Source organism: Patescibacteria group bacterium (genome assembly GCA_026417895.1).
Taxonomy (GTDB): domain Bacteria; phylum Patescibacteriota; class Patescibacteriia; order UBA2591; family CALHIP01; genus CALHIP01.
This window is the reverse complement of sequence record JAOACJ010000015.1, coordinates 1-41,527: the sequence shown is the minus strand read 5'-3', so window position 1 is coordinate 41,527 and position 41,527 is coordinate 1. Positions and strand designations below refer to the sequence as shown.

45 protein-coding genes, 5 tRNA genes and 1 pseudogene are annotated in these 41,527 nt (G+C 32.9%); 6 read left to right on the top strand and 45 right to left on the bottom strand.

The window, feature by feature from the left end; translation table 11 throughout:
- On the top strand, positions 1 to 395 hold a 395-nt coding region (locus N2259_02810; GenBank protein MCX7779145.1), incomplete at its 5' end, for a hypothetical protein.
- Positions 396 to 673: 278 nt separating this feature from the next.
- Here the strand turns inward: N2259_02810 and N2259_02805 are convergent.
- The 21 genes from N2259_02805 to N2259_02705 all read right to left on the bottom strand — a co-directional run bounded on the left by N2259_02805 (position 674) and on the right by N2259_02705 (position 15,175).
- A tRNA-Gln gene (locus N2259_02805) sits at positions 674 to 744 on the bottom strand.
- A gap of 51 nt (positions 745 to 795) precedes the next feature.
- A complete protein-coding gene (locus N2259_02800) occupies positions 796 to 1,797 on the bottom strand; it encodes a beta-galactosidase (GenBank protein MCX7779144.1) in 1,002 nt (333 codons plus the stop codon).
- Position 1,798: 1 nt separating this feature from the next.
- A complete protein-coding gene (locus tag N2259_02795; protein ID MCX7779143.1) occupies positions 1,799 to 2,698 on the bottom strand; it encodes an EamA family transporter in 900 nt (299 codons plus the stop codon).
- Positions 2,699 to 2,702: 4 nt separating this feature from the next.
- Entirely contained in the window at positions 2,703 to 3,479 is a 777-nt protein-coding gene (locus N2259_02790) for a glycosyltransferase family 2 protein (GenBank protein MCX7779142.1), read from the bottom strand.
- A gap of 29 nt (positions 3,480 to 3,508) precedes the next feature.
- Positions 3,509 to 4,612 (bottom strand): glycosyltransferase family 2 protein, encoded by a 1,104-nt coding sequence (locus tag N2259_02785; GenBank protein MCX7779141.1) that lies wholly within the window; start codon positions 4,610 to 4,612, stop codon positions 3,509 to 3,511.
- Positions 4,578 to 6,059, bottom strand: coding sequence for an O-antigen ligase family protein (locus N2259_02780; protein ID MCX7779140.1), 1,482 nt, complete (start codon positions 6,057 to 6,059; stop codon positions 4,578 to 4,580). The genes N2259_02785 and N2259_02780 overlap by 35 nt, the downstream gene beginning before the upstream one ends.
- Positions 6,060 to 6,527, bottom strand: a complete 468-nt coding sequence (locus tag N2259_02775; GenBank protein MCX7779139.1) for a DUF5706 domain-containing protein — start codon at positions 6,525 to 6,527, stop codon at positions 6,060 to 6,062.
- Between the two features lie 70 nt (positions 6,528 to 6,597).
- Complete coding sequence (locus N2259_02770; GenBank protein ID MCX7779138.1) at positions 6,598 to 7,485, bottom strand: glycosyltransferase family 2 protein; 888 nt, start codon at positions 7,483 to 7,485, stop codon at positions 6,598 to 6,600.
- Positions 7,486 to 7,594: 109 nt separating this feature from the next.
- The gene (locus N2259_02765) at positions 7,595 to 9,076 is read right to left on the bottom strand and encodes a flippase (protein ID MCX7779137.1); all 1,482 of its coding nucleotides are present in this window, start codon (positions 9,074 to 9,076) and stop codon (positions 7,595 to 7,597) included.
- A 3-nt stretch (positions 9,077 to 9,079) separates the two neighbouring features.
- Positions 9,080 to 9,523 (bottom strand): 30S ribosomal protein S9, encoded by a 444-nt coding sequence (gene rpsI, locus N2259_02760; protein MCX7779136.1) that lies wholly within the window; start codon positions 9,521 to 9,523, stop codon positions 9,080 to 9,082.
- A 6-nt stretch (positions 9,524 to 9,529) separates the two neighbouring features.
- Positions 9,530 to 9,880 (bottom strand): 50S ribosomal protein L13, encoded by a 351-nt coding sequence (gene rplM, locus N2259_02755; GenBank protein MCX7779135.1) that lies wholly within the window; start codon positions 9,878 to 9,880, stop codon positions 9,530 to 9,532.
- Positions 9,881 to 9,895: 15 nt separating this feature from the next.
- Positions 9,896 to 10,249 carry a 50S ribosomal protein L17 gene (gene rplQ, locus N2259_02750; GenBank protein ID MCX7779134.1) on the bottom strand — a complete coding sequence of 118 codons (354 nt, stop codon included), beginning with the start codon at positions 10,247 to 10,249 and terminating at the stop codon, positions 9,896 to 9,898.
- A gap of 80 nt (positions 10,250 to 10,329) precedes the next feature.
- A complete protein-coding gene (locus N2259_02745) occupies positions 10,330 to 11,112 on the bottom strand; it encodes a DNA-directed RNA polymerase subunit alpha (protein ID MCX7779133.1) in 783 nt (260 codons plus the stop codon).
- 69 nt (positions 11,113 to 11,181) lie between these two features.
- The gene (gene rpsD, locus N2259_02740; protein MCX7779132.1) at positions 11,182 to 11,817 is read right to left on the bottom strand and encodes a 30S ribosomal protein S4; all 636 of its coding nucleotides are present in this window, start codon (positions 11,815 to 11,817) and stop codon (positions 11,182 to 11,184) included.
- Positions 11,818 to 11,840: 23 nt separating this feature from the next.
- Entirely contained in the window at positions 11,841 to 12,245 is a 405-nt protein-coding gene (rpsK, locus tag N2259_02735; protein ID MCX7779131.1) for a 30S ribosomal protein S11, read from the bottom strand.
- Positions 12,246 to 12,263: 18 nt separating this feature from the next.
- On the bottom strand, positions 12,264 to 12,653 hold the full coding sequence (gene rpsM / locus N2259_02730) for a 30S ribosomal protein S13 (protein ID MCX7779130.1): 390 nt from the start codon (positions 12,651 to 12,653) through the stop codon (positions 12,264 to 12,266).
- A 107-nt stretch (positions 12,654 to 12,760) separates the two neighbouring features.
- Complete coding sequence (rpmJ, locus tag N2259_02725) at positions 12,761 to 12,874, bottom strand: 50S ribosomal protein L36 (protein ID MCX7779129.1); 114 nt, start codon at positions 12,872 to 12,874, stop codon at positions 12,761 to 12,763.
- A gap of 84 nt (positions 12,875 to 12,958) precedes the next feature.
- A complete protein-coding gene (gene infA, locus N2259_02720; GenBank protein MCX7779128.1) occupies positions 12,959 to 13,177 on the bottom strand; it encodes a translation initiation factor IF-1 in 219 nt (72 codons plus the stop codon).
- Positions 13,178 to 13,233: 56 nt separating this feature from the next.
- A complete protein-coding gene (gene murB, locus N2259_02715) occupies positions 13,234 to 14,208 on the bottom strand; it encodes a UDP-N-acetylmuramate dehydrogenase (protein ID MCX7779127.1) in 975 nt (324 codons plus the stop codon).
- Positions 14,205 to 14,951, bottom strand: a complete 747-nt coding sequence (locus N2259_02710) for a DUF72 domain-containing protein (GenBank protein MCX7779126.1) — start codon at positions 14,949 to 14,951, stop codon at positions 14,205 to 14,207. Before N2259_02710 ends, murB begins: the two co-directional genes overlap by 4 nt.
- A 2-nt stretch (positions 14,952 to 14,953) precedes the next feature.
- On the bottom strand, positions 14,954 to 15,175 hold the full coding sequence (locus N2259_02705) for a hypothetical protein (GenBank protein ID MCX7779125.1): 222 nt from the start codon (positions 15,173 to 15,175) through the stop codon (positions 14,954 to 14,956).
- A 92-nt stretch (positions 15,176 to 15,267) separates the two neighbouring features.
- On the opposite strand from N2259_02705, the gene cysS reads away from it, so the two are divergent.
- The gene (gene cysS, locus N2259_02700; GenBank protein MCX7779124.1) at positions 15,268 to 16,647 is read left to right on the top strand and encodes a cysteine--tRNA ligase; all 1,380 of its coding nucleotides are present in this window, start codon (positions 15,268 to 15,270) and stop codon (positions 16,645 to 16,647) included.
- Between the two features lie 26 nt (positions 16,648 to 16,673).
- Here cysS and N2259_02695 read toward each other — a convergent pair whose 3' ends face one another.
- The 13 genes and pseudogenes from N2259_02695 to murC all read right to left on the bottom strand — a co-directional run bounded on the left by N2259_02695 (position 16,674) and on the right by murC (position 29,459).
- Positions 16,674 to 18,011, bottom strand: coding sequence for a hypothetical protein (locus tag N2259_02695; GenBank protein ID MCX7779123.1), 1,338 nt, complete (start codon positions 18,009 to 18,011; stop codon positions 16,674 to 16,676).
- A gap of 133 nt (positions 18,012 to 18,144) precedes the next feature.
- Entirely contained in the window at positions 18,145 to 19,284 is a 1,140-nt protein-coding gene (gene dnaJ / locus N2259_02690) for a molecular chaperone DnaJ (protein ID MCX7779122.1), read from the bottom strand.
- A gap of 10 nt (positions 19,285 to 19,294) precedes the next feature.
- Positions 19,295 to 20,041 carry an ABC transporter permease gene (locus N2259_02685; GenBank protein MCX7779121.1) on the bottom strand — a complete coding sequence of 249 codons (747 nt, stop codon included), beginning with the start codon at positions 20,039 to 20,041 and terminating at the stop codon, positions 19,295 to 19,297.
- A gap of 16 nt (positions 20,042 to 20,057) precedes the next feature.
- Positions 20,058 to 20,849, bottom strand: coding sequence for an ATP-binding cassette domain-containing protein (locus tag N2259_02680; protein ID MCX7779120.1), 792 nt, complete (start codon positions 20,847 to 20,849; stop codon positions 20,058 to 20,060).
- Between the two features lie 104 nt (positions 20,850 to 20,953).
- A pseudogene (locus N2259_02675) lies at positions 20,954 to 21,381 on the bottom strand (DUF523 domain-containing protein).
- 244 nt (positions 21,382 to 21,625) lie between these two features.
- Positions 21,626 to 22,663 carry a hypothetical protein gene (locus N2259_02670; protein ID MCX7779119.1) on the bottom strand — a complete coding sequence of 346 codons (1,038 nt, stop codon included), beginning with the start codon at positions 22,661 to 22,663 and terminating at the stop codon, positions 21,626 to 21,628.
- Between the two features lie 102 nt (positions 22,664 to 22,765).
- On the bottom strand, positions 22,766 to 24,610 hold the full coding sequence (gene dnaK / locus N2259_02665; protein MCX7779118.1) for a molecular chaperone DnaK: 1,845 nt from the start codon (positions 24,608 to 24,610) through the stop codon (positions 22,766 to 22,768).
- Positions 24,611 to 24,717: 107 nt separating this feature from the next.
- Positions 24,718 to 25,164, bottom strand: coding sequence for an Hsp20/alpha crystallin family protein (locus N2259_02660; protein MCX7779117.1), 447 nt, complete (start codon positions 25,162 to 25,164; stop codon positions 24,718 to 24,720).
- A 65-nt stretch (positions 25,165 to 25,229) separates the two neighbouring features.
- A complete protein-coding gene (locus tag N2259_02655; protein MCX7779116.1) occupies positions 25,230 to 25,745 on the bottom strand; it encodes a nucleotide exchange factor GrpE in 516 nt (171 codons plus the stop codon).
- On the bottom strand, positions 25,742 to 26,443 hold the full coding sequence (locus N2259_02650) for a hypothetical protein (GenBank protein MCX7779115.1): 702 nt from the start codon (positions 26,441 to 26,443) through the stop codon (positions 25,742 to 25,744). The genes N2259_02655 and N2259_02650 overlap by 4 nt, the downstream gene beginning before the upstream one ends.
- A gap of 133 nt (positions 26,444 to 26,576) precedes the next feature.
- Positions 26,577 to 27,560: a UDP-glucose 4-epimerase GalE gene (gene galE / locus N2259_02645; protein ID MCX7779114.1), complete on the bottom strand. Its 984-nt coding sequence runs from the start codon at positions 27,558 to 27,560 to the stop codon at positions 26,577 to 26,579.
- Positions 27,561 to 27,594: 34 nt separating this feature from the next.
- On the bottom strand, positions 27,595 to 28,071 hold the full coding sequence (locus tag N2259_02640) for a dTDP-4-dehydrorhamnose 3,5-epimerase family protein (GenBank protein ID MCX7779113.1): 477 nt from the start codon (positions 28,069 to 28,071) through the stop codon (positions 27,595 to 27,597).
- A 5-nt stretch (positions 28,072 to 28,076) separates the two neighbouring features.
- On the bottom strand, positions 28,077 to 29,459 hold the full coding sequence (murC, locus tag N2259_02635) for a UDP-N-acetylmuramate--L-alanine ligase (protein MCX7779112.1): 1,383 nt from the start codon (positions 29,457 to 29,459) through the stop codon (positions 28,077 to 28,079).
- Positions 29,460 to 29,581: 122 nt separating this feature from the next.
- Here murC and dprA point away from each other — a divergent pair, with 122 nt between their 5' ends.
- Positions 29,582 to 30,703, top strand: a complete 1,122-nt coding sequence (gene dprA, locus N2259_02630) for a DNA-processing protein DprA (GenBank protein ID MCX7779111.1) — start codon at positions 29,582 to 29,584, stop codon at positions 30,701 to 30,703.
- The gene (topA, locus tag N2259_02625; protein MCX7779110.1) at positions 30,700 to 32,736 is read left to right on the top strand and encodes a type I DNA topoisomerase; all 2,037 of its coding nucleotides are present in this window, start codon (positions 30,700 to 30,702) and stop codon (positions 32,734 to 32,736) included. Before dprA ends, topA begins: the two co-directional genes overlap by 4 nt.
- Before the next feature lie 93 nt (positions 32,737 to 32,829).
- Here topA and N2259_02620 read toward each other — a convergent pair whose 3' ends face one another.
- Positions 32,830 to 33,657, bottom strand: a complete 828-nt coding sequence (locus N2259_02620) for a ParB/RepB/Spo0J family partition protein (GenBank protein ID MCX7779109.1) — start codon at positions 33,655 to 33,657, stop codon at positions 32,830 to 32,832.
- Between the two features lie 16 nt (positions 33,658 to 33,673).
- The gene (locus tag N2259_02615) at positions 33,674 to 34,423 is read right to left on the bottom strand and encodes a ParA family protein (protein ID MCX7779108.1); all 750 of its coding nucleotides are present in this window, start codon (positions 34,421 to 34,423) and stop codon (positions 33,674 to 33,676) included.
- A 155-nt stretch (positions 34,424 to 34,578) separates the two neighbouring features.
- Between N2259_02615 and N2259_02610 the strand changes: the two genes are divergently transcribed.
- Both N2259_02610 and N2259_02605 read left to right on the top strand, forming a co-directional pair.
- Positions 34,579 to 34,662 (top strand) — tRNA-Leu (locus N2259_02610).
- 12 nt (positions 34,663 to 34,674) lie between these two features.
- Positions 34,675 to 35,772 (top strand): 6-phosphofructokinase, encoded by a 1,098-nt coding sequence (locus tag N2259_02605; GenBank protein ID MCX7779107.1) that lies wholly within the window; start codon positions 34,675 to 34,677, stop codon positions 35,770 to 35,772.
- 31 nt (positions 35,773 to 35,803) lie between these two features.
- Here N2259_02605 and N2259_02600 read toward each other — a convergent pair whose 3' ends face one another.
- The 9 genes from N2259_02600 to N2259_02560 form a co-directional block, all read right to left on the bottom strand.
- Complete coding sequence (locus N2259_02600) at positions 35,804 to 36,802, bottom strand: 2-phospho-L-lactate transferase CofD family protein (GenBank protein MCX7779106.1); 999 nt, start codon at positions 36,800 to 36,802, stop codon at positions 35,804 to 35,806.
- Between the two features lie 27 nt (positions 36,803 to 36,829).
- Positions 36,830 to 37,642, bottom strand: a complete 813-nt coding sequence (locus N2259_02595) for a nucleotidyltransferase family protein (protein ID MCX7779105.1) — start codon at positions 37,640 to 37,642, stop codon at positions 36,830 to 36,832.
- Between the two features lie 123 nt (positions 37,643 to 37,765).
- Positions 37,766 to 37,837 (bottom strand) — tRNA-Met (locus N2259_02590).
- A tRNA-Met gene (locus tag N2259_02585) sits at positions 37,838 to 37,912 on the bottom strand.
- Positions 37,913 to 38,014: 102 nt separating this feature from the next.
- Positions 38,015 to 38,809 carry a thiamine pyrophosphate-dependent enzyme gene (locus N2259_02580; protein ID MCX7779104.1) on the bottom strand — a complete coding sequence of 265 codons (795 nt, stop codon included), beginning with the start codon at positions 38,807 to 38,809 and terminating at the stop codon, positions 38,015 to 38,017.
- Complete coding sequence (locus N2259_02575; GenBank protein MCX7779103.1) at positions 38,806 to 40,461, bottom strand: 2-oxoacid:acceptor oxidoreductase subunit alpha; 1,656 nt, start codon at positions 40,459 to 40,461, stop codon at positions 38,806 to 38,808. Before N2259_02575 ends, N2259_02580 begins: the two co-directional genes overlap by 4 nt.
- A 39-nt stretch (positions 40,462 to 40,500) precedes the next feature.
- Entirely contained in the window at positions 40,501 to 40,698 is a 198-nt protein-coding gene (locus N2259_02570; protein MCX7779102.1) for a ferredoxin, read from the bottom strand.
- 67 nt (positions 40,699 to 40,765) lie between these two features.
- The gene (locus N2259_02565; GenBank protein MCX7779101.1) at positions 40,766 to 41,224 is read right to left on the bottom strand and encodes a DUF192 domain-containing protein; all 459 of its coding nucleotides are present in this window, start codon (positions 41,222 to 41,224) and stop codon (positions 40,766 to 40,768) included.
- 38 nt (positions 41,225 to 41,262) lie between these two features.
- Positions 41,263 to 41,335: transfer RNA gene (locus tag N2259_02560), tRNA-Asn, on the bottom strand.
- Positions 41,336 to 41,527 lie beyond the last annotated feature (192 nt).

The following is a 41,527-nucleotide window of genomic DNA, read 5'->3' as shown; positions in this document are numbered from 1 at the left end:
GGAATAATAAAGTGACGAGTCTTGATTTGGGAAGTAATGATCTCAGACCAGAAGGGATGAAAATATTAGCTGAGACTTTGAAGGATGAGAATAATAAGGTGACGAGTCTTGATTTGAGTGGTAATAGTCTCGAACCAGAAGGGATGGAGATATTAGCTGAGGCTTTGAAGGATGAGAATAATAAGGTGACGAGTCTTGATTTGAGATATAACCGTCTCGGACTAGAAGGGATGAAAATATTAGCTGAGACTTTGAAGGATGGGAATAATAAAGTGACGAGTCTTGATTTGAGAAGTAATAATCTCGGAACAGATGAAATAAAACTCATTGAACAAACCATTGAATTCTTAAGAAAACAAGGAAGAGAAATAAAAATCATCTATATGGAAAAATGAAAAGTATTATAAAAAAATTATCTTTCTAACCAAAGAGAGTAATACGGGGCCTACGTTTTTGCTTTTAAAGAAAAATAATAAATCTTTTTATATTTATATCAAGAAAATATTTTTCGAAAGATAAAAATTACTGGATTTTTGTATTGTTTAATTAAACAAAACGACTGGCTGACCAAACAAATAAATTTTGTATTTAATTAACATAGAATTATAGAATTATGATGTATTAATCCTTATTGTTTCTCAAAAATTAAATTATATTATATATAAAAAAATAGCTGCGGGGCTTGGACTCGAACCAAGATTAATGGCTCCAAAGGCCACTGTCCTACCATTAGACGACCCCGCAAACAAATGAAAATAACTAAGTTTTTACATTATAACAAATTCTTTTATTTTTTCAAGGTTGCCAAAGCAGTCTGGCCTCATTCCAAAAAGAAGAATCACCCTGCTCTTTTAACCAGTACCACCACTCAACACCCCAAAAATAATATTCAGAAAAACCAGCTCTTTTAGCAAATTCAATAATCTTTTTAAACTTATCAAGATTCATAATTTTTTTCTGTTCGGCCAAGGGGGTAAGAAGCAATGGTCTATCTGACCACGGCTCAGCCTGCAATTCAAGACAGATAATTTTTTTTATCTTCGTCAATTTTTTGATCGCCTCGCCTTTTAAAAAATAAAGACTGGCTGGATAGGGATAGGTGAAATATTTAAAATATTTATTCCAAACCACTCGATACATGGTTACGCCTAAAATATCGGCATAACGACTGGCTGGTAACCAGGTAGAAAGTTCGCCGCTTTCAGAAACAATAATTGGACGTTGATCTAATCTTCGGACAAAATCAACTTCTTGGGCAAAAAATTTTTCATCAAAAGACGGACAAAGACCAAACCAAGTTAAAAACGGCTCATTTTCTAATTGCCAGGCTTTAATCATCTGTTTTCCTTTGTATCTTTCAATCACCTTGCCTAAAAAAATAAGGAGACGAGACTCTCTTTGTTCTTTTTTTAAATTTTTTACCCAGTCAGGCAAATGACATTCTGGCCAGCCTGGCAATTTTTGACCAACGGCTAAAATAATCTCGATATTTTTTCTCTCCGCTTTCTCCACTTGCCAGTCTAAAACTCGAAAATCATATTCGCCTGCTTTTTTTTCAATCTCATCCCAATAGGCGGACAGACGAATTTTTTTCACTTTTAAGTCATCTAAAATGGCTTGATAAACCTCACGCCAATCTAAGTTTAAAGCCTCAATCTTTTTTCGACTGAAAGTTACACCAAAGGTTGTTTCCTTTGCTAAATTGTCTCTTTCAATTTTTTCTGACAAAAAGTAGAAGCCAGAGAGAAAAACGGTTGTCAAGAGAATAATAAAAATGATTTTTTTGAGAATAGCCATATTATTTAAAGAAAGCAAGAAAAGAAAGGCCAATGAAAATTAAAATAATGGCGATGATTTTTTGAAAAATAACCTTTTTCTCTAATTCTTCTTGAAAAAGATGGGGGAATTTTTTTGAAATAATTAGAGCAAAGAAAAAAATAAAAACATATTGAATACCTTGAAGGGCGTTGACTAAAGAAACGCTATTTAAAGAAATGGCTACGTTTAAAAGAACAAAATAAAGGACCGCCACCCCTTGGTTTATCAGAAAAAGCAAAGAAGTTTTTGGTTGAGTCGTTTTTAAAGATTGACAAATAATTGACCTTATCTTTTTTGGTAAAAGCAAACTCAAACTAAAAACAAAACTGCCGAGACGAATCCAGATAAAACCACTCAAAAAAGGAAGACGAAGATAAATTATCTTTGAAAGAACAAAAGAAAGGGCAGATAAAAAAGAGGCAAGAATAATAAAAACCCAACCTTGAATAAAATAATTTTTACCCGCATTAAATCTAAGGCTCATTAAAAAACTTCCTAAAATAAGAAAGAAACAAGCAATTAAACTGAAGGTAGTTAATTTTTCCTCTAAAAATATAAAACTGAGAAGAAGAGAGAAAATTGGCAAAAAACTACCAACCAAAGGAACAATTCTCGAAGCTTCGTTAATTCTTAAGGCTTCAAAAAAGAAAATGAGAGATAAAATAAATAAAGCACCGGTCAATAGAGAAAGTAAAAAATATTCAAAAGTTGGCCAGACTAAACCGCCGATAAAAATTAAAAAGAGAGCCAAAATACTCAAAGTCCCAATATAAAAAGCATAACTGATTGACTGAGGAATTTTCTTGGAAATTAAAAACTTATCAATCGTTGCGGCAATCGAACTAAAAAAATAGGCAAGAATAGTTAAAAATAACCACATAGGATTAGAAAAGAGAAAATTGATTTTTATCTTTTCGCCATTTAAAGAAATATTTGATGGCACTGAAAATGTGAATCCAAGTTGTTTTTGAAAATAAAGCATAAAAACCCTCTTGTTCGGCTGAAGCTCTTTGATAATAATGAAACATTTCTGACTGAGCAAGATAAACGACACGCCAACCATGTAATTTCATTTTTCGACAAAGATCAACATCTTCAAAATAGAGAAAAAATCTTTCATCAAAAAAACCGATCTCTTCCAAAGCTTCTTTCCTAATCATTAAGCAGGCACCTAAAAGCCAGTCAACTTCTTTATTTACCTGATGATCGAAATCAGCCATTAAATAATAATCAATCTTTTTCTTAGCCCATGAAAATTGGCCCAAAAATGTTCTTCTTAAGATAGGAATATACCATTTTGGAAAACGATAACAGGATGGCTGGATACTTCGATCAGGATTTAAAAGTTTTGGCCCGCAAACACCAACTTGAGGATTTTTTTCCATAAATTGATAGAGTTTTTCAATAGAATTTTCTAAGACCACTACATCTGGATTAAGAATGAGAAGATATTTACCCTCGGCTTTTTTAACACCTAAATTTAAGGCGGCTGCCAGACCTATATTTTTTTTGTTTAGAATAAATTTAACTGGTCCTGCTATCCTCTGCTTCCACTCCTCAAGAAATTTTTGACTTCCATCGCTCGAAGCATTATCAACAATAATAATTTCATAATCAATTTTTGGCTTAATGAGGTTGATCCCCCTTAAAAATTGCTTCAAAAGATTTTTTTGATTGTAATTAACAATAATTATTGAAACCATTTTCTTATTTCTTGAGAAGAAATTTTTTTATTTTTCATAATATATTTTCTTTTTTTAATTATTTTTGGCAAATTTTTAAGAATTTCCCACCACCCCTTTAAAGTTTTTTGTTCGAAGAAAAAAAGATAAAATAATTTTTTCAATTCATAAAAAATAATCAGGGGTAAATCTTTTAAAAAATTAATGAAAAAATCATTTTTTATCAGACAATATAAGTGATTACGATAGGAAAGGTAATTCACCAGGGGCGACTTTTCTTTTCTTCTTTTTATAATTTCTTTAATTTTCTTGCCTTGACTATAGACTTGACGATAGTGATAAGCTATAGCTTGAGGATAATAAAAAATTTTCCAACCTCTTAATCTTAAACGCCAACTTAAATCAACATCTTCTTTATAAGAAAAGAAGTCTTCATCAAAATATTCGCCACACTCTCTCTTTACTTTTCCATCAATAATGAATTTTTCACAAAGATATTCATCTTTAGATATTTGTGGGTTCGTATTTGATTTTTTTTTATTAATAATAATCTTTATATCTTCGAGAGCTTGACGACGATATAAAACGCAGGCACCTGATAGACCAAAAACTTCTTCTTTCTTATTATACTGACCACAATCTAATTCTCCTTCACCTCGATCAATGACTCTTCTTGATTTAAAAATTTTTAAGCCAGTTGAATCAATAATTTTTGTTTTGACTTTTTCCTCTAACTCAAAATCACTTGTATAAATTTTAAGAAGTTTACCGCCAATGGCGCCAATTTCTCTATCTTCTTCAATGATGGGTAAAATTTTTTCTAACCAATCTTTTTCTAAAATGATATCGGGGTTGATAACTAAAATATAGTCATCGCCTTGATTTAATCTTAAGCCTCGGTTATGAGCCGTGGCAAAGCCTAAATTTCTATTATTTCTTAATATATTAATTTCAGGAAAATTTTTTTGTAAATACTCACGTGTACCATCCTGAGAAGCATTGTCAATAATAAGAATAGAAAAATTTTGATACGTTTGGGCTTTAATTGCTTTTAGACAATCAGGTAAAAACTTCAAACTATTCCAAGTGACAATTTGAATAGCCACTTTCATATGATATTTGGTTAAAAATAGTTAAACAAATAATTAAATAACCTATACCCAAAGGGTGGTTGAGGTAAGGTGAGGTAAAATGAGTCATTCCTAAAGCCACCAGACCAGACAATAAACCAAGAATTAGAGATTTTTGGAAATTCTCAATTTTCAATTTACAATTTTCAACTATTTTCCATCCTTCTTTAAAAATCTTTCCGATAAAAATCAGAAAGACGCTTAAGCCAACGAAACCAATTTTTAACCAGATGTCTAAGTATCCCCACTCAAAAGCATAGGTCGTATAATAACCTAAAATTCTTGGATCGGTAGAAAAATAAGAAATGGTTTTGCCAAAACCAGCACCAAAAATTGGTTTTTCTAAAATAGCGTCGAGAAGATGAGGTAACTGTAATAGTCTTGACGAGGTGGCTGGTTCTTCTATCTCCATTCTTTTCTCAACCAAACTGGCTAAATCTATTCTAATTTTTGGCGGCAGTCTTAAAGAAAGCCAAATCAAACCAAAGGAAAGCAGAAAAACTAACAAAATAATGAAAAATATTTTACCTAAATCAAAACAAGAAAAATTTTCTTTTATTTTAAGAAAAAGAAAGAAAATTATCAAAGTGAAAACAAATCCTAGCCAGAAGCTTCGTGAAAAGCTTATCAAAATTGGCACAACAGATAGAAAAAGAGAAAGGAAAGAAAAAAAACTTACTTTCTTCTTTTTCAATAAAAAAACAAAAATAGATAGAAAAATAAAAAAACCAATTAAAGAATAAATCTGCGATTGCAAAAAAATACGATAAAAAGAATCAAGTTGAGTAATTTCTCCTAAACCATGCCGCCTTGTCCAGCGATAGAGATCAATGGTAATAAAAGGAATCTGGTGAGTAAAGATAAAAAAGAGAATAAAGGTTTTAATGGCTAACCAGCTTATCGCCGCAGATAAAATTTTAAAAATTTTATCTAAATGTTCTTTTTTAATGACGTCGAAAATTGGAAAAACAAGAAGAAAATAAAGCCAAGCATTGGCATCGAAAAAAATTAAATCTTTTGAATTGCGATAAAGGAAACCAGCTAAAACACCCCAGAGATAGAAAATAGAAAATAGAAAATAGAATTTAAAAAATTTTGAGTGAAGAAAATTTAATTTATATTTTTTTCGGATAATTCCAATCAACCAAATCAACATTACTAAACTAAAAAGAATCATTCGAAGAGAAATTTTGATTGGGCCAATTGGTAAATAAAAAAGATAACCCTTTGAACCAATAAAAAGTTCAGCTAAAAGAACAAAAATGCCATATTCCAACTTCCAAAAAGTTAAAAAAAGAAAACTAAGACTGATAAGCAGAAAGGCAAAACGATTAATTAAAGGGACAAGATAACCCAAAAAGGAAAGTAGTTCAAAAAAAACAATTAATAATAAAAAGATTAGATATGGCTTTTGAAAAAAAACTCTCATTTAAATACCAAGAATTAAAATAAAAAGGCCAGCTATCAAACTGAGAGAAAGAATAAAACTGGCGGTTCTGACCATTTTTGCTTTTGGCTCGATCGAATATTTAGAAAGAGCATAAATCTCTTTCAAATATTCCTGGGCCATTTTTTCTTCACTACTAATCACCTCTTTGATTTTTTTCTCATACTCACCATTTTTAAAACCAATAAAGCCAGACCAACAAAGGAGACTAAAAACGCCTTTACTTGGTCGAGGAAATGGATAACTGACTGCCCAGATAGTTAAAATCAAGGAAATGAGAGCGGCCACAGCAATAATTAAAAAGCCAATTTTTTCGGTCCGTCCCATACTTAAAGCAAAAATAATGCCGGAAACACCGACAAGAAAAGAAGCCTTAGTATCAAAAACTCCTCTTTGTTCCCGCTGGTGAAGATAAGCATCGCGAATAAAATTTAGTTGTTCTGGTGTCATAGGATAGTTATTAATTATTAGTTATTATTTGTTGGTTGTTGGTTGCTAGTTGTTAGTTGCTGATTGCTGGTTATAGTTTTTTAAGTTTTTTAATCCCAGGCAAGAACGAGACGATTAAAGAAAGAAGTAAACTGATTGGTTGAAGAAGTAGTAAAATAAACCAACTAAAAAAAGAATGATGTTTCTTAAAATAGTATAACAAAGATTGATTAAATTGCCACTGATTTTTAAAAGGTGAAACTTGTGAAAAACTGGTTGCTTTTTGATGAATGATTTCTGCTTCTGGATAATAATAAATTTGCCAGCCAGCCTTTTTCGCTCGCCGACAAAAATCAACTTCTTCAAACCAGAGAAAGAATTTTTCGTCAAAGAAACCAATTTCCTCAATCAATTTTTTTCTCACCATAAAAAACGAACCCATAACCTGATCAACTTCTTGGGTTTTACTATAATCAAAGTCTAAGGCAAAATAATTCCTAATTGGTTTAAAATTTCTAAAGAAATGATGAATTTTTAATAAGACAAAAATTTGGGAGACGAGATTAGGAAATTTTCTGACTGAATTTTGAAGAGTACCATCAGAATTTAAAATTTTACCACCACAAACACCAATCTTTAAATGACTTTCCATAAACTCAAGTATTTTAAAAGTATTTTCCTTGATTTCTGTGTCTGGATTTAAAAGTAAAATGTACTCACCTTTTGATAATTTTATCCCCCGATTGACCGCCCGAGCAAAACCGAGGTTTTTATGATTTAAAATAATTTTGAATTTTGAATTTTGAATTTTGAATTCAGATAAAAATTTTCGACTTTCGTCATTTGAATTATTGTCAATCACAATGGTTTCAAAATCTATATTCTCGCTATAGTTCTTACCATAACTTTGAATAGATTTTAAACATTTTTCTAAGAAATTTTTCGTTTGCCAATTAACAATAATAATCGAGAGTTTCATAGTTTGATTATTTTATCAGAAAAAAAATTATTGACAAATTTTCAAAGAAGCATTGAAATTAAAAACGGCAACACTTTTGGTTCTCGCCGAATTTTTTTATAAAAAATTCTTATTCTAGATTCTCTGTTTTCTCTACCAACATTTCTTTTTTCATCACTGATTTCAAAAAAAGATCTTTGATTTCTTTTAAGTCATCTTTGTCCAAGGCTTTTAATAAATAAATAGCCAATAAATAAAAAATGAGACCAACAAAAATAGTAAAAATGATATGCATTTTATCTTTTATAAAAAAAATAAAAAAACTCATTAATGTGGTCGCTAATAAAATTAAAAAAATTTTTTTACCAAAATATCTTAAATCAATTTTCACCACTTTTCTAATCCAGACAAGTTGAAGAGAAAAGAAAATAAAAAAACTCACCGCGTAAGCAAGACTGGCGCCAAGGTGTAGAAGTTTGGGGATAAAAATAAAACTTAAAAGAATATTAATGGCTAAAGCCAAACCTCGGGAAATGGCATTAAATTTCTGTCGATCAGCAGCTGTTAAAAGAGAACTGAAAGGAAAATCAAGAAACATAAAAACCAGTGCCAGTAATAAAATTTGTAATGATAAAACAGACCCAATAAATTCTGAACCATAAATCAATAAAATAATTTGAGGTGCTAAAATAATACCAGCTGCTAAAATTGGTAAAGCAAAAATAATGAGATAAAAAACCACCCGGCTAAAAACTTTATCTAAGAAATCTCGGGCTTTAGCATAATAATAACTAAAAGCTGGAAAGGTCGAGGTGCCAAAAGCCAGAGGGATAAAAAGTAGGGCTTGGGGTAAACGAAAAGCCGTTGAAAACAGGCCGACAAATTTATCTTCGCTAAGAAAAGAAAGTAGGACGGTATTAATTTGAGAAAAAATATTAGAAAAAATAATGGCTACGACAATCGGTAGGGCAATCTTAAAAAAATAAGAAAGAACCTTTTTATCTAAAGAAAAACGAATTGGGATTTTTAATTTTTTAATTACTAATAAAGGATAAAGAAGATAGAAAATAGAACCTAAGATTAGGGGCAACATTAAAATTGGCAAAGGAAATTTTAAAAAAATAAAAAGAAAGCCAAGACCCACATAAATAACCTGATCGATGATAATACCCAAACTTTCATACTTTAAATTTTGCCAACCTCTTAAAGTTGAGTAACAGGTCACGGCCAATGATTGAAGAATCATCATTAAAGCGGCTAAATAAACCGTTTGTTTAGTGATTACTGGATAGCCCAACAAATTAATGACTATAATAATGAAAAAATAAATCAAAAAAGAAAGAATAATTTTAAAAGTCAAACTATTACTTAAATATTCGCTGGACCTATCTTTGTCTTTGGCCGTTTCTCGAGTTAAAACGGTAGAAAATCCCAAATCAAGGAAGACAGAAAAGATAGCAACAAAAGAAAGAGCAAAAGAATATTTACCCATCCCATCGGTGCCAAGATAACGAGCCAAAAAAATAAAATAAAAAAAGGCTAATACTTTTTGAAAAATATAAGCCACCATTAAATAAAGTGTATTTTTGGAAAAAGAATAAGATTGAACCATAATTTATCTCTTCTGCCACTGCGGCGCCCTTCTTGCTCTTTTTAAACCTGGTTTTTTCCTTTCTTTGATACGTGAATCTCTTTTCAGAAAGCCTAAAGGTTTTAAAATTTTTCTCCATTCCGGATTAGCTTTGACCAGCGCTCGAGAAATGCCCAATCTGATACTTTCGGCCTGAGCCTGTAAACCTCCACCTTTTACTTTGACTAAAATTTCAACATTTTGCAGTTTCAGTACTTTCAGGGGGTCTAAAATAATCTTTTGCCAAGTAAAAAATGGAAAATATTTTTGATAATCTTTTTGATTAACGAGAATTTTGTCTTTGCTTTTTAGTTTTAATTTAACTTGAGCAACAGCGCTTTTTCTTTTACCGGTGGCGACAAAAAAATCTTTTTCTTTTTCTTCAACTATTTTTTCTTTTTCAGAAATTATTTTTTTTATTTTTGGCATAAATTTTTATGGAATAAATTTTAATCTTTTAATTCTAAATTTTCTTAATTTATTTTTCGGCAACATCCGACTAACAGCTCTAATTAAAACTTCTTTTGGATTTTTTTCAAATAATTCTTTTAATTTTTTTGTTTTCAAACCGCCCGGATAGCCAGTATGATGATAATATTTTTTTTGTTCTAATTTCTTGCCAGTAAATTTTATTTTTTCAATATTTTTAACCAAAACAATATCGCCCAAATCTTTGTATGGCACGAAGCCTGTTTTATGTTTACCAATTAAAAGAGTAGCAATTTGAGAAGCCAACCTTCCTAATGGTTTATTGGCAGCATCAATAGTATAGATTTTCGACGCCATAGTTTTTATCAATTTCTATTGAACTAATTCGATAATAGCCATTTTGGCTTTATCTGTTCTTTTTCTTCCTATTTTTACTATTCTTGTATAACCACCCCTTCTTTCTTGATAACGGGGTGAAATTTCTTCTAAAATTTTTTTGACTATTTTTTCGTCCTGAAAAAAGGATAAAAGTCTTCTTCTGGCTGTAAGGTCTCCTTTCTTGCCAGTCGTAATGAGTCTTTCAATTTTCGGTCTTAAAAACTTTGCTTTTGCTAAGGTTGTTTTAATTTTTCCTTCTTTAATCAAAGATGTGGCGAGATTTCGTAGAAGCATTTTTCTTTGATCTCTGTTTCTGTCTAAAATTTTTTTCTTTTTCCGGTGCCGCATACCTTTTTGGCAAATATTAAATCCTCATTACAAATTATAAAAAAATTTATATTTAGTCATTATTAATATATATTGTATATCTACTTTTTCTTTGGCTTTTCCTTTTTCTTTTTTATCTTCTTGTCTTTTTTTTCTTCTCTTTTTTCTTCTCCAAACTTTTCTGACTCGAGAGATTTGCTTTTAGTGAGTAAATAAAAAAATTGGTCTTTTAACAATTCAGCTCCTTGAATAAATGCTTCCAATGGAGTTATCGTTCCGTCTGTCTCGATCATTAAGGTTAATTTATCGAAATTTGTTTTTTCGCCAACTCTTACATTCTCTACTTTTAAACCAACTTTTCTTATTGGACTAAAAATAGCATCAATAAAAATTTTCCCAATTTCTCTTTCTTCCTTTCTCTCTTCAACTGGTACATAGCCGCGACCCTTATTGACAAAAATCTCCATTTCTAAATTTGCTCTTTTATCAGTAAGGGTAGCGATCAAAAGATTAGGATTAACTATTTCTACTTGAGCATTTTTTTCGATATCTTTAGCATAAACTTTTTTTTCTCCTTTAATTTTAAGGTTTAATCTTATTTCTTCTTCTGAATAAAGTTTAACCCTTAATTGTTTTAAATTTAAAATAATCTGTAAAACATCTTCTTGAACAAAAGGAATGGTAGAAAATTCATGCTTTACGCCTTTTATTTTCACAGCCGTCACCGCCGCCCCGGGCAAAGATGAAAGTAGAACTCTTCGGATAGCACTACCCCAGGTTATTCCATAGCCCGGATAACATGGTTCAATAGTAATCAATCCTTTATTTTTATTTTCCTTATCTTCTTGATAATCAATTTTTGTTGGTAAAAGAATTGGCTCCATAAATTTAAATTGATTAAATAATTAAATCGATTAGAAGATTAAGAAAAAAGAAGGGTTATATATTTTAATTTATCGGCTATAAAATTCAATAATTGCTCTCATGTCGAAATCTTTTGGCAAATCTTCGGCCTCAGGTTTTCTTAAAATTTTAATCGTCAATTTTTCTTCATCGACAAAAAACCATTCTGGCCTAATTCTTCCCCTCTCTTTAGCCTTAGCAATTTCAGTTTTTATTTTTTCTCTCAAAGAACTATTCATTTTTAATGCTATCTCTTCGTTTGGTCTGACTAGATAAGAAGGAATATTAACTGGACGACCATTAACCACCAAATGACGATGATTGACTATCTGTCGAGCTTGATTAATCGACGAAGAAAATCCTGCTTTATAAACTACATTGTCTATTCTTCGTTCTAATAATTTTAGCAAATTTTCTTCTGTATTACCAGCCATTCTTAGTGCTTTTCGGTAATAAATCTTTAATTGTTTTTCTAAAATGCCGTAAGTTCTTTTTAATTTCTGTTTTTCTCTCAGTTGAATACCATAAGTCGAAAGCTTAGGATACCCCTTTGGTCCATGAAGACCAGGCGGATATTTTCTCTTAATGATTGGACATTTAGCCGTATAACATTTTTCACCTTTTAAAAACATCTTCTTCCCTTCACGGCGACAAATTTTACATTTAGCGTCTAAATATTTAGCCATATTTAATTTAATTTTTATTTTGTCTATACTCTTCTTATTTTTGGTGGTCGACAGCCATTATGAGGAATAGGTGTAATATCTTTGATTGAGGTAATATTAAGACCAAACTCACAAACTGCTCTTACTGCTGCATCTCTACCTGTACCAATACCCTTAACAAGAATTTGAGCCTCTTTAAGACCAAATTTCTTGGCTTCTTCCATCACATTTTTTGCTACAATCCCGGCAGCATGTGGGGTGGCTTTTTTAGGGCCACTAAAACCGAGCCGACCAGCACTAGAAGAACAAATAACGTTGCCTTGTAAATCAGTAACAGTAATAATTGTGTTATTGTAGGTAGAATAAATATAAATTCGACCACGTGATATTTGTTTTAATGCTTTAGAAGCTTTTGGTGAAGATTTTTTAGAACTAACCTTTTCTGACATAGAAAAATAATTAAACTATTAAACTTTTTTAGCCGGCGGTCGACGACCGGAACCCATTGTTCTCCGGACATTACCCCTGACCGTTCGAGAATTTGTTCTTGTTCTTTGGCCTCGAACTGGTAATTGTCTAGTATGTCGTACCCCCCGATAGCAACCAATTTCTTTTAATCTTCGAATGTTGGCTGAAATTTCTCGACGAAGGTCTCCTTCAACTTTATACTCTTTTTCAATTATATTTTTAATTTTCTCAATTTCTTCAGTCGTTAAATCGCGAATTTTCTTATCTGGGTTGACTTTAGTAATTTTTAAAATATGGTTGGCTAAAGATTTACCAATACCAAAAATATAGGTTAAGCCAATTTCAACCCTTTTATTTGGTGGTAAATTGATGCCGGCAATCCGAGCCATATTATATTAAAGTAATTTATAATTTTGAATTAAGAATGAGGGATAAATTTTTAATTTTATATTTTCATTTTTAAATTTGATTTTTGAGTTTTGAGTTTGGTGGTAGTTTATCCTTGACGCTGTTTGTGTTTTGGATTTTGACAAATGACATAGAGTCTTTTTTTTCGACGAACGATTTTACAAGATCGACAAATTTTTTTAACCGACGAACGAACCTTCATAGGCGCTACACTAAAATAAAAGATGTTAGAAAATGAAAATAGATAAAAGATGTTTAATTTACGTTTTTATTTATTTTCTATTATTTAGTATCTATAAACAATTCGGCCCTTTGTTAAATCGTAAGAACTCATCTCCACTTTTACTCGATCGCCAGGTAAAATTTTAATTTTATTCAATCTTAATCGGCCACCTAAATAAGCAAGAATTAGCCTTCCATCATCTAATCTGACCCGGAAATTAGCCGATGGTAATAGTTCTTCAACTACTCCTTCAACTTCAATAAAATCTTTTTTCTTGGACATACTCTAATTTCTTTGGAAGAAATTAAATAATAATTAATTCTAAAAAAATGTCAAGATTAGAAACCAATTAATTTTATTTCTTTTTCTAATTTAAGATTAAATTTCTTTAAAACCATTTTCTCAATTAAATTAATAAGTTTTAAAACATCTTTGGCTTTGGCCCCCCCTTGATTAATAATAAAATTAGCGTGTTTTTCGCTAATTTTAGCGCCACCGATTTTTTTGCCTTTAAGACCTAATTTTTCAATTAACCATCCGGTAGGAATAATACCAGATTTTTTAAATTCTTTCAATTGTGGATATTCTTTTAGTAATTTTGAATTTTGAATTTTGAATTTTGAATTTTTAAAAATGCAACCGGCAGAAAAACCTTGGGGAATTTTCTTTTGTCTTATTTTTAAAATTTCTATAATCTCTTTTTTAATTTTTTCTTTATTTCCCTTTTTTAATTTTAAAAGAGCGGAAAGAATAACCAAATTATTATTTTTTTGAAAAATACTTGCCCGATAACCAAATTGACAATCGTGCCGAGAAAATTTTTCAATTTTTAATTTACCATCATCAATCTTTAACACTTCAACACTTTCGACAACAGTGGAAATATTTTTTCTCTTAGATGGCCAACCAGCATTGCCGTGAATGGCTCCACCCAAAGTCCCAGGAATACCAGCCGCCCATTCTAAACCAGTTAATTTTCTTTCTAAAGAAATTCTTACTAATTGACTTAACTTCGTTCCCGCTTCAGCCAAAATTTTTGAATTTTGAATTTTGAATTTTGAATTTTGAATTTTGATAATTAATCCATTATATCCCACATCACTACATAATAAATTACTCCCCCCACCTAAAATAAAATATGGAATTTTTAATTTTTTAGCTAAAGTAACTGCTTTAATTAAATCTTTTCCGCTTTTGGCTAGAAAAAAATATCTAGCCGGTCCACCGATGCGAAAGGTTGTCCATTTTTTTAATGGTTCATTAAATTTCAAATTTTTGCCTAACTCTTTCTTTAGTTTTTGATCGAAATTCATTTTTTTAATAACTTTTTCAGTTCTAAGGCATTTTCGATGGCATAACCATAAGCATCGTTATCAAAATAGACATAAATCATTTTTCCTTTCTTAAAAAATTCTTTTATTTTTTTGGCGTAAGCCTCTAACTGTCTTTTTGTATATTTTGAAGCATAAAGTTGCTCATGACCATGGAGACGAAGATAAAGATAATCAGCGGTAACCACTTCTTTATAAGGATAACAAGGGGCGTCGGCCCAACAAAGAGCAAAGTTATATTTTCTTAAAATTTTATAAACTTCTGAAGAAAACCAACTTTCATTTCTAAATTCAAAGCTTGCCTTTTGATTTTTCCCAACCAATTTTCTAAGAAATTGACAAAATTTTTTAAATCTTATCTGATTTAATTTAAAAGAAGGTGGAAATTGAAATAATAAGGGACCTAATTTCTCTTTGAGAACTAGAGATCGCTGCCAAAAAGTTTTTAAATCATCTTCAGTTTGATTCAATTTTTTGAGATGGGTAATCCGCCGCCAAACTTTTACGGAAAATAAAAAATTTTTTGGTACTTTTTCTCGCCAATGCAGAAATGTCTTTTCTTGCGGAAGATGATAAAAAGAAGAATTAATTTCAACAGTAGAAAGATGTTGAGCGTAGTAAGAAAGTAATTCCTGAGAATTTAAATTTACTGGATAAAAAATTCTTCGCCAGTGAAAGTAATTCCAACCGGAAGTGCCAATAAGAATTTTATTATTTTTCTTCATTTCTATTCTTCTGGTTCAGGAATAATGCCTTTTTGTAGCGATTCTAATTTTTTGGTAAAGTTGTGAATTACTTCTCTGATGGTCTGAGCTAATTCTCTATTACCTTGTTCTTCGGCTATAGCCAATTCTTTGTTTAATTTTTCGATCTGTTTGTTAGTAACCTCTATTTCGTTTTGAATCGCTTTTTCATCGACGTTTTCTTTTTGTTCTACGTTTATATTCATAAATTTAAGATTAATAATAAGATTAAATTTATCAACCTGTTTTATTAAAACATAATTTTGACAATTTGTCAAGTCTTGATAAAATTAAAAATATGCCACTGAAATTATTCAACTCGTTGACCAGGAGAAAGGAGGTTTTTAAACCAATTAGGGATAAAAAGGTTGGTCTCTATACTTGTGGCTTGACTGTCTATAATTATGCTCATTTAGGCAATCTCCGAACTTATATTTTTGAAGATATTTTAAAAAGAGTGCTTTTGTATAATGGCTATCGAGTCAAACATGTGATGAATATCACTGATGTCGGCCATTTAACATCTGATGCTGACTTAGGCAAAGATAAAGTTGAAGAAGCAGCCAAGAAAGAGAAAAAAACTGCTTGGCAAATTGCTCAATTCTATACTGCCGCTTTTAAAAAAAATCTCAAAGATTTAAATATTATCCCACCAAACCATTGGGTTAAAGCCAGCCAAACGATTAAAGATCAAATTGAGTTAATAAAAAAATTGGAAAAAAATGGTTTTACTTATCGGACGAGTGATGGTCTTTATTTTGACACTTCAAAACTGCCAAGCTATGGTAAATTGGCTCGTTTAAAAAAAGAAGAAATTAGGCCGGGCATCAGAGTAGAAATGAAAGAAAAAAGAAATCCAACTGATTTTGCCTTATGGAAATTTTCTCCGCCTGGTGTCAAAAGACAAATGGAATGGTCTTCACCCTGGGGAGTTGGCTTCCCCGGTTGGCATACAGAGTGCGTAGCGATGAGTATTAAAAACTTAGGTATTCCTTTTGACATTCATTGTGGTGGTATTGATCATCTTTCCATTCATCACCCAAACGAGATGGCTCAAGCTGAAGCCGCCTATCAAAAACCTCTCGCTTACTACTGGCTTCACGGTGAATTTTTACTTTTAGACCAAGAAAAAATGGCTAAATCAACCGGTCGGTTCATTACCTTACAAGAAATTATTGATCGTGGCTATCATCCCTTAAGTTTACGTTATCTCTGTTTGACTACTCACTGGCAATCACCATTAAGTTTTTCTTGGCAATCTCTTGACTCAGCCCAAAATGCTTTAAATAATCTTTATGAAAATATGAGTTTTTGTTTAAAACCAGGTAAAGTAATTCAAGCGGTGAGAAAAAATTTTTTAATGGCCATTAATGACAATTTAGATTTACCCAAGGCATTGGCCCTAAGTTGGAATTTAATCAAAGAAAGAAGATATTCATTGGCTGATAAAATTGCTACCTTAATTAATTTTGACAAAATTTTTGGCTTAAAATTAAAGGAAATTCAAGAGAAAGCGCAAAAAATTCCTCGTCAAGTCAAGAAATTAATTTCTCAGCGGGAAAAATTGAGAAAAGAAAAGCAATGGTCAGCGGCTGACGAAATTAGATCTAAAATAAAAAATTTCGGCTATCAAATCGACGATACGCCAGTCGGGCCATTAATCAAAAAATTATTCTAATTTCAGAAATTAATTGAAATTAATTTTCAGAAGGTTTCTTTGATCGGTAAAGTAAAGGGTGGTTCACCCTTTTTGCTGCCGGTCTTTTTAATTAACGGTGCTTCAACGGTCGCCACTGGAAAATGATAAAGGGTGGCTAATTCTTCAATATTTAAAATATAGCCATTTGTCCCCCGGCGAAAACTTCTTTCTCGATAAGCCTTTAAAATTTCATTTTGTTTTCTGATTAACCCTTTGGTTGGGGCGAGAGAAAAAGATGGGGGCACGGTTTTTACTGTATCATCTGGTTTAAAACCATTCATATCTAAAGTATTAAATTGATTCAACATGCCCAAAACACCTGGAATGACCCGATGAACATCATAAACTTCTTTTCTTGCTAAATAGATAATCCGAAATTTTGTCCGATAACCAATTTTAGAAATTTTTCTCTGAATGGCAGCGACAACATCTTTTTCGCCAGGAGAAAGAAAACTTATTAAAGAAGGTGGTTCTTCTTTTATTGATTTCTCGCCGATTCCGTAAACGCCACCAAAAATCGTATCATAGATAAAAGTCGACACACTTTCAAATAATTTCCAAATTAAAACAGCTAAACCACCTCCTTCTTCTTTTGGTTTTGTGCCTATTAATTTATTAACTAACCTTTCCCCTCTTTTTTTCCATGCTAATCCTCCAAAAGTAATTAAAATTTGCAGCCAAACTTGTTCTCCTTCACGAATTCTGTTTAAGACTTCTAAAATGTTTGACATTGGATCTTTAAATTCCCCACTTAAAGAATGCTCGAAGGAGGGATAGGTCCGAATCGGATAGGAGTCTTGATTGTAAAGAACAATTTCTGTCCCCCAAAGATTATAATCAGGATGAGGAAACTTTTCGGGCGCCTCTTTTGTGTAATCATCAACTTCATGGATTTCGGCATTAGGATATTCACCATAAAAAGCAGCTTCAACTAAATCTCGATATTCTTGAGGAGTTCTAACTAAAAACTGGATTCGACCACCTAAGCTAATAATCTCAAAAGAAAAGCGTGGCTGTGTAAAAATCGATGAATCTTTTTTCAAACCTTTAGTTGACCCAGCCGTAGCGAGATGGGCAAAAAGTCTTTCGGTTACTTCCGGACCATGAGGGTTGTCTTTAGGCACATCAATAGCCAAGAGAACATATTGAGTATTTTTTTCTTTTATCAATTCAGCTCGATAAGCTATAATTTCTTTTAAACCGACAAAAGTCAAAATGACAAAAAATACCCAACCACCGCGACTGATAAGACGCCAAAGTAAAATAAAAAAGGGTAAATCTGCCCAGCGCAAAATTGCCTCCCAATTGATGACTAGCCCGGTGATATCTATTTCAATGGGCATATCCTTTCATTCTAATATAATTTTATCTTTAGTCAATTCGTTCTCTTGATCTCATTAGGCCTTCTTTTAAAAATAGTTTATCAAATTTATACCCTCCAATTTTCAGCCCTCAATCAATGGTCTATGAGATCATTTACAAGCCTTCATTTTGTAATTCTTCCAATAGTTCTTTTTGTTTTCTTGTTAAAGTTTTTGGAATTTTAATATGAATAGTTACTAATTGATCGCCGCGACCACGACCTTTTAGATAGGGCACACCTTTTCCTTTTAATTTAAAAACTTGGCCAGGTTTGGTACCAGGAGGAATTTTCAAAATCACCTCACCTTCTAAGGTCTTAACCTTAACTTTTCCGCCTAAAACGGCTTGGGAGATGGAAATTTCTTCTTCAGACAAAATATCTTGACCCTTTCTTTTAAAAATTGGGTCCGGTTTAATATGAAAAGTCAGATATAAATTACCAGCCGCCGCTCCTTTGACTCCTGCCTCGCCCTGGCCCCTTAAAATAATTGTTTCACCTTCATCAATACCAGCTGGAATTTTAATTTTTAAAATTTTTCTTTCTCGAATTCGACCCTCGCCATTGCATCTTGAACATTTTTTTTCAGCTATTTTCCCTTCGCCGCCACATTTTGAACAAGTAGTTGTTGTTCTTATTTGGCCAAAAAATGTTGATTGAACTTTTGAAATTTGCCCTGAACCATGACAGTTTGAACAAGTGATAAATTTAGAATCTTTGGCTATCCCACTGCCGAAACATTCAGGACATAAATTAAATTTATCTAAAGAAATTTCTTTTTCACTACCAAAAATCGCCTCGCGAAAATCAATCGTCACTTCCAGATGAAGATCACGACCGCGCCTAGCTCGTCGTCTAGTTTCTGTTCTGACACCGAAAAAATCTTCAAAGATATCCCCTAAATTACCAAAACCAAAATCACCAAAATCAAAAGAAAAGTCTTGGCCAGCATCTTTCATCGCCTCAGCCCAGGTTGCCCAATCTCTAAACCCATCAAAACCAGCAAAACCGCCAGTTGCTCGTGCTTGTTCGAAGGCCGGGCCATACTGATCATACATTCTTCTTTTTTCTGGATCAGAAAGAACTTGATAAGCCTCATTAATTTGTTTAAATTTCTCATTCATTTCCTTATATTCTGGTTTGCCATAGTATTTATCTGGATGATATTTTTGGACCAATTCCCGATAAGCCCGCTTAATCTCTTCTGGCGAAGCATCTCTTGAAACACCAAGAATTTTGTAATAATCGCTAGACATATTTTGATAATTAAATTTCTATTTTTGAAAAAAGATAACTACCAATAGATAATAAAATAATCGTAACGATTCCTAAAATGAAAAAATCGGGCAAAAGGCCAAATTGGGATACACCAAGCAAAGAACCACGTAGACCATCAACGCCATAAGCCAATGGATTAACCGAAACGGCCATTGCAATTATTTTTGGTAATCCTTGGATTGGAAAAAGAGCGCCAGATAAGAAGAAAATTGGCATTACAATAAAATTTATAATTAATTGAAAACCATGCATATCGGTCATTTTTGAAGCAACAGCCGTGCCAAAAGCAGTAAATAGCAGGGCGATTAGAAACATAAAAACTAACGCCAAGGGCATTATCGTCCAACTAAGCGGTCGAAAGCCGATAATAAAAGAAAGGATTAAAACAATCAAACCCTGAAGTACAGCAACGGTTGCTCCGCCCAGGGTTCGACCAATCATAATTTTTAATCTTGAAACCGGCGCGACTAAAGTTTCTTTTAAAAATCCAAATTGTCTATCCCAAATAATTTCAATCCCAGAAAAAATCGCCAAAAAAAGAATACTCATTGCGATAATACCTGGTGTCAAAAATTCAATATAATTACCACCACCGGCTTTCTGAAAGATTGGCCCAAAACCAAAACCCAAAGCGACTAGAAAAAGCAAGGGTTGACCTAAAGAACCAATAATTCTTGACCTTGAACGAAAATATCTTTTTAATTGTCTCAACCAAAGAATGTAAATGGTATTCATAATTTTCTAAGAAAGGTTATCTCCGCCAAACTCGATGTCGCATTCTCAGATTTTCCACAGCATTGCCACTTTGTTCACGAATCACATGGCCAGTCAAAGCCAAAAAAGCTTCTTCTAATGAATTTGTTTTTGTCTTTCTTTTTATTTCTTCAACAGTACCAATAGCGATAATCTTTCCTTGATCAATGATGGCAATCCGATTAGCCATTTTTTCCGCTTCTTCCATATAGTGAGTGGTAAAAAAAATAGTGATCCCCTCTTCTTGATTGATTTTTTTAACATAAGCCCATATGTGCTGACGAGTTTGCGGATCAAGACCGAGTGTTGGCTCATCTAAAAAAATAATCTTGGGGTGATGGAGAAGACCACGACTGATTTCCAAACGACGCTTCATACCGCCAGAAAAATTTTTAACTAATTCATCTCGACGATCCCATAATTCAACAAATTTTAAAAGTTCTTCAATTCGTGGCTGATAAATTTTTTTTGGCATACCATATAAAACAGCGTGGAAATACATATTTTCATAGACGGTCAGTTCGTCATCTAAACTTGGATCTTGAAAAACAATACCAAAGGCTTGTCTTGTGTCTGATTGATTTTTTATAACATCATTACCATTAATAATAACTTGGCCTGAACTTGGTCTAAGTAAGGTTGTTAATATTTTAATTGTTGTCGTCTTGCCGGCACCATTCGGCCCAAGAAAAGCAAAAATTTCTCCTTTCTCAACACTAAAAGAAATATTATCAACAGCTATACAATCTTTAAAATTTTTTGTCAGTCCATTGACTTCAATAATACTCATATTTTACTCTGTAGAATATTAGAATTTTATTTCACTAGACCTTCCTCAAGTTTTTATTGATCTTAGAACATTCCAACCTTTTTAAGAATATAAGAGTGTCGTTTTTATAAATCTTCTTCGGAAATTATTTTGATATTATGTTTCTTTAATAATTTGGTCGTTACGCCATCACCTTTAATAATTTTATCCGAAAAACTACCGTCATAAATTTGACCACAACCACAAGATGGACTACATTGTTTGAAAATGGCTTTTCTGATGCCGAGTAATTGAGTAATTTTCAAAACTTCTTTGGCGCCTTTTAAAAAATATCTGTTATATCTTTGCCTGATCTGGTTATCACTTTCTTTCCTTTTATCTCGGCTGGTTCTCTTGGTGTTGATAAGCCACCCAATTGTTCTGGACAAACCGGAATCAAAGTTATCTTTTTTGCTAAAGCTAAAACTTTTTTATTCTTTTTACTTTTCCCATCGTATCGACATTTAATTCCTAACAGACAGGCACTACAGAGAATCTTTTCTTTATTTTTCATTTTTTATTTTAAAACGAGAAAAGAATAAATTATTTGAAGAAGAAAACCAAATGCCAAAAATAAAATGCCAATAAAAGATAATTTTTTATTTTGTTTAAAAAATGTAATACCAGTTTCTCTATCTTCTTCCATCTGTAAGTTGGATGTCAATAATAAAATTGTGCCAATGAAATTGAATAGTAAACCAATAATCTGAATAATCTGAAAGAGATCATATTTTTTCAATCGAATTATTATTAGCAATTTATAACCTTACATCTTCTCCCTCTTTCATCACTTTTTCAATACGCACAAGGCGGAAAATTAAAAGGATTTGAAAAAATAATAAACTCATTCCTATCACCAACCAAGAAAATGGAACAAAAATAATTTTCAAAAGAAAGAAGGTTAAAAGGGCGAAAATGATGGGTAAATATTTGAGGTAAGGACCGAGTAAATTATTCAGTTTTTTACTAGCTATTTGATTAATAATTTCAGCTATTTTTTCATTTCCCTTTAATTCTAAACCTAAATTTTTAGCTAATTCGTTTCTTTGCTGAATAACCGTCAGTGGATCAATTTTTTTAGCCTGGTTTTTTAAAATGGCAACGACTTCCGGATCTTTTAAAAGTTCCTCTGGATTAATTTCCGTTATTTTTCTCCCCTGGAATTTTTTAAGAATCTCTGGCGAAAGTTTGCTTAAATCTGGTTTTTGCATTGCTATGGTCATGGCAATTGTTTCGTTAATGGTCATTTCTGGCTCAAAAAACGGCAGAAGATTGCCGGTATTTTTAGTCAAGGGCTGAAGCAGCCATTCTAAAATCTGCGGTGATAAACTGATACCCTTCTGATCAATTTTAATGAGGGGATAAAAATAACTTAAAAGGGCGAAAAAAAGAGCAAAAAAAGTTAAAATCAAAGGTAAGCCCTTTTTAAAAATTTGAATTATGGAAATTTTCAGATGATTGTTTCTTTCTTTTTGCATTAAGGCACGGCTAAGAATAAAAATTAAAAAAAGGATCGCTAAACCAATGAGTAAAGCATAATGAAAAGAAAAAAAGCAGAAGAAAATTGTCAAAGTCAAAAAATAGACAACCAAAATCAGTAACTTTGATTCAACTAAAAGAGAAAAAAATAAAAGAAAAATCAGAAAGAACAAAAACCACGCCCCTAACCAAAGTAAGGAAGACAGGTTTAAATTTCTTTGAAGATAAACAAAGGCTAATTTCTGCCAAAACAAAAAAGCAAAAATTAAAAGCAGGGTGATAAAAATAAAAGTCTTAATTGTTGAAGATTGGGACACAATAATAATCAAAAATACAAAATGCAAAAATCAAAATGACAAACCAAAATCTAAAATTATTTCATTTTCTTTACATTGACATTACATTTGGGATCTAATTTTTTATTTTTCTTCATATTCTCCCTCAATCGGTCCCTCATCTTTTTTTTCTTCTTTTTTTTCGCCCGTTTCTGAAGATCTTTGCTGGGCTTGTTCTCTATATAATTCCATGCCAATTTTTTGAATGGCTTGTGAAAGTTCGTCCATTGATTTTTTAATTAATTCCATTTCGTTGCCGGTTGTTACTTTTTTTAATTCGGCAATTTTCTCCTCAATCGTCTTCTTATCCTCTTCTTTAATTTTGCCAGCAAAATCTCTTAATGTTTTTTCAGCACTATAAATTAAAGCATCGGCTTGATTTTTTAGATCAATTAATTCTTTCTTTTTCCTATCTTCAGCAGCAAATTTCTCGGCTTCTTTTTTCATTCTTTCAATCTCTTCTTTAGAAAGGGCTTTAGAATCTCGAATGACAATGTGTTGCTCTCTATTTGTCGCCTTATCTTTAGCTCTAACGGTTAAAATTCCATCAGCATCAATATCAAAAGTCACCTCAATCTGTGGTACACCACGTGGCGCTGGCGGAATACCGTCTAAAATAAACCGACCTAAGGTTCGGTTATCTTGAGCCATCGGTCGTTCACCTTGTAAAACATGAATTTCCACTGAGGTTTGATTATCAGCCGCGGTGGAAAAAATTTGACTCTTTGAGGTCGGAATTGTCGTGTTTCTTTCAATCAGAGGCGTCATAACCCCACCCAAAGTTTCAATCCCTAAGGTCAAGGGTGTAACATCAAGCAACTGAACCTCTTTAACTTCTGTATCACCGGCTAAAACTGCTGCTTGAATAGCCGCACCCATTGCTACGCATTCCATTGGGTCAATGCCGCGCTCAATTTTTGGCCCAAAATAATCTTCCAAAAATTTCTGAACAATTGGCATTCTTGTTGGTCCACCAACTAAAATAATTTTTTCAATATCCTGAGGTGTTAATTTTGCATCTGCCAAGGCCCGCTCTAATGGCCCACGACATCTCTCAATAACTGGTCTAACTAAATTCTCCAATTTTGCTCGTGTAATCTTCATCAAAAGATGTCTTGGTCCTTCAGAAGTGGCTGTAATAAAGGGTAAATTTATTTCTGTTTCTAAAACAGAAGAAAGTTCAATTTTTGCTTTTTCGGCTGCTTCACGAATTCTCTGCATAGCCATCTTATCTTTCCTTAAATCAATATTTTCAGTTTTTTTGAATTCCTCAACAATATAATCAATCAATATGTTATCCATATCGGTACCACCCAACTGGGTATCACCTGAAGTTGAAAGAACTTCAAAGACTCCACCGCCAAAATTCATAATCGTCACATCTAAAGTACCACCACCAAAATCAAAAACCAAAACTTGCTGATCTTTTTCCTGAACTTTATCCAAACCATAAGCCAATGCCGCCGCCGTCGGTTCATTAATAATCCTAATTACCTCTAGACCGGCAATGGCGCCGGCATCTTTGGTCGCCTGTCTTTGACTGTCGTCAAAATAAGCTGGGACGGTAATGACTGCTTTTTCTACTTTATCACCTAAATATAATTCTGCATCCTTTTTGATTTTTTGCAGGATGAAGGCAGAAATTTGCTGTGGTGTATATTCTTTACCAAAAATTTTATATTTAAAATCTGTGCCCATTTTTCTTTTCGCTGCTGTAATTGTTCCTTCAGGATTAGCAACCGCCTGTCGACGCGCAGGTTCGCCGACTAACAGTTCTCCATCTTTCGTAAAAGCAACTACAGAAGGAAAAGCTTTACCTCCGACTAAAGTTGTTCCTTCAGCCGAAGGAATCATTTTAGGTCGACCGGCTTCAATATAAGCGGCCGCTGAATTTGAAGTACCTAGATCAATGCCAATAATTTTGCTCATATTTTTGCCCTCAATCTACCATTTTCTTTTGGAAATGGTAGTAAAATTACAGAATAATTAACTTGCCCCTACTCCGCTAAAAAACGGAGTAGTCCGCAAGTTAATTATTATTTTTTTGCGGATTTTTTAATTTTAATTTTAATTTTTTTCTCCTTGACTTCTTCTGCCTTGGGAATGGTAATTCTTAAAAGACCATCTTCATACGTTGCCTCCGCTTTATCACCAATCACCTTAGTTGGCAAACCAATAGCTCGATAAAAACTTCCATAACGCACCTCTTTGCGGTAATAATTCTTATCTTCTACCTCCGATTTCTTTTCACTCTTTCCTTTCAAAATTAGGTTGTTGTTTTCAACCAAAACTTCAATCTTTTCCGGATCGACGCCAGTAATTGGAGTCTCTACAACCAAATTACCCCCTTTCTCATAAATATCAACCGGTGGAATAAATTCTGCTGCCCGAATTTCTGGCCATTCTTCTTTCCAATCTTCAAACAGCCTTTCTATATCTTCCCAAGGCCGCCAAAGCCAAGGACGCCAGGGAATTAATGCCATAGGTTTTAAATTAATAACTTAAAATTAATAATTTGAAATTATATTAAATCGACCTTTAGTAAATTTTATTCAGTCATTTCTTCGTCCAAATTTTTTCTTTTACCAATCGCAACTTTTGCTACCTTAATGACTTTATTGTTTATTGTATAGCCTGGACTAATTTCTTCAATAATTTCATCGCCATCATCTCTTTTTTCCACCACTTCATGAAATTCTGGATTAAATTTCTCGCCAACCGTCTTTATCTTCTCTACGCCTAATTTTTTAAATAAATCCTCAAATTGTTTCTTTATTTGTTCAAGGCCTTTAATAAAATCTTCATTTTTATTTTGATGCTCTAAGGCCTGATTGAAGTGTTCGTAAATGGGTAAAATTTCTAAAATCAGGTTTAAATTGGCAAATTCAAACCATTCATTTCTTTCTCTCTCAATTTCTCTTTCTCGGTTAAGATAATCTGCCTTAGCCCTCTGCCAACCGTTTAAATATTCTTTATTTTGTTTTCTTAATTCTTCAATCTCTTTTTTTAAATACTCGACCTCCTCCTTTAATTTATTGATTTCTTCTTTTTTTTGAAAAATCATAAAATCTTTTTTAATAAATTCATTAGACTTAAGTTTTTATTATAGTCCATCCTTAAAGGTCCTAAAAGGCCCAGAATAATTTTCTTATCATCAATTTCTAATCGATCAAAAATAGCTCCGCATTTGTCACCAAAAGGACTGTCTTCTCCGATAAAAATTTCTCTCCCCTTAATCTGATCAAAAATATTGCTCATTACCCGATCAAGATGGTCAATAACTTCAGAAAGATTGTGAACGAAAGAAATATTGTTGAATTCTGGTTGGGAAAAAAGATAACTTAGACCAGTATAGAAATAATCATCTTTATCAAAAGCAACAATCACCGCTCCTTTAGTTTGCCGGGCCAATTCCTTAGCTAATTCTTTGATTTTTTTTCTCGATTCAGAAATTTTATTTTTAATCTCTAGAAATCTTTTTTTAATTCGGTCACTAATTTCTTTTTCGCTGAGAAAATTTGCAAGAAAAAATTTAAAAGCCTGAATGGTTGGTATTTTCCCAGCCGAGGTATGAGGTTGAAAAAGAAAACCCCTTTTTGCTAAATCAAACATTTCATTGCGGACAGTAGCTGAACTGAGTTGAGGGAAGTCTTTTTTGGCAAGAAAGCCAGAGCTAATTGGTTTCGCTTTTTTAATATATTCTTCTACGATTTTTTTTAAAACATTCTTTTTACGTTTATTTAAAGACTGAATATTGGTCATATAAATCAGATCAATTGTGGGCTTTATTTATCTTTGTATTTTTAAGTTGTATTTTTTATCTTTTTTTATTATAAAAGGATTAGCACTCCCTAGTCAAGAGTGCTAAAAAAAGTTATCCACAGGCTAAATTTTATTACTTTTTGTAGCCAAAAGGGTAATTCTGATAAAATTGCCAGGCCGTTTTAATAATTGTTTCTAGATCAGAGTGTTTTGGCTGCCAACCAAGCTCTTTTTTTATCTTCGTTGAGCTAGCAATCAAAATTGGCGAATCACCTATTCGTCTTGCCCTCACTTTAGCGGGAACCTTTTGCTGAGTGATTAGCCGACATTTCTCTAAAACCTCTTTAACCGAAAATCCTTTTTCGCTGCCTAAATTGTAAATTTTACTTTTTTTATTTTTAATTAAAAATTTCAAAGCCAAAATATGGGCTTGTGCTAAATCATTGACATGAATATAATCGCGAATACAGGTTCCATCTGGCGTTGGATAGTCGTCGCCAAAAATCTTAAAATATCTTTTTTGGCCTAAAGCAACTTTCAAGATATTAGGAATGAGATGGGTTTCTGGACAATGGTCTTCGCCAATTCTGCCAGAAGGATCGGCTCCGGCGGCGTTGAAATAACGCAAGGAAATAAATTTTAAACCATAATTTTTCTCAAAACAGGCTAAAAGTTTTTCAAAAAGATATTTGGTCTGACCATAAACATTAGTTGGTTTTAAAGGACTATTTTCTTTCAAAGGAAGTTTTTGCGGTTGATAAACGGCCGCTGAAGAAGAAAAAATAATAAATTTAATTTTATTTTTAATCATCGCCTCCAAGAGATTCAAACCGTTTAAAACATTATTTTGAAAATATTTTTCTGGTTTTAACATTGATTCACCTACTTCAATAAAACCAGCTAGATGAATAGTAACTTTTGGTTGATATTTTTTTAAAATTTGATCTAACTTATTTTTATCTTTTAAGTCACCTTTAATAAAAAAACCACCAAGAATTGCCTGGCGATGACCTTTTGATAAATTATCATAAATAAAAAGTTGATGTTTTTCTTTTAACAACTCCTTAACAATGTGGCTACCAATATAGCCAGCACCACCAGTAATGAAAATGCGCATAGTTTATAGTTTATAGTTTATAGTTTAAGGTTCCTTACCCTCCTTTCCGGACAAAGCTTGGCCAGCGAAATGGAATCTCTTTTGTCTGCCATGGCATTCGATATTCGTCGGGATTTTTGTAATTATAAACTTTAGTCGGTAGATTTAAAATTTTTGCCCCGTTTTTGGTTAAAGCAGTAAAACCGTGAACAACACCTCTCGGGATTCTTAAAACAAGATGTCTCCCTCTTTCCTGTGGGGCCGATAAGATAAATCTAGCTGTCTGGCCATACGTCTTGGAATTTTTTCTGTGATCATACAATCCAATAAGCGCTTTTCCTTCTAAACAAACAAAGTAGTCATCTTGAAGTTTGTGATAATGCCAGGCTTTGGCGATGCCATATTTACAAAAAGTTAAATAGACCTGCCCAAATTTCTGAAAGAATTTTTCATCAGATCTTAAAATTTCCATTAAAAAACCACGCTCGTCTTTAATAATTTTTAATTTTTTAACTCTTACCCCTTCAAGCATCTTTTCTATTTTATCAATTGATCAATAATTGTATAGATATCACCAGCCCCCATAATTAAAATAACATCGTTGGGCTGGATATTTTTTAAAATAAGTTTTTTCGTTTCCTCTAAGTTTCTAGTATAGATAATTTTTTTACCAGTTCTTTCAATTACTTTCTTGACTAGATCTTTTGAACTAATGTTTTGATCCGCACTTTTCTCTCGACCGGCCACTCCATAAATTTCAGAAATAATAGCCAAATCCACTCTATCAAAACTTTTCACAAAATCATCAAAAAGAACCTTGGTCCGATGATGATGGTGTGGCTGAAAAATAACAAAAATTCTTTTATTCGGATAGAATTCGCGAGCGGCTTGAATTGTCTCTTGAATAGCTGTTGGATGATGAGCATAATCAGAAATAATTTTCAATTTTAAATTTTCAATTTTAAAATCTTTAACTTCAAAACGCCGCCAACAGCCAGAATAATTTTCTAAAACTTCTCTAATAATTTCTAATTTAATTCCTAAACTTAAGGCAGCGGTTGAAGCCGCCAAAGCATTATAAATATTAAAGATTCCTGGCACTTTTAGTCTTAGATGATGCACTTTAGAGTCAACTATTAAATCAAACTCCTGAAAACCAGAAATAATTTTAATATTTTTCGCCACTACATCAGCCGGTTTTTTGATACCATAACTAACAACTTTGCGATGAGGTAAAAGTCTTTTAAATAAATTTTCATTATCAATATTCAAAATAATTTTTCCATCACCTGACATTTGGTCAATATATTTCTGAAAATGGAAAATAATATCGTCAAGATTTTTATAATAATCTAAATGGTCTTCTTCTAAATTAGTCAAGACAATTATTTGTGGCCGAAAATTCAACATATGCGCTCTCCACTCGCAGGCTTCAACAACAAGATATTTACTTTTGCCAAAACGAAAATTACCTTCTTGAAAATTATTAACTTTTGAACCAACCACCACAGTTGGATCAAGGCCGGCTTTTTCTAAAATTAAACCGATTAAAGCAGTGGTGGTAGTTTTGCCATGTGTTCCTGAAACAGTAATGGTAAAATAATTTTTTGAAAGTTTGCCTAAAAATTTTGGGTAAGAAAATGATAAAATCTCCAATTCTCTCGCCCTTTTTCTTTCTATATTATCTTCCGGCACAGCCGGTGAATAAATTACTAAATCAATATCTTTAGCTAGATTTTCTTTTTGATGCCCAATAAAAATCTTTGCCCCTTCCCTTTTTAAATCATCAGTAATTTCTGAGGCGAATAAATCAGAACCGGAAACCTTTTTACCCAAAAGAATCATCATTTTTGCCACCGCTGAAACGCCAATGCCGCCAATACCAATAAAATGAACTTTTTTGAATTGAGATAAATCCATATCTTGAATTTATTCTATCATAAAAATGATAAAGAAAATACTGTGAAAATTATCAGTTTAACATTTTTATTACAAACTAAGTATTGACTTTCTTCTTTATCTTATCATAATAATAAAATTATATGTCATCAACTAAATCAATCACTGGTGACCAAAGCTCGAATCATGATTTAATTTATTGGAATACCTTAGCTCTTTTTTTAAAATTTGAGGCGAAGAGATTAAAAAAAATTGCCGATTATTTTCCGACAATGAAAATGGCCTTCGAAGCGAATAATTCTGAATTGATACAGGCTGGCCTCGAACAAGAAATTGTCCAAGAATTTGTTAAATGGCGAAAAACAATCAACCCTGAAAAGGAATGGCAAAAATTAGAAGACGAAAAAATAAAAATTATCACGATTAAGGATAAAAATTATCCCAAACTTCTTAAAGAAATTTATGATCCACCGGCTATTTTATATTACAAGGGTGAATTAAAAAGAGAAGAAAATTACCCCTTAGCAGTGGTCGGAACAAGAAAAATGAGTTTTTACGGTCGCGAAGTAGTCGAGGGATTAGTCAGAGACCTAGTCCGAGTTGGTCTAACCATTATCTCTGGATTGGCTCTGGGTATTGATGGTTTAGTTCATAAAATTACACTAAAAGAAGGAGGACGAACAATAGCTGTGCTAGGCGGTGGTCTTGATGAAAAAACTCTTTATCCTTCAATTCATAAAGAATTAGCAAGAAAAATTATTGCTGCTGGTGGAGCAATTATTTCTGAATATCCAATTGGCACATCTCCAACTCGCTATACTTTTCCGATGCGTAACCGCATCATCTCTGGCTTATCGCTTGGTACCTTGGTTATTGAAGCGCCGATGGAAAGTGGTGCCTTAATCACTGCTCGTTCTGCTTTAGATCAAAATCGAGAAGTCTTTGCTGTCCCTGGTAATATTTACTCCCCAAATTCAGCCGGCTGTAATTGGCTAATTAAATTAGGCGCTAAACCAGTGACTAAGGCAACTGATATTTTAGAATCTTTCAATCTAGAATTTCTTTTGAGACAAAGAGAAATTAAACCCGAAACAAAAGAAGAAGAAATTTTACTCAAGTATTTATCAAAAGAACCAATTCATATCGATGAACTAATTAGAAAAAGTGGTCTAACACCGAGCCAGGTTTCAGCCACTCTCTCTATTATGGAAATTAGAGAAAAAATAAAAAATCTCGGCGGTGGTAATTTTATTTTAAATCTATGAAATTAATTATCGTTGAATCACCAACCAAGGCGCTAACTATTTCCCAATTTTTAGGGAAAGATTTTATTATTGAATCATGTAATGGTCATGTCAGAGATTTGCCGAAAAGCAGGTTAGGTATTGAGATCGAAAGAGATTTTACTCCTCAATACATCATTCCTGTTAAAAAGAAAAAAATTGTTAATCAACTCAAAAAAAAGGCGAGTCAAGCCAAAGAAATATATTTTGCTACCGATGAAGACCGAGAAGGCGAAGCTATCGCTTGGCATTTAAAAATTATTTTCGATGAAGTTCTAAAAAAAGAAACAAAATGTCAAAGAATTGCTTTTCATGAAATTACCAAGGAAGCAGTTTTAGAAGCCATCAAAAATCCTCGCCAAATTGATCTGAATTTAGTTGAAGCTCAGCAAGCAAGAAGAATTTTAGATCGTCTTGTTGGTTATAGTTTATCTCCTCTTCTCTGGAGGAAAATTGCTCGACGACTTTCTGCTGGACGCGTCCAGTCAGTTGCTCTTCGTCTAATTGTTGAGCGAGAAAGAGAAAGAGAATCGTTTATCCCACAAGAGTACTACACTATTTTCGCGGTATTGCGGAAATTAAAAATACTCAAACCTCAATCTCAAATACCAAATGAATTTAAGGCAAAATTATATAAGATTGGTAAGAAAAAATTAGATAAATTTACTATCAAGACAAAAAAAGAAGCAGAAGAAATTGTTAAAAATTTGAAAGATGCCATCTACTTAGTTAATGAAATAAGAGAAAAAGAAATCTCTAAGCCCCCCCTACCACCATTTACTACTTCAACCCTGCAACAAGTGGCTAATCGCCGCTTTGGTTATTCAACAAAAAAAACGATGATGGTCGCTCAACAACTCTATGAAGGTGTGAAGTTGGGCCAAGAAGGTTTGGTTGGTTTAATTACTTATATAAGAACTGATTCTTTTAATTTATCGGAAAAATTTTTAAAAGAAACCAGAAATTATCTTCAAAAAAATTTTGATACAACCTATAAGCCACCTACTTTTCGCTTTTATCAAACAAAAAGAAAAATTGCTCAGGAAGCCCACGAGGCTATCCGACCGACGAGTATCTATCGTCAACCAGATCAAATCAAAAATTATTTAACTAAAGAACAGTTTAAAATTTATGATCTCATTTGGCGACGGAGTTTAGCTTGTCAAATGGCCGAAGCTAGAATTAAGACGATGACGATCGATGTTTTGGCTAAAAAAAAATCAATAGCTAATCATTATTTTAAAGCAACAGGAAGTCAAATCAAATTCGCTGGTTGGCTAGATGTTTATCCAATAAAAATTGATGAAGTAATTTTGCCGGATGTCAATAAAGATGAAAAATTAGATTTATTAAACTTGGAGTCGAACCAACATTTTACCGAACCACCAGCCAGATATTCAGAAGCTGGATTGGTTAAAGTTTTAGAAAAGTATGGCATTGGCCGACCATCAACTTACGCGCCAATTATTTCAACCCTTTTTGAAAGAAATTATCTCCAAAAAGAAAATGGTCGGCTTATTCCGACAGAAATTGGTTGTCGCGTTAATGATCTTTTAGTTAAACATTTTCCGAAGATTGTTGATTATCAATTCACGGCCACAATGGAAGAAAGGCTAGATAAAATTGCCGAAGGTAAAGAAAAATGGCAAAAAATGATCAGCGATTTCTATTGGCCATTTAAAAAGGAGTTAGAAGAAAAAGAAAAAGAAATTGTCCAGCAAAAACCAATTGATGAGAAAACTGATCAAGTTTGTGAAAAATGTGGCAGATTAATGTTAGTTAAATTTTCTCGTTTTGGCAAGTTTTTAGCCTGTTCTGGTTTTCCTGAATGTAAATTTACTAAATCGCTTCAACCGATTAATGACGGTAATGATTTAATAGAATGCCCAAAATGTGGAGAGGGGCAAGTGGTCAAAAAGAGAACTAAAAAGGGAAGGTTTTTTTATACTTGCTCAAAATGGCCCGAATGTGATTTTGCTTCATGGCAGAGTCCCAAGGATAAAAATGACGAATAGTAATTTTTGATATCCCTAGAAATGCGAAAAAGAAATTTCTTTTGTAAGATAATTTTTTATAAATTTGTATAGAGAAATTGAGTTTGTTTATCTTTATAAGGAGAGTTTTTTGATTAAATTTTCCAAATCTTTTTCTGAATAAAATTCAATAATAATTTTCCCTCTTTGTCCACGTTTTTTAATAGTCACTTTTGTGCCAAGTGCTTCCTGAAGCCTCTCTTCTTTAAGACGCAAAACTTGATCTTTGAAAATCGGTTTTTTTCTTTTAGAAACAATGAGTTGCTCTGTCTCTCGGACGGTCATACCGGTGCCCAAAATTCTTTTAAGCATCGCTTCTTGCTTCTCTGGAGAATCTAAGGAAAGTAAAACTTTGGCATGGCCTTCGGTAATCTTCTCTTCTTCCAAGACCCTCTGAATCATCGGCGGCAGACTAAGAAGTCGTAAGGTATTGGCCACTGTCGCCCTTGCTTTACCAATCTTTCTTGCCACTTCTTCTTGGGTTAAGTTAAATTCATCAATTAAACGTTGATAAGCCCTCGCCCTTTCCATCGGATTTAAGTCTTTTCTTTGGAGATTTTCAATTAAAGATAATTCTAACTTTTTGATTTCATCAGCCGAACGAATAATCACTGGTACCTTTTCTAAATTTAAAATTTTAGCCGCACGTAATCGCCGTTCGCCGGCAATCAATTCATACAAATCGTCAGAAATTTTATTCACTACCAACGGTTGAAGAATACCATGTTCCCGAATCGAATTAACCAATTCTTCCATTGCCTGTTCATCAAAAACATCTCTTGGTTGATACGGGTTAGAACGAATAGCAGAAAGGGGGATTTCTGAGATTACTTCTTCTTTTTTTGCAGGTAAAGTAATTTTTTTTCTCGGAATTAATGAATCTAAACCACGACCTAAGGGCATAAGCAAAAATTAATGATTAATTATAATGTAAAAATTCTATAGCTAGTCGCCGATAAGCCTTTGCCGCCTTTGAATTTGGCGCGTATTCAAAAATTGTTTGTCCAAAACTTGGTGCCTCAGCTAATTTAATTGAACGGGGAATCACTGTCCGAAAAATTCGAAAGGGAAAATTCTTATAAAGTTCAAACAAAACTTCTTGCGCGAGGCGTGCTCTTTCATCATACATAGTAATCACAACTCCCAAAATCTCAAGTTTAGGATTTAAACTTTCTTTAATTAGATTGATTGTATTGATGAGCTGGCCTAAACCTTCAAGGGCAAAATATTCAGCTTGGACAGGAATTAAAGAAAATTGTGAGGCAACTAAACTGTTGATCGTCAAGAGACCCAAAGAAGGCGGCGTATCAATAAAAACAAAATCGAAATCAAGTGGTAATGGTTCTAAAATTTTGGCTAATTTAAATTCGCGATCTTTTTCACTCACTAATTCAATATTAGCACCAGCCAAAGATTCGTTAACAGGAATTAAAAAAAGATTTTCTTTAATTTTCACCAGGCTTTCTAATAAAGAAGCCTCTTGAGAAAGGATCTCGTAAATTGTCTTTTGAAAATTATTAACTCCAAAACCAGAGGTGGTGTTCGCCTGCGGATCTAAATCAATCACTAAAACTTTTTGACCAAAATTGGCAAGACAAGACGAAAGATTTAAAACTGTTGTTGTCTTGCCGGTTCCGCCCTTTTGATTGACAATAGAAATGATCTTCATATAAAACAAATCTACAAATAGGATGCTAATTGGACAAATAGCGAAGGACTTATTTTATGGATTGGCGGTTGGTAGATTAACATTTCAATATGATTCGATTATATCCTATTTACTAAATTTGACAAGAGATTTTTTTAATTTTAAAATAAAGCTAAGCCGGGATGGCGGAGTTGGTAGACGCGCAGCACTCAAAATGCTGTGACCGCAAGGTCGTGAGGGTTCGAATCCCTCTCCCGGCATTTTAGAAAATTATGAATTTAAAAAATAAAAAAGTTCTTGTTTTTACTGGCGGTGGCCTTTCCCCTTCTTTAAATCCAACTCTTTACGGCGTAATCAAGAGAGCCAAAAAATTGAAGGCAAACATTTGGGGCGGCCTTGAAGGTTGGCAATGTCTCTCTAATCAAGGAAAAATAATTCCATTGAATAGTTTTGACGAAAGAAGAATAAAAGAAAAAGGGGGGGTATTTTTAAAATCCTCAAGAACTAATCCTTACGAATTAAAAAATGGACTCGAAAACTTAAAAAATAATTTTAAAAAGCAAAAAATAGATTACTTAATAGCAATTGGCGGAAACGATACCTTAGGTACAGCCTATAAAATTTTTAAAGAAGAAAAATTACCAATAGTTGGTGTCCCTAAAACTATTGATAACGATCTATCAGAAACTTATTGGACGCCAGGGTTTCCTACCGCTGCTTTTAAGTTAATTAATTTTGTTAAAGAAATCAGAGATGCGGCCCATGCTCTTTCTCGAATCTTTATAATTGAAGTGATGGGTGAAAAAGTAGGCTGGCTTGCGGCCACCAGTTATCTCGGTCAGGCTGATATAATTATCCCACCGGAACGATATGTCGACATCGATCGGGTAATCAAAATAATTTTTCGACGATATAAAAAAAATAATAGCTCTGCTGTAGTGGTGATGAGTAAGGAGGCTTTCCTTGGCGATAAAATAAAAGGTCTTCTCGATGATCAAAAAGATGGATATAAGGTCATAAGACATGAATTAAAGGCTTGGAATTTACGAATCGAGATAAAAAAAAGATTAGGTATTGATACGAAAATTATCATTCCTGGCAATTGGCTACAGTCAGGAAGGGCAATTGAAATTGACAAAAAATTGGCTGTCGGTCTTGGACAAAAAGCCGTTAATTTACTTTCCGAAAAAAAATTTGGTTGGACACCAATTATTAAAAAGGAAAGGGGTAATTTTTTTGTTGATGTTTGTCCTTTAAAAAAAATTTTAAAGAAAAGAGAGTTAGATGAATCTTATTTTGATTTTAAAAATTTAATCCCAAAAAGAAAGTTTGTCAATTATATAAATTCGATTTTAAAATATTTAAAATAATTGGAAATAAAAAAAAGAAGAGACCATCTTTTTAGATGATCTCTTTTAAAATTTTATTTATCTTTTTATAGTCGTGTTTAATAGGAATAAAAAACCTTGAAAATGAGATTCCGTTAAAATCAAAATTCATAATTTTCGGCTCCTCTCGAGAAACGTCATCGGGATTAGGAATTAAATCTTTGTAAATGAAATGAATGGTTAAGGAACAAGTTGGTGAGGTTGGCGAGACTACAGTAAATCCTTTTTTTTCATATAACTGAAGAATGTTCTTGGAAATTTCTCTGTTATTTATTACCGCAACATCGGGCTGTTTTCCATAGCGAACTAGAAGAGATAGATAAAATTCGAAAGTTTGTCGTTTTGGTTCTGTAGGTAAACAAAAAAGAGGAACAAACCAGATGATTTTTTTATTTTGAAGAATCTTTTTCATTCCCGATACAAGTAAAATTGGTAAAATCGAATAGAGGACCGAACTCGGCGCTATCACCACTGCATCTGATTTTTTAATTTCATTTCGGACGACAGGTAGAATCTGAACCCTGGGTTCAAGAAAAAAATCACCCCTTCTCTTTTCTGTCGGTGAAGAGAAAATTACCTTCCACTGTCCTTTATATATTTTCTTTTTTTCTCTTGTTCTTAAACAGAAAGTGGTCGGACAATCGGTCACCGGAAGAATAGACACGTTTCTTGGTAAACCACCAAATGAATCAGTAAATTTTTTAATTCCTGCTGGTATACCATAATTCATCAGAAATTCTGTCAATATCAAGTTTCCCTTCACCCTTCCTTTTGAGTCTCTGTTTGTCAACCTTCTTGCGATTTTCGGAGAAAGAAAAGCACATATAACTTTCAGCAAGTCACCGGGCGGAATGATGCTGTATTTTTGCCTGATTTCTCCGCTGTGTCCGCCGTCATCTGAAGTATTAACGATGAAAGAAAACTTAAATGAATTTATGAAATGATCTTTTTTCAGAGATTTAGCTATTTGATGACCAGCACTCCCGCCGGCCAAAATTACAATTCTTTTCATATTTTTTCTTCCTTATTTAATTTTTTTTTAAAAACAATATTGAAAATTTTTCAAAACTTCTTCGTAAATCTCTGGAGTGGAAAGATCCGCCCATTCACCTTCAAATGGATAACCATAAAGTTTTTTCTCACGAACCAAAATTGGAAAAACATCTTTCTCTAAGCGTTCTGAATTTTTTCTCAGGTACCGAAAAATTTCTGGCTGACAAACAAAAATTCCAGCATTGACTAAGTGGGAACGGATTTTTTCTTTTGGTTTTTCTAGAAAATTAGTAATTAAATTGCCTCGCATTTCTGCAACCCCCCAATCACTTGGCCGATCAACTGAGGCTAAAGCCATTGTCACTATGCCATGATGAGATTGATGAAAATTTAAAAGATCCTGATAGTCAATTTCAGCCAAAACATCGCCATAAATTAAGAAAAAAGTTTCATTCTTTAAAATTTTTTCAGCCTGTTTAACTGGTTGAGCAGTACCCGGTGTCTTTTTCTCTTGGACTAAATAGGATATATTTAAACCAAATTTTTTCCCATCTTTAAAATATTCTTTTATTTTTCGCCCAAGATGACCAATAGAAATGACAATTTCAGAAAAGTTATATTTTTTCAAATTTTCTAAGGTATATTCTAAAAGTGGTTTTTCTTTTATTGGAATTAGAGCTTTTGGCATTTCGTAGGTAAGGGGTCTGAATTTAACCCCTTCACCGCCAGCCAAAATTAAGACTTTTGTCACTTTCGGCAAAAGTAATTGGGAAAGAAAATATTCAATAGCCTGAGAACGATTTCTTAATTTTTCCCTATCAATTTGTTTGTCTAAAAGATTAATGAGATCTTTTTTCATGGTAATTGTTAATCGTTGTCTCCTCATAAACTGCTTAGATAAAGGATTAAATCATCATACACTATCATACTACTTAAGATGAAAAAAACAAGGGAAGTTATCCACAAGGTTAAATAAAAAAAATAGCAGGGATGGGATTCGAACCCATGACAGACGGATTATGAATCCGTTGCTCTACCACTGAGCTACCCTGCCTGGTTGCGGGGGTGGGATTCGAACCCACGACCTCCAGATTATGGGCCTGGCGAGCTGCCACTGCTCTACCCCGCTTTTGACTTTTAATTCTATCACAAAAAAGTGATAAAGTCAAATATTTCAATAACCATATTTAGAAATAAAAAAATTTTTTTAATAGATATCTAAAATATTTTTTTATTCTTTCAAAATTTCTTCTTCAAATGTGGGTCTTTCTTTTTGATAAAAGAGACCAATAGGAATTTGACCTGAATTTTGGTAACGCCACTGGCGGGACTTTTCTAGAGCCAGAGAAAAATTGTCTAACTCTTTTTCTTCTAGTTCATAGATATTTTGATTATAAAAATTGTAGGTGTTAAAATAGACGACACAAGGTTGAAGAATATCAATGAAAGCAAAGCCGTGATGAAGAATGGCTTTTTTGATTAAATTTTTCAAATGACCACTTCTGCCGACATAACCACGAGCGACAAAAGAAGCACCACTGACCAACATTAATTCAATAGGATTTAAAGGTTCCTCAATATTTCCCTGTGGCGCTGATTTGCTAATAAAGCCCTTTGGCGATGTCGGTGTAAATTGTCCAGTGGTTAAACTAAAAACACGATTATTATGAACCAAAACTTTAATTTCAGAATTTCTTTTGGCGGCAAAAATTAAATGCTCCAAACCTTCACTATAGACATCGCCGTCACCAACACAGACAATCGGAATCAGTTTTGGCTGAGCTAATTTTATCCCTGTTGCCACTGGAACAGCTCGACCATGTAAAGAATAGAAACTATTGAGATTTAGATAGTCAGCCATCTTTCCATGACAACCGATGCCAGTAACAAGAACAAAGTTTTCTTTAGTGAAACCTTCTTGAATTAATTCATCAAGAGCAGAAATTAAAGCATTTTGTAAAGCAAAATTTCCACAACCGGGACACCAGGTATTTATTGCCCCTGTTCTTAGATTTTCTTGATTCATAGAAATTTTTTTATTTTATTTTCTAACTCATCTAAAGTAAATGGCCTGCCATCATACTTTAAAATTTTTTGATTAACGACAATCCTGGACGAATCTAATAAATCAGCCAACTGGCCAGTGGTATTCATTTCAATATCAATAATTTTTTTGACACCTCTCAACTCTTTTTTTAAATCTTCTACTGGCCAGGGCTGTAAGAAAAGAGGTTGAATAACTTTTAAACCCAATTTTTCACCAATTTCCCTCACCACGCCAGTAGTCGAACCCCAGGTCAGTAAAGCAATTTTACTTCGCCGAGTTCCGTAAACATTAATGGTTTTTCTCTTCTTTAATTCTTTCTCTAATGTCTTCTGTTTTTTTAATCTTTTTTCAACCATTTTTTTAATTTGTTCTGATTCTTCAACAGTCAAACCAAATTCATTGTGTTCATAACCAGTTGATTTAACAATTGCTTTACCACCAGGAAAGGCTAGTGGAGAAATACCATCTTTTGTCGAAAGATATCTTTGATATTTTCCTCGCCCTGACCAAATTTTTGGTCTTTCTTCTTTAACTTTATTTTTTTGAAAAGTAGCAGAAAAAATACTCTCGCCCAAATGTTTATCAGTTAGGACGACGGCTGGTATTTGATAACGCCAAGCCAAATTCAAAGCCAGACCTGTTAAATAAAAAGCTTCATCAACATTACTTGGCGCTAAAACTAAACGAGAAAATTCCCCATGACCTGCTTTTAAAACAAATTGAAGATCGGCTTGAGCGGTGTAAGTCGGGACACCGGTTGAAGGACCTGGCCGTTGTCCATAGACGTAAAGAAGGGGAATTTCTGCTTGACCAGCCAGGCTTAGAGATTCAACCATCAAAGCAAAACCACCACCAGAAGTGCCAACCATTGTTCGTTTTCCGGTATAAGCCGCCCCTTCAGCCATTAAAGCAACGGCAATTTCATTTTCTGGCTGAATGACTTTAACGCCAAATTCCTTTTGATGAGCGGCCAAAAAATGAAGAATCGGGGTGACTGGCGTCATTGGATAGGCAAAATAAATTTTTAAACCAGCCTGTTTCGCACCCAATGCTGTTGCTTCGTTACCAGTACATAGGATTTTTGGTTTCTGTGTTAATTTTTTTATATTGAATTTGTTTTCAATTTTTCTCCCCTCCTCATAACCTTCCTGTGCTATTTTTATATTTTCGTCAATTTTTTTGACAATAATTTTCTTAACAACTTTTTGAACTAAAGAAAAATTTATTTGGCACAGTCCGGCGAAAAAACCAAGTGCTATAGTATTCTTCATTACTGAAGGCAAAGAATAATCTTGAATGATTTTAAAAAAGGGACAGCCATATCCCTGCTGAATTTTAAAATTTGTTGAATCATAAATTAAAATTGTTTCCTTTTTCCACTTCTTTTGATGTTTTTTCACTGTCTCTTCATTAAAAGCAATGGCAAAATCAACTTTCTCTCGATGAGAAAAAATTTGTTTTTCCGCTGCTCTGATAACAGAAAAATTATGGCCACCACTGATCAAAGAAGGGTAGTCATCGTAAATAAAAAGCCAGTAGCCGAGCTCGTTGAATAATTCGCCAATTAAATGGGCGCCCTGGCGAATTCCGTCGCCGGCCATTCCGCCAATTAAAATAGAAATCTCTTTCATCTTTGATGGTTATCTTTAACTTAAGTTATTTTAAGTTACTTATTCAATCTTTTCAATTTTGATACAATTAGCCGGACAAGCATCAGCTGCTTGCTGACTGCAACCTAAATCTTCAATCTCCTCATTTTTAACCTGAGATTTCCCCTCTTCGTCAAGTTCAAAATTTTCCGGACAAATGGCGACACAAGAACCACAACCGAGACAGCAATTTTTATCAACTTTCACTTTATACTTCATAGTTTTTAAAGTTAAAATTGACAAGTTGATAAATTTTAACAAAAACAGAATAACCGTCAAGAAGAAATCATTTTAATTTAAAAATAAACCGATCACCATTTTTTAAATTCATCTTTTCTGCCATCCCTCCGTTAATTTCTAAGACATATTTAGCTTTTTTCTCTGGGGTGATAATTGGACAAAAATTTTCTAAGCAAGGTTGACTCTGATGACTGATAAAAACTACCTCTTGATTCTGATTAAGCCAAATAATATCTAATGGCAGGAGGGTGTTTTTCATCCAAAAAGAATAATAAGCTTCTTGATCAAAAATAAAAAGCATTCCTTTATTTTGATCTAGCTTCCGACGAAACATTAATCCTTTCATTTGTTCGGCAGGCGTACGCGCCAATTCCACTTCAAAACAGTAATTTCTAAAACAAGCCTGATGAATTGCGTTTTTTTGAGATTTTAAAAAAATAAAAAATAGACTAATAATAAAAAGTAAAAAGAAAATAATTATCCTCTTAACTAACCATTTTTGCATCTTGCTATTATATCAAAAATTTGTTTTTTTTAAAAAAACTCCGGCGGCAGGACTCGAACCTGCAACCCACTGCTTAACAGGCAGTTGCTCTAACCATTGAGCTACGCCGGAATGTGAAATAATAAATATTAATTACTAATGACTAAATAAAATATAAATTACTAATTACCAAATAATAAATGGAACTAATGACTAAATTATTACTTTTTACATTTAAGAACGATGGCGCTTAAAATTTTAACCAATTCTCCACATTCTGTCAATAAAGTGTTAATTAACTTAATTTCGCCAAAGTTCATATCT

Excerpts from the sequence above, each read along its gene's own strand:
- N2259_02765 (MCX7779137.1), bottom strand. The coding sequence starts at position 9,076 with ATGGTTCAATCTTATTCTTTTTCCAAAAATACACTTTATTTAATGGTG.
- N2259_02575 (MCX7779103.1), bottom strand. The coding sequence starts at position 40,461 with ATGAAAGAGATTTCTATTTTAATTGGCGGAATGGCCGGCGACGGAATT.
- N2259_02780 (MCX7779140.1), bottom strand. The coding sequence starts at position 6,059 with ATGAGAGTTTTTTTTCAAAAGCCATATCTAATCTTTTTATTATTAATT.
- dnaK (MCX7779118.1), bottom strand. The coding sequence starts at position 24,610 with ATGAGCAAAATTATTGGCATTGATCTAGGTACTTCAAATTCAGCGGCC.
- N2259_02570 (MCX7779102.1), bottom strand. The coding sequence starts at position 40,698 with ATGAAGTATAAAGTGAAAGTTGATAAAAATTGCTGTCTCGGTTGTGGT.
- N2259_02600 (MCX7779106.1), bottom strand. The coding sequence starts at position 36,802 with ATGAAAAGAATTGTAATTTTGGCCGGCGGGAGTGCTGGTCATCAAATA.
- N2259_02620 (MCX7779109.1), bottom strand. The coding sequence starts at position 33,657 with ATGCCCTTAGGTCGTGGTTTAGATTCATTAATTCCGAGAAAAAAAATT.
- N2259_02660 (MCX7779117.1), bottom strand. The coding sequence starts at position 25,164 with ATGGCATTAATTCCCTGGCGTCCTTGGCTTTGGCGGCCTTGGGAAGAT.
- N2259_02770 (MCX7779138.1), bottom strand. The coding sequence starts at position 7,485 with ATGAAACTCTCGATTATTATTGTTAATTGGCAAACGAAAAATTTCTTA.
- N2259_02595 (MCX7779105.1), bottom strand. The coding sequence starts at position 37,642 with ATGAAAAAAGATCTCATTAATCTTTTAGACAAACAAATTGATAGGGAA.
- N2259_02785 (MCX7779141.1), bottom strand. The coding sequence starts at position 4,612 with ATGAAAGTGGCTATTCAAATTGTCACTTGGAATAGTTTGAAGTTTTTA.
- rpsM (MCX7779130.1), bottom strand. The coding sequence starts at position 12,653 with ATGGCTCGGATTGCCGGCATCAATTTACCACCAAATAAAAGGGTTGAA.
- N2259_02650 (MCX7779115.1), bottom strand. The coding sequence starts at position 26,443 with ATGACCAATATTCAGTCTTTAAATAAACGTAAAAAGAATGTTTTAAAA.
- rplQ (MCX7779134.1), bottom strand. The coding sequence starts at position 10,249 with ATGCGGCACCGGAAAAAGAAAAAAATTTTAGACAGAAACAGAGATCAA.
- N2259_02795 (MCX7779143.1), bottom strand. The coding sequence starts at position 2,698 with ATGTGGTTATTTTTAACTATTCTTGCCTATTTTTTTAGTTCGATTGCC.
- N2259_02640 (MCX7779113.1), bottom strand. The coding sequence starts at position 28,071 with ATGCTTGAAGGGGTAAGAGTTAAAAAATTAAAAATTATTAAAGACGAG.
- N2259_02745 (MCX7779133.1), bottom strand. The coding sequence starts at position 11,112 with ATGGAGCCAATTCTTTTACCAACAAAAATTGATTATCAAGAAGATAAG.
- dprA (MCX7779111.1), top strand. The coding sequence starts at position 29,582 with ATGTCATCAACTAAATCAATCACTGGTGACCAAAGCTCGAATCATGAT.
- N2259_02775 (MCX7779139.1), bottom strand. The coding sequence starts at position 6,527 with ATGACACCAGAACAACTAAATTTTATTCGCGATGCTTATCTTCACCAG.
- rplM (MCX7779135.1), bottom strand. The coding sequence starts at position 9,880 with ATGGCGTCGAAAATCTATACTATTGATGCTGCCAATAAACCATTAGGA.
- galE (MCX7779114.1), bottom strand. The coding sequence starts at position 27,560 with ATGCGCATTTTCATTACTGGTGGTGCTGGCTATATTGGTAGCCACATT.
- topA (MCX7779110.1), top strand. The coding sequence starts at position 30,700 with ATGAAATTAATTATCGTTGAATCACCAACCAAGGCGCTAACTATTTCC.
- rpsD (MCX7779132.1), bottom strand. The coding sequence starts at position 11,817 with ATGGCTAAATATTTAGACGCTAAATGTAAAATTTGTCGCCGTGAAGGG.
- N2259_02705 (MCX7779125.1), bottom strand. The coding sequence starts at position 15,175 with ATGAATATAAACGTAGAACAAAAAGAAAACGTCGATGAAAAAGCGATT.
- rpmJ (MCX7779129.1), bottom strand. The coding sequence starts at position 12,874 with ATGAAGGTTCGTTCGTCGGTTAAAAAAATTTGTCGATCTTGTAAAATC.
- N2259_02685 (MCX7779121.1), bottom strand. The coding sequence starts at position 20,041 with ATGAATACCATTTACATTCTTTGGTTGAGACAATTAAAAAGATATTTT.
- cysS (MCX7779124.1), top strand. The coding sequence starts at position 15,268 with ATGCCACTGAAATTATTCAACTCGTTGACCAGGAGAAAGGAGGTTTTT.
- N2259_02680 (MCX7779120.1), bottom strand. The coding sequence starts at position 20,849 with ATGAGTATTATTGAAGTCAATGGACTGACAAAAAATTTTAAAGATTGT.
- N2259_02695 (MCX7779123.1), bottom strand. The coding sequence starts at position 18,011 with ATGCCCATTGAAATAGATATCACCGGGCTAGTCATCAATTGGGAGGCA.
- N2259_02615 (MCX7779108.1), bottom strand. The coding sequence starts at position 34,423 with ATGAAGATCATTTCTATTGTCAATCAAAAGGGCGGAACCGGCAAGACA.
- N2259_02710 (MCX7779126.1), bottom strand. The coding sequence starts at position 14,951 with ATGAAGAAAAATAATAAAATTCTTATTGGCACTTCCGGTTGGAATTAC.
- dnaJ (MCX7779122.1), bottom strand. The coding sequence starts at position 19,284 with ATGTCTAGCGATTATTACAAAATTCTTGGTGTTTCAAGAGATGCTTCG.
- N2259_02655 (MCX7779116.1), bottom strand. The coding sequence starts at position 25,745 with ATGATTTTTCAAAAAAAAGAAGAAATCAATAAATTAAAGGAGGAGGTC.
- murC (MCX7779112.1), bottom strand. The coding sequence starts at position 29,459 with ATGGATTTATCTCAATTCAAAAAAGTTCATTTTATTGGTATTGGCGGC.
- N2259_02800 (MCX7779144.1), bottom strand. The coding sequence starts at position 1,797 with ATGGCTATTCTCAAAAAAATCATTTTTATTATTCTCTTGACAACCGTT.
- rpsK (MCX7779131.1), bottom strand. The coding sequence starts at position 12,245 with ATGTCAGAAAAGGTTAGTTCTAAAAAATCTTCACCAAAAGCTTCTAAA.
- N2259_02565 (MCX7779101.1), bottom strand. The coding sequence starts at position 41,224 with ATGCAAAAATGGTTAGTTAAGAGGATAATTATTTTCTTTTTACTTTTT.
- N2259_02580 (MCX7779104.1), bottom strand. The coding sequence starts at position 38,809 with ATGAATCAAGAAAATCTAAGAACAGGGGCAATAAATACCTGGTGTCCC.
- rpsI (MCX7779136.1), bottom strand. The coding sequence starts at position 9,523 with ATGCCAAAAATAAAAAAAATAATTTCTGAAAAAGAAAAAATAGTTGAA.
- murB (MCX7779127.1), bottom strand. The coding sequence starts at position 14,208 with ATGAATTTCGATCAAAAACTAAAGAAAGAGTTAGGCAAAAATTTGAAA.
- N2259_02605 (MCX7779107.1), top strand. The coding sequence starts at position 34,675 with ATGAATTTAAAAAATAAAAAAGTTCTTGTTTTTACTGGCGGTGGCCTT.
- infA (MCX7779128.1), bottom strand. The coding sequence starts at position 13,177 with ATGTCCAAGAAAAAAGATTTTATTGAAGTTGAAGGAGTAGTTGAAGAA.